Origin of the sequence: Asticcacaulis excentricus, assembly GCF_003966695.1 — a bacterium.
Classification (GTDB): domain Bacteria; phylum Pseudomonadota; class Alphaproteobacteria; order Caulobacterales; family Caulobacteraceae; genus Asticcacaulis; species Asticcacaulis excentricus_A.
Genome location: NZ_AP018827.1, coordinates 281,260 through 338,208 on the forward strand (window position 1 = coordinate 281,260; position 56,949 = coordinate 338,208).

A 56,949-nucleotide genomic window follows, 5' to 3' on the forward strand; every position below is an offset into this window, starting at 1 on the left:
GAGCCGTTCAGCCTCGACGACCTGCCCAAGATCGAAAAGAAGATGAAGGAGCTGGTCGATCGCGACGACAAGATCGTGCGCGAAGTGTGGGAACGCGACGCGGCCATCCAGCATTTTGAAGAGATCGGCGAACACTATAAGGCCGAGATCATCCGCGACCTGCCCAGCACGGAAACGATCACCGTCTATCGCCACGGCGACACCTGGAAAGACCTGTGCCGCGGGCCGCATTTCCCGTCGTCGAAATTTATCGGCAAGGCCTTCAAGCTGACCAAGCTGGCCGGGGCCTACTGGCGCGGCGACCACAATAATGCGCAGCTTCAGCGCATCTACGGCACGGCCTGGGCCTCCGAAGAAGACCTTCAGGCCTATATTACGCGCCTCGAAGAGGCCGAAAAGCGCGACCACCGCAAGCTGGGCCGTCAGATGAACCTCTTCCACATGCAGGAAGAGGGGCGCGGCATGGTCTTCTGGCACCCGCACGGCTGGACGCTGTGGCGGACGCTGGAGGCCTATATGCGCCGCCGTCTCGATGCCGCCGGCTATGTCGAGGTCAAGACGCCGCAGGTGCTGGACCGCACCTTCTGGGAAAAGTCCGGCCACTGGGACAAGTATCGCCCCAACATGTTCGTCTGCGAGACGGTCGAAGGCGAAACCCTGTCGCTGAAGCCGATGAACTGTCCCGGCCACGTACAGATCTTCAAGGTCGGTCTGCGTTCATACAAAGAATTGCCGATCCGCATGGCTGAGTTCGGGGCCTGCCACCGCTATGAGCCGTCGGGCTCGCTGCACGGCCTGATGCGCGTGCGCGGCTTCACGCAGGATGACGCGCACATCTTCTGCCGCGAAGACCAGATCGTCGAAGAGACGACGAAGTTCATCACCCTTTGCCGTCAGGTCCACGCCGATCTGGGGATGCAGGCCGAGCATATCGCGCTGGCCACCCGTCCGGAGGTGCGCGCGGGCTCGGATGAGTTCTGGGACAAGGCCGAGGCGCAGATGGCCGAGGCCGCGCGCGCCGCGGGTGTGGAACCGGTTATTGCCGAAGGCGACGGGGCCTTCTATGCGCCGAAACTCGACTTCATCGTGCGCGACGCCATCGGCCGTACCTGGACCTGCGGCACGATCCAGCTCGACTACGTGCTGCCGGAGCGTCTGGGGGCGGAATACGTCGCCGAAGACGGGTCGCGTCAGCGTCCGGTGATGCTACACCGCGCCATTCTGGGCTCTTTCGAGCGCTTTATCGGCATAATGATCGAAAATTACGGGGGTAAGTTCCCGTTATGGCTGGCTCCCATACAGGTGGTAGTGGCACCGATCACGTCTGATGCTAATGATTACGCGCAACAGGTTGCGTCAAAATTGCGTTCGGCAGGACTCAGGGTTGACACAGACCTGCGGAATGAGAAGATTAACTACAAGATCCGCGAGCATTCGCTGGCCAAGGTGCCGGTGATCGCGGTGGTCGGCCGCAAAGAAGCCGAAACCGGTGAGGTGGCCCTGCGTTATTTGGGTCAGGAAGGGCAGACCGTTTTGTCGGTCGATAGTGCCGCTGAACAGTTGCGTACCGAAAGCCTGCCGCCTGATTTGAAATAAGTTTTTAAAGCCGCCGTATGAAACGTACTCTTCCGCCTACCATCAAAGACCTGATCAAGGCCCAAAGACTGGCGGCGGATGAGGCGGCGAATCTTGTGCCTGGCACAGATATTGTCCTGCCCTCGCGCGACACACGCGGCGTAACGGTGGTGATTATTGCTTACCGCACCGGACGCATCCTGTTCGATTGTATCGAACGCGTGCTGTCGGAAGTCGCGGTCAAGCAAGTGATCGTCGTGGATAATGGGTCGTCGGAGCGCACGATTGAGCTGTTGCGCGAAATCGACGAGGCCTATGAGCGGGTTCTGCTGGTGCAGGGGCATGGCAATATCGGCTTTGCACGTGCCGCCAATATGGGGGCCCAACTGGCCAGTCAGCCATGGGTCGTCTTCCTCAATCCCGACGCCATACTGTGTGATGGTGCGGTCGAGGCGCTGGTCGATACAGCGCTAAGTATGCCAAGGCCCTGTCTGGTGGGGGCGCGCGTCCTCAATCCGGACGGCACCGAACAACGCGGGTCACGGCGCGGGGAAGTCACACCGATCACCACACTGGTGTCGTTGATGCGTTTGTCGAAATATCTGCCTTTCCTGCGCGCCTACGAAATTCACCGTGAAGATGAGTCCCTGCCGGAGAGCCCTGTGCCGGTGGCCGCAGTGTCGGGGGCCTGCTTCTGCATTGCCCGCGCCGACTTTCTGGCGGTCGGCGGCTTTGATACGCGCTTCTTCCTGCATGTTGAAGATATCGACCTGTGCTGGCGTATCCGCAGAAAAGGCGGCGCGGTGCTGTTCCACCCCAGGGCCGAGGTCGTCCACGAAGGCCATACGTCGCGTGTTGACCCCCTATTCGTCGAAACGAACAAGGGGCTCGGTCTGGTCTATTATTTCCTGAAGCGCGCTGATACCATATGGCGCAAGCTCTACATCATGGCCTTGTCGCCGTTGATCGTGGGCGTATCCATTTTGCGGGCGGTCATGCGTCGGCGTCTGCGCGACACAGATGATTTTAGCTGATCCGCAGAGGCTGGATTGCGGGGGGGTATTATTGGGGGTTGTTTATTGGCCACCGATATTGATGTCGCCGGACCCCAGCACTTTCTTCTGAACCGTGCCGGTGGCGCGCGCGACAAACACGTCGCCTGAGCCGACCACGGCGGCTTCGACCATCTTCGCTTCGCCACCAAAATGCACGTCGCCCGACCCGGCCACGGCGATTTTCAGCGTCGGGCTGCGGCCCTTGGCCACCACCACGTCGCCGGACCCGTTCATGCTGATTTCGACCGGACCGCTGACCGCACCGATGCTGATATCGCCCGATCCGGCGCTTGCCGCCGACAGGGTGCCGCTGACTGAGCCGACACTGACATCGCCGGAGCCGGACTGCGACAGTTTGAGCGAGCGCACGCCGCCGATATGCACATCGCCGGATCCGGTGCTGACGATTTCGCTGTCGCCGCCACTGGCGGCATGGGTGTCGCCGGAGCCGCTATTGATCAGGGTCAGGGCGCCGCGCACGGGGCCGACGTTCCAGTCACCGCAACCCTGCACACTGAGCTTCAGGCTGCTGGCCTCCGATACATTGCCATAGACCGCGCCCTTGCTGACGATCTCCATATCCTGCGGGGCATAGACATAGACGGTCGGCAGGTCAGACAGGTTGAGGTGCCCCATGCCGGCCACCTTGACCGTGGTGACGCTGCGGTCGCCGATATTGAAGGCAAACAGGCTGCTGCCGCCACCGCCGCACGACTGATCGCGACCACTGACATTGCCGTTGACGATGACGCGGTCGCCCTGACGGCGCAGCGTGATCTGAGGCATGTTGCGGGGGCCGGTTTTGACGCGCACATCGATGTCCTGACGCGCCTGCGTCACCACCACCACGCGGGCGGCCAGATTTTGCAGTTCGATCCGGTTTTCACCGGCCAACGCCCTCTCCGGACAGACCAGAGGCAGCAGCAGGGTCAGGGATGTGCAGGCCAGTACGCGCATCAACAGGGTTTCCAACATCTGCAGACGTCCGAAAAGCCAGACCCTGCCTCATCACACATCTCGCAACCGGCGATCCGGGTCAAATTAAACCTGAGTCATGAAAAGTATTTAACAAGGTTACAGTTGACCCTGCGATAAGTTTCGAATGGTTTACGAGGCATTTGTCTGGCTATACAGGCCCTGTTGTCGCGCGAAATGCAGGAACAGATCGCTCCACGGCATGGCGGGCGACAGGATGCCAAAGCCATGCCCGCCCTTCGGGTAAAGGTGGGTTTCGACACTGACCCCGGCCGCTTTCAGCGCCGCGCGGAAGGCCAGGGTGTTTTCGACCGGCACGGCTCCGTCGTCTTCGGCGTGCAGCAGAAAGGCCGGGGGTGTCTGCGGTGTGACGTGATTTTCCGTCGAATAGCGGGCGGTGATCTCCTCGCTGGCATTGGCCCCGATGAGGTTGCTGCGCGACCCGGCGTGGGTCAGGCCGGGCTTCATCGAAATAACCGCATAGATCGGCGCGCACAGGTAGGGGCGGGCGTCCTGCGCGTCTATGGCATCGACAGCCGCATAGACGGGGGCACCATAACCGGTGGCCAGTGAAGCACACAGGTGGCCCCCCGCGCTGAACCCCATTACGCCGACGCGCGCTGGATCGATCTGGAAGTCTTTGGCGCGCGCCTTGATCAGGCGCATGGCGCGCTGGGCGTCCATCAAGGGCACATCCGACGCCTGCGCCCAGCCTTCGGCGGGCAGGCGATAGTAGAGGACGAAGACAGTCAGGCCCTGCGCCGAAAACACACGGCCGACATTGTGGCCTTCGTTATCGACCGAGATATAGGTGTAGCCGCCGCCCGGAATGACCAGCAGTGCGCCGCCATTGGGCTTTTGCGGCCGATAGACGGCCAGACGCGGACGGATCACCCCGTTGACCAGTCGGCGCCGGGGCGGGGTGGGGGCGGTTTTGACAACTTCGCTCAGTTCGGTCTTGAGCAGACCCGCCGGCCCCTTTGGCCACAGATCGACATATTCCGTCGTTTCTGGCGGCAGAGGTGTGCCGCGCAGGTCCTTAAGCTCTGTGCCGCCGCCCGGCGCCTGGGCCAGGGCACCGGAGGTGGCGGCCACGCCGAGGCCCAGCCCGCTGGTCATCAGGGTGCGTCGATCCAAATCCATCTGACTCTCCGGAACAGGTTTTCCGGATATCTACAGGAGGGGATCAGGGCTTTTCAATGACGATCTTGCCGACGGGGGCCAGAGCCAGCCACGCCAGTTGCACATTTTTGAGGGCAAACGGAATGCCGATGATGGTTACCGCCTGAGCCAGCGCCAGAACCAGATGACCCAGGGCGATGTACCAACCGCCCAGAAGAATCCACACAATGTTCATCAGCGCGCCCATGCCGCCCGTACCCAGATCGCCCTGACCGGTCATGAGATCGCGGTCGGCAATGGCCTTGCCAAACGGGAAGAAGCTGAAGCCGGCGATGCGAAAGGCGGCCCCGGCCCACGGCAGGCCCACAATGGTGATGGCCAGCAGGCAGCCGCCCAGACACCAGGCCAGACCGGCCGCAAAGCCGCCGAAGATGAACCACAGAATGTTGAGAATGAGGGTCATGCGTAAGTTCCGGAAAAGAAGAATAAAGCGAGGGGTTGCGTTTTTGGTGTAACGGTGTTTTGATGAAAATTATAAAGGCTTTAGTTTCGAACGCAGCTTAATTTTCTTTTATTTGCAACGGCAGCGCTGTATAATGAACGATCATTGACTCTGCGTTTAAAAAATGCACCGGTCCGGAGTTTGCGGCCCGATCAAGACCCTGAGTAAATTCATGAGTGACGTGATCAATCTGAACAAGGCGCGCAAGACGCGACAGCGCGAGCGCGACAAGGCGCAGGCCGCTCAGAACCGCGTCACTTTCGGGTTGCCGGGTCATCTGCGCCGTGCGGCGCGAGAGGACGAGGCGCGCCGCGAGCGGTTGCTCGACGGGCAAAAACGTAAGGATGTGGATAATTCCGAAAACAGTTGACGTTTTTATGTAAAATGACAAGAGTTTACATGGTTTTTTCACGGCCATGGATGTAGCGGTTTAATATTACCACAATAATAAATCAGAATTGTTGGGTTTATACCGATATCGTCCATTGAATTCACAAAGAGTGCAGCGTCGCCGGGGGCGTGTTGATGCTGCAAAGCGTTGCCTGGACAGGAGGGACACTATGCCGGGTTTAAGAAAGAGATCGGTTAATCTTGCCGGACACGCGACCTCTGTGGCACTGGAGCCGGAGTTTTGGGCGGTGCTGGAGACGATGGCCAAGGAGCGCCGAATCAGTCTGGCGGCGCTGATTGCCGAACTGGATACCAAACGCGGCGAAAGCCTGCTGGCCTCCTTCTGTCGCCTGTCGGCACTGGCCTACGTGCAGCAAAAAGCCAGCAATAGCAAGAAACGCAAGCCAGAGGCCGTCTGAGGGGCGGGGCGGGCCTGTGCATAAGCGGCAAAGCTTGATGTTTCCGTTTGGTTCCGCCCGGCGAACGGTCTAGACTGAGGGGCATGAACGAAGACGTTTCCATCCCCATCAGTCAGCGGGCCTCGGTGAACGGGGCCTCTTTCAGCAGCGATTTTTTCAAGGGTCTGAACCCCGAACAGGCCGACGCCGTGCGTTCGACCGAAGGGCCGGTGCTGGTTCTGGCTGGCGCGGGTACGGGCAAGACGCGCGTTTTGACCACGCGCATCGCGCACATACTGGCGCAGGGTCTGGCCAAACCGTGGGAAATCCTCTGCGTCACCTTCACCAACAAGGCGGCGCGCGAAATGCGTGAGCGCACGATGCGGCTGGTGGGTCCATCGGCGGAAGGCCTGTCTAATCTCGGCACCTTCCACTCGATCGCCGCGCAGATGCTGCGCCGTCATGCCGAACTGGTGGGGCTGAAGTCGAGCTTCAACATTATCGATGACGATGATCAGACGCGCCTGCTCAAGCAGATCATGGAGGCGCGGCGCATCGACACCAAGCGTTTCCCGCCCAAGCTGATGGCGCACTTCCTCGATCAGTGGAAGAATAAGGGGCTGACGCCGGACAAGGTGGCGAAGATGACCGCCGACGAAGGCGCGCAGTTTGCTTTCAATAAAGGGCCGGAACTCTATGCCGAGTATCAGGAGCGCCTGCGGGTGTTGAACGCCTGCGATTTCGGTGACCTTTTGCTGCACACGCTGAAAATCCTCAGCGAACATCCGGACATCCTCGAACACTATCACCGCCGTTTCAAGTACGTGCTGGTGGACGAGTATCAGGACACCAATATCGCGCAGTATCTGTGGCTGCGGATTCTCACCAATGCCAACCGCAACCTCTGCTGCGTCGGTGATGACGATCAGTCGATCTATGGCTGGCGCGGGGCCGAGGTCGATAACATCCTCAAGTTCGAGCGCGACTATCCGGGCGCCAAGGTGATCCGGCTGGAGCGCAACTACCGCTCGACCCAGCATATCCTGTCGGCTGCGTCAGGCCTGATCCGCGCCAACAGCGCGCGTCTGGGCAAGACCCTGTTCACCGATCAGCAGGGTGGCGAAAAGGTGCGCGTGCAGGGCCTGTGGGACGGCGCGGCCGAGGCGCAGGGCGTCGCTGAGGATATCGAGCGCCTGAAAAAGCAGGGCCGTGCCTATTCGGATATGGCCGTGCTGGTGCGCGCCTCGTTTCAGATGCGGGCCTTTGAAGAACGCTTCCTGATGCTGCAAATCCCCTATGTGGTGGTGGGCGGCCCGCGCTTTTTCGAGCGGGCGGAAATCCGCGACGCCATCGCCTATCTGCGCCTGATCCAGTCCGAAGACGATGATCTGGCCTTTGAGCGTATCGTCAATGTGCCCAAGCGCGGCATTGGCGACGCCACGGTGCAGAAGCTCTTGATGCAGGCGCGATTGGCCGGGCAGAGCGTCATGGCCGCCGTGCGTGATCTGGTGCAGACCGATGAACTGCCGGCGCGGGCCAAAACGCCGCTGGTCGGTTTCCTGCGCGATTATGACCGTTGGGTGGCGGCGCTGAAAAGCACAGCGCACGACGCCCTGCTCGATATGGTGCTGACCGAGAGCGGCTATTACGACATGCAGCGCGCCGATAAGACATCGGGCGGGACGCGCATCGACAACCTCAAGGAAATGATGAACGCCATGCAGGACTTCGAAAACCTCGAAGCCTATCTGGAGCATGTGTCGCTGGTCATGGACCTTGAGCGCGACAATGGCGAGAACAGCGTGCGAATCTCGACCCTGCACGCCGCCAAGGGGCTGGAGTTTCCGGTGGTCTTCCTGCCAGGCTGGGAAGAGGGCGTCTTCCCGTCGCAGCGCTCGATGGACGAAAACGGCCTGAAAGGGCTGGAGGAGGAGCGGCGGCTGGCCTATGTCGGCCTGACGCGGGCGCGGGAGATCGCGCGGGTTTCTTTCGTTGCCAATCGGCAGGTCTTCGGCCGCTGGACCAGCCAGATACCCTCACGCTTTATCGACGAAATGCCCATCGACCACGTCGAGGCGACCTCGCAAACCGGCTATAATCAGGCGGGCTGGCAGTCTGAGCAGTCGCGTTGGGACCGCGCCGGATATCAGCCTAACCATACCAAAAGCGAAACGAAAACCGAGGGCCGGTTCAGCGACCGCCTGTCCGGCGTCGATATGAGCCGGCTGGAGAAAAAGCCGCAGCCGCACCGCCCGCCGGCCGCCAAGCCGCAACCCTCCAAGGGCCTCAGCGTGGGCACCCGCGTCTTTCACAGCAAGTTCGGCTATGGTCATGTGGTCGAAACCGAAGGCAACAAGCTGGTGGTCAATTTCGATATTTCGGGCGAGAAGAAGGTCATCGATAGTTTCGTGGAGAAGGCGTGATGAAGGCGTGGGGGGCGGGCGTCATTGCGGCGCTGGCGGCGCTGGCGACGGCAGCGACCGCGCAGGACTGGACGCCGCTGGATGCCGACAACACGCTGGTCATGGAGACGACTCAGGGGCGGGTGATCATCGCCCTCAGCCCGCAAATGGCGCCGCAGGGTGTGGCGCGCATCAAAGACCTGACGCGGCAGGGCTTTTATAACGGCCTGCTGTTCCATCGCGTGATTGATCATTTCGTGGCCCAGACCGGCAATCCGAACAATAAGGATGGCGGTCGCAGCCCTCTGCCGGATCTGCCTTTGGAGGCGGTGTTCAAACTGGCTGAGACCGCGCCTCACATGGTTGTGGCGCAACCCGACGGGGCGACGACCGGCTTTATCGGCGCGGTGCCCTATGTGGCGATGACCGACCGGCATATGCCGCCCGCCAGTGACGGCAGTCACGCCGTGCGGGCCTGGGGGACGCACTGCCGCGGTGTGTTGGGTATGGGGCGCGGGGAGGCCAGAGACTCGGCCAATAGCGAGCTTTATCTGATGCGCGATACGGTCACGCGACTGGACCGCGACTATACGGTGGTGGGCCGCGTCGTGTCGGGGTTCGACGCGCTGGCGGCGCTAAGGGTGGGTGAACCCCCGGTGCAACCCGATGCGATGGCTCAGGTACAGTTGCTGGCCGATATGCCCTTGGCCGAGCGCCCGAAACTGGAGATCATGAACCCCACAGGCGCGGCTTTTGCGACGCTGGTCAAGGCGAAGCGGGCCGAAAAAGGCGCGGATTTTTCGATCTGCGATATTACGGTGCCGGTGAGGACCGTGCCGTGACTTGGACCGTCTTTGGCAAGGTGCGGGCGCGGGAAACCGATGAGGGGATTGAACTCTTCATTGATGGTCTGACGACGCAGGCCAAATATTACAAGCCGCTGGTCTATGAGTTTTTTCGCAAAGAGTGGCGGGGGGCGCGTCCGGCCTGGGGTGACTATGCGGTCGAAATCCGCATGGAGCACGTCGGTGATCCGCCGTGGATGGACCTCGATAACCTCGCCAAGGCGCTGCTCGATGCCATCAAGGGGTTTGTCTTCCACGACGACAGTCAGGTGGCACGGCTGCTGGTCGAACGCTTTGAAGGCGAACGCGAGCAAATCCATATCCGCGTCTATGCGCTGAAGCGGTAGGGGGCCGGGTTTACCCCCAAGGCGTGAGCGCGCCCCAGCTCATCAGCAGGATAGCATAGCACAGCCAGCCGATGTTTAGCGCCGTATGCGCCGCTTTTTGCCACAGGGCCCAGCCGTCGGAATGATAGTTGGCTTCCTCATAGACGCGGTAGAGGCTGCCGAGTTGAAACAGGGTGGCCAGAGACGCCAGCACCGCCAGCCACGACGCCATTTGCAACTGACCGCTGGGCCAGTGGGTGAACAGGGCGCTGGGGTCGCCGCTTAACCCTTGACGCCAGTTGTTGAACAGGGCGATGGCCAGTATCCACACAGCAGCGGTGGCGTAGGACATCCACGTCGCCGCGACCTGCGCTTCGGTCGGGTGGTCGCGCTGACCCACGCGGCTCAGCCCCATCAGCACCAGCACGCACGAACCCAGCATGAGCGCCGTCAGATTATACAGGGTCGAAGGCCGGTGCACCCAGCCCACGCGCTCATAGCGCGCCATATTGGCGCTGGTTTCAAAGGCGGTGGCGCGGCCGCCCTGCGGTCTGAACAGGAAATGCAGGCCGTCATTGCCGATCTGCGGCCCCAGCGGATTGGCCGCCTGCGGGATGAAGAAGCCGCGCGCCGCCGCCGCGACATAAGCCGAGGACCCGTCGGGCGCGGAGACGATCAGGCGGCCCTGCGCATCGGCATCGACCTCCACCGTGTTGATCAGCCGCGTTACCGCCCCTTCCAACCCGCCATAGGCCCGCCGCGTCGAGACATAGGCCCCGCGCAAGGAGTCGAAATAGGCGCGATCGGCGGCATAGGTCTGCGGCGGCTGACGCGGGGCGGGGGTCACGCCGCCTTCGACGTGCTGGATCAGCAGTTCGGGATAGGCGCGCGTCAGCGTGTCGCCGGTTTCGGTATTGGCGGCGATGAAGATGCCCAGATTGCGTTCGGGCACCAAAATCATATTGGCGTTGAACCACAGGGTCGCGCCCGTATGACCATAGGTCTTCAGCCCCTGTGCCGTCTCCCCGATACGCAGGCCGGACGCCCAGCCATTATAACCCTTCGGCATGGTCAGAAGTGGCGAGCGGAAGGCCTGAGCCGAGGCCGGTCCGAACAGGGTCACACCGTCGAGGCTGCCATTGTCCAGCAGCAGGGACATATAGCGCGCCATGTCGACAGCGGTGGTCGAAGCCCCCAGCGCCCCGGCCATGGGCAGGGCGTGGTCGAAGGGCTGCGCCCGGAAGGTGGCCCCATCCCAGATAAAGCCCTGCGACAGGCGGTCGGACAGGCCCCCCGGCATGGGCGCAGGCAAGCCTTCGGCGGCGGCATTGGGGTGGATCAGCGCCGGATCGTAGGGCTCGCGCAGGGTGGTCGAGCCGAGGCCCAGCGGCCGGAATATGCGGGCTTCCATCAGGGTGGGCACATCCTTCGCCTCAGCCGTGCGGGCGGCCGCGCGGGCGGCCAGCGCGGCCCCATAGTTGGAATAGGTGGCGAAGCTGCCCGGTTCGCGGATGCGCTGCGGCGCATGGCGGCGGAAATAGGTGTCAGTCGATTCGATGCGCCCGTCTTCGAGACGGAAGAGGTGGCCCAGAGAGGTGTCCTCAAACCCCGCCGTGTGGGCCATCAGGTCGCGCATACGGATCGGTTTGAAGCGCCGGTCCTTGGCAAAGATATCTTCGGGCAGATAGGCGGCGACGGGACCATCAAGCTGGATGCGCCCGGCCTCTATCTCCTGACGCACGGCGATCCAGGTAAAGGTCTTGGTGATCGAGCCGATGCGGAACAGGCTGGTGCGCGCATCGACCGGCCGACGCGGCGTCAGGCGGTCATAGCCATAGCCCTTGATCAGAAGCGGCGTGCCGCCCTGCACCACGGCGACCGTCACGCCCAGCACATGGTCGCGCTGCATCAGGGCAGAGACGGTGGCGTCGGTAAAGGATTCGATGTCTTCCGGGCTGACCGGACGATTGACCGAGGCGGGTTCAGTCACGGCGGGCGCAGGTGCGGCCCGCCGTGGGGTCTTCCGCGCGGGCCGCGGTGTCTGGGCCGGGCTTGCCGGTGGCGGCGCGGCTTCGACGGGCGGGGCTTCAACCGGCGGCACCGGGGTGGCCGCCACGGCCGGCAGGCTCAGCCCCAGAACGAGGCACCCGGCGGTGAGCAGGGCTATCAGGCGGGCAGACGGTCGGCGCATGTGGCGAAACCCTGCGAAGGCGAAGGCTACTTCTTGCGAAACTGATCAAGCGAGACGACCTTGGGGCCCGTATCGGGGGGCGGGGTGTCGGGATCGAGCTCTGCCGGTTTGGCCCCATCAGTCGCTGTGGCCGGCTCCGCGATCAGGCCCTCATCGTCATTGGCTTCCAGAGGTTCTTCGACGTCGAATTCGAGGATAAACTGCACGCTGGGGTCATAGAAGCGGGTGATGGCCGACAGGGGGAAGCGCAGCACCTTGGGCACGCCGCCAAAGCTGAGCGTCACGCTGATGCGGTCACCATCGACCTTCAGTTCGCGATACTGGTGCTGCAACACGATGGTGATGTCGCGCGGATAACGTTTCAGCAGGTCGTCCGGGATGGTCACGCCTTCGGCGCGCGTCAGAAAGGTGACGTAGAAATGGTGATCTCCGGGCAGGCCGTGCGGATGCGACGCCTTGATCAGGGCTTCACGGATCACACCGCGCAGCGCGTTTTGGGTCAGGGTCGCATAATCCATGTGGTCAATGACGGACGGCGTATCGGTCATGTCGGGCGGGGCACCTGCATTGGGTGAATGAGTCTGCCTCAGACTTAACACGGTGCGGCTGAAACAAAACAGCAAAATGCCCGCAGGTGCGAGATTTCCCCGACTTGTGATGGCTTTGGAGGGAGGAAGTGCTGGACTTCTGTTGCCAGGCGTCCCCCATCTTCACTTACAATTGGCGAGGGCCTGATCGGAATGTGGAGGAAGTGGCGAGGTTCTGTTGCCAGGCCCTCGCCGGGCCCCGCCTAGGGAGCTTAAGCCCTAGGAGTTTAGGTGGATTAGATCCGCCGCATTACGCAGCAAGAGCTTGATCCGAAGCGAAGTTATCGTTCGCAACTATAATTTTGAGCCGATCACAGAGGCTCAAACTGAGGGAAGGCTACACCTTTACACGTCTGTCGATGCTGATCGGCCCCATATAAGCTCCGCAAACGGAGGAAAATGGTGGAGCCGCCGGGAATCGCACCCGGGTCCAGTCCGCTTATTACGTGGGCGTTTATCCCCATAGTTCCCGGAGGAACACACCTAATATAGGCGGTTCGTCCGCCCGGCGAAAGAGGGCGCGCGGGATTTTTAGGTAGGCATCTGGATTTGTTTAGTCCTTCGTCGGGTCCGGTCTCCGCCGCTTTTCAGGCCAGGCGGGCGAAGGTCAGGCAGGTTTTCAGGCCGCGATCACTGGTGAAGGCCACGTCGCCTTTCAGCGTGCGGGCAAAGCTGTGCAATATCCGCATCCCCAGACTTTTGGAGGCCGCGAGGTCAAAGCCGCTGGGCAGGCCGGGGCCATCGTCGCGGATCGACAGCACAAGCACGTCGGGCTTCGTGTCATCGAGGCGTATGGTGACCGCGCCCTGACCGGCGCTGAAGGCGTGTTTCAGCGAATTGGTCAGCACCTCCACCACGAACAGCGACAGGGTCATCACCTGTTCGGCGGGCAGGGTGATGTCGGGCACCTCGACCTCCAGCCGTATACGTCCGTCGCGGGTGTGCAGCACGTCTTCGGCAATGTCGCGCAGCAGGGTGCGCAGCGGCACATTGACATTGTCCGGGTCGTACAGCTTGCGATGGATACGCGACAGGGTTTCCAGCCGCAGGCGCGCGTCGGTCAGGGCATCGGTGGCCTCGCGATTGCCCTCCAGCTTTTTCGATTGCAGGGTGAGCATACTGGCCACGAAAGCCAGATTGTTGGCGATGCGGTGCTGAAGCTCGGCATAGAGCGTCTTTTGATGCACCACCAGGGCGGCATTGGTGTTGCGTTCGACTGACAATTTTGCCTGCGCCAGCCGCATACCGTGGATGACGGCGATATCGACGGCGGAGACGATCAGGAAAAAGCCCAGAGCCACCAGCACCGGCGGGCTGACGTCCAAGCTGAAAACCGGCGGGATGAAAAAAAACCACGCGGCCAGCGCGCTAAGTGCCGCGCAGAGGATACCCGGCCAGAGGCCGACCAGCCACGCCGTTAGCATGACGGCCGGGAAGAAGGTCAGGAAGGGAAAGCCGGGTGGCAGGGCCTTGTCACTGACGAAGCGCAGGCCAAGCGCCACGCCGAAGAAGGCCACGGCCACGCCATAACGAAACGCCGTCTGGTCCTCGCGTTTGCGGAACCAGCAAGTTATCTTCCGGAAAAAGCCCTCAACCCTGTACATGAGACCGTTATTCCGGGGGTTTCGACGGGCGTCAAGCCACTAGTGCACGGTAGGGCAAGGCGCTCATGCGTTATTTATTTTCGCGTCTGGCGGTGCGTTCGGCGGCGATCATCAGGCCCAGCGCCGCCAGCGAACCGACTACGACTGCCGGGCCCAGCGCCGTCCAGCCCCAGTGCCCGGCAATGGCTGCGAGTAATGGCGGGCCGATCAGCGAGCCGCCCGCCCCGAACTGCGTCAGGACGCCATTGGCGGCAGCGACATTGAGGCCGGGGCTCATATGCGGCAGGCGGGCGAAGACGAGGCTGGAGCCTATGCCGGATATGGCGTTAAGCGCGATAATCAGCCCCGCCAGCCACAGCGGAGGACCGCCGATAAAGATCAGGCAGGCCAGAGCGGCGGGCACCAGCAGGCCTGCGCATAAGGCGATCCAGCGCGCCCGCTGCCCGCGGTGCAGGGCCTGCGCGGCGGCCCACGCGCCGCTTAGAGTCGCGGCCGAGGCGAGGCCGGTAACGGTGGCGGCGACCGATGGCGACTGCCCCTGTTCGGTGAGGAACAGCGGGAACATGGCAATCAGGCCGACGAACAGGCTGGTGTAGCAGCCAAACCCGACGCACATCAGCCAGACGGGCAGGGGCGGCCATACGAGCCGGGTTTCGCTTTTCGTCTCGACCACCGGGGTGCGGACGGCGGCGAACAGGGCGGCCCCGGCCAGCAGCGCCCACACCACCAGCACGGTACGCCAGCCGGTAAACAGCAGCCAAACGCCGCTGAGGCCCATGCCGATGGCAAAGCCTGCCGGAACAAAGGTGCTCCACAGGGTGAGCGCCGCCCCCCGATCCTGCGGCCGCGCGACCGTGGCGATCAAGGATGGCGCGGCAATGACCACCATCAGATAGCCGGCGCTTTCGATCAGGCGGGCGGTAAACAGCGTCCACAGGCCGGGGATCAGCGCGCCGATCAGACCGCCGACGGTCAGTAATCCCATGCCGTACAACAGCGCCTTGCGACTGCCTAACCGTGCAATCAGCAAACCGGCAATGATGCCGAGGCTGGCTCCGCCGGTCTCTATAAGTGACACCAGCCAGCCAGCTTCGACGCGCGACAGCTTAAGATCGGCGGAGATGACCGGGCTTAGGGAGGCAAACTTGCCCAGCGCGGCGGCGGCCAGCACGCCGGTAAACCACAGGAGCAGGATGGGACGCCAATGCGAGTCGATGCGGATCATGTCTGCGTCGATACGGGCGTGCGCGCGCACGATCAACGCATATTTTATGCGGTCTTTTTCGGCTCAGACGCCGGCAGAAAGTGAAGATGGGGCTCCTCGCAAGCTCGGGCGGCCGGTCGGCCTTGCCAAGTCTCTTTGAGACTTGGAGCTATAGCGTCGTCACCAGCCGCGCGGCGCGTCCGTCCGACAGCAACAGCCGTTCCCAGATCAGGCGGCTCTGGACGATGGGGACGATGGGATGGTGGTTGGGGCCGGTAGCGACCTCGATGCGGCTGAGGCGTCCGTCGCGCCAGCCCAAACCCTCCAGCGAGGCTTCGGCGACCAGTATGTCCTCAGAGGCATAGCGGATCAGGGACTTGCCCAGAAACGCCCCCGGCTCGGCCCGCCACAGGCCTTCGCGCGATGGGGAAACCGCCAGCAGATCGTGCGTGCGGTCGTCGATCAGGTGCACGCTGAGCTGCGACGTTTCCACCAGCCGTTTGAGGATGGCGTCTTGCGCCGAGTCGGCCAGAAGCCGTTGCGCCCGCTGCCACTGATCATCCGGCAGGGCCAGAGCCCCGCTTTCCCAGCGCGACACCGTCGTCTGCGTCACGCCCATCAGCTCGGCCAGATGGCTCTGCTTGAGGCCTTTCAGCAGCCGCAGTCGGCGAAGCGGGGAATGGGGGCGGGGCATGGCCCGACTGTGGCAGGGGCGCGGCTCGAGATCAATACCGGGCGCTACGGCATTGACGTGAATGCTTGCAGCGAGCCCCCCCACCGTCCCGGCACCTGTCGGTCCCGGTCCACCTCCCCCAGTAAACTGGGGGAGTAGGTTTAAGGCAAGCCCTTCCTCATACCTACTCCCCCCGGCGTGTCTGATGCAGGTAACCCTCCCACAGCGACGGCTCCTTCGGTACACCTACTCCCCCGGCGTGCCGGGGGAGGTGGCATCTGAGCGTAGGCGAAGATGACGGAGGGGGGCTCGGGCCGCACGAGAAAAGGGCGCAGATGGTGTCACCTGCGCCCGGTTATGAGATTTGGTCTAGCGTGCCGATCACTCCGCAGGTTCGGCCGGGATATAGACCTCTGAGCCCATATCCTTGAACTTTTGAGACATTTCCGCCATTCCCGTCGCGGCTTCGAGGTCCGCCTTTTCGTTGTCGGTCATGTTGGCCGCGTAGTCGCGGACCTCCTGCGTGATCTTCATCGAGCAGAATTTCGGCCCGCACATCGAGCAGAAGTGCGCCGTCTTGTGTGCCTCTTTCGGCAGGGTCTCGTCGTGGAAGGCGCGCGCCGTGTCCGGGTCGAGGCCCAGATTGAACTGATCCTCCCAGCGGAAGTCGAAACGCGCGCGGCTGAGCGCATCGTCCCACGCACGGGCGGCGGGGTGGCCCTTGGCGAGGTCGGCGGCGTGGGCGGCGATCTTATAGGTGATCACGCCCGTCTTCACGTCGTTGCGGTCGGGCAGGCCCAGATGCTCCTTCGGTGTGACGTAGCACAGCATGGCCGTGCCGAACCAGCCGATCATGGCCGCCCCGATACCGGAGGTGATGTGGTCGTAACCCGGCGCGATGTCGGTGGTTAGTGGCCCAAGCGTATAGAAGGGGGCTTCGCCGCAGGTGGCGAGCTGCTTGTCCATATTGGCCTTGATCTTGTGCATCGGCACGTGGCCGGGGCCTTCGATCATCACCTGACAGCCCTTGGCCCACGCCACCTTGGTCAGTTCCCCCAGCGTCTCCAACTCGGCGAACTGCGCGCGGTCATTGGCGTCGGCGATCGAGCCGGGACGCAGGCCGTCGCCCAGTGAGAAGGTGACATCATACTCACGCATGATGTCGCAGATTTCCTCGAAATGGGTGTAGAGGAAGTTTTCCTTATGGTGGGCCAGACACCACTTGGCCATGATCGAGCCGCCGCGCGACACGATGCCGGTGACGCGGTTGGCCGTCAGGTGGACATAGGCGAGGCGCACGCCCGCATGGATGGTGAAATAGTCCACGCCCTGCTGCGCCTGCTCGATCAGGGTGTCGCGATAGACTTCCCAAGTCAGGTCTTCGGCGACGCCATTGACCTTTTCCAGCGCCTGATAGATGGGCACGGTGCCGATGGGGTTGGGCGAATTGCGCAGAATCCACTCGCGGATATTGTGGATATTGCGGCCGGTCGAAAGGTCCATGACATTGTCGGCGCCCCAGCGGATCGCCCACACCATCTTGTCCACCTCTTCCTCCATCGAGGAGGTGACGGCGGAATTGCCGATATTGGCGTTGATCTTCACCAGGAAGTTGCGGCCAATGATCATCGGCTCGACTTCGGCGTGATTGATATTGGCCGGGATGACGGCGCGACCGCGAGCCACTTCGTCACGGACAAATTCCGGCGTAATAAAGTCGGGGATCGAAGCCCCGAAGTCTTCTCCATCGCGGATGACTTCGGCGTCCTGCTTGCGGCGGATGTTTTCGCGGATAGCGATATATTCCATCTCGGCGGTGATGATGCCGGCGCGGGCGTATTCGAGCTGCGTCACCTTGTGTCCGGGCTTGCCGCGCATCACCTTGGGCAGGTTGGGGAATTCGGGCGCCAGACGCTCGGCCGAGACATTGCCATTGTCTTCCGGCTTGACCTTGCGGCCTTCGATAAATTCGACGTCGCCGCGATCGAGCACCAGCTTTTCGCGCACGCGCGGCAGGCCCTTGTCGATCTGAGGCACAAAGCCTTCCTCGGTGTAGGGGCCGGTCGAGTCGTACAGGCTGACCGGCGGCTCATTGGCCTCTTTTTGCAGGGCGACTTCGCGGAACGGCACGCGCAGGTCGGGGAAGAGGACGCCGGGTTCATAGACCTTTTTCGAGCCAGGGAAGGGCGAGGCTTCGACCTTGATCGGCTTTAAGTCCTTGATGGGCTTGTTCATTGGATAATCCCTTTCTGAGCCTGTGGTGTGCAGGCGTGTCAATAAAGGGATCATGCGCGTCAGGTGTCTGGCCAGATGGCGGGTTGTCAGCAGAACGCGGACGCCAGAGGCTTACTCACTCCCTTCGCCGGCATGACCCGGATCAGGTTCGGCGGGTTTACGGACGCTGGTCCGATTCTCAGCCCGCTTGCGCGCGGACACCCCGGTGAACGATGCGCGGAATTTAGAGGAACGGGCGCAGGGGAGCAAGGGGGAATGTCACATTGCTGAGGGCCTTCCATCTCTTTACCCATTGGTAAACTTCCGGGCGCAAACTTATCCACAGGGGCGGTTTAATGCCCGGAGGAGAGACGATGCCCGCAGGTGAACCTCTGCGTACCGTATCGGAGCAGGAACTGCATATGAAGGTCGGCGCCTATGACGAACTGCGCCACCCCCACGGCTATGTTTATGCCAAGGAACGCCATCACTGGTACTGGTTCGCAGGGATAGCGGCGTCGCTGGTGCTGGTGGGGGCCGTCTTCTGGGGCTATGCGCTGTATGCGCGCGGGGCGGCGCCTGTGTGTACGTCCAGCTTTGTCGATCGCTCCGTCTCCCCCAGCGGAGGCCGCATTGCCGAGGTGCGGCAAGTGTCCTGTCTGGGGGGGGCACCGGATTTGCGGCTGATCGTGCATAATGCCGGAGACAGCGCCGAAGCGCCCGCCGTGTCGGCGTTTGAGGCCGGGACCGAGGTCAAGCTACGCTGGGTGTCGGATGGCGAACTGGCCGTCGCCAAGCAGGGCGGGCGGGTATGGTTCTTCAAGACCCACTGGAAAGACGTGCGCGTGCATCTGGCGCAGTAGGTGTGGAATCGGTTGCGTTGGGGATGCGGCGCTACCTGTCCGATTTTTAACGAAAACCGGTCTTCCTTTTGCGCCCGCGCACGCTACATCTTCTGGGTCAGTCACAGGAGATACCCATGTTCGGCAATGCGTCCGTTCCCACCACCCACCATCGTCAGGCCGGTGTGGCCGACGACATCGACTTTGAGATCAAGGGCGAAGAACTGCAATTCGTTGAGATCGAACTCGATCCGGGCGAAAGCGCTATCGCCGAAGCTGGCGGCATGGTGTGGAAGGATGCCAGCGTCGGCATGACCACGGTGTTCGGCGACGGATCGGGTCAGCAAAAGGGCTTTATGGGTGCGCTGCTGGGTGCGGGCAAGCGCCTGATTTCCGGTGAAAGCCTGTTCACCACCGTCTTCACCCACAATGGTCAGGGCAAGGCGCGGGTGGCGTTTTCGGCCCCGGTGCCGGGCTCGATCATCCCGCTCAAGCTGTCGGACGTCGGCGGTCGCCTGATCTGCCAGAAGGACTCTTTCCTCGCCGCCGCCAAGGGCGTGTCGCTGGGCATCGCGTTTCAGCGCAAGGTGATGACCGGCCTGTTCGGTGGCGAAGGCTTCATCATGCAGAAGCTGGAAGGCGATGGCTGGGTCTTTGTGCAGTTTGGTGGCGCGGTCATTGAACGCACACTGGCCCCCGGTGAGCAGCTTCACATCGACACGGGCTGCGTGGCGGCCTTCACCGATACGGTCGATTTCGATCTGGTGCAGGCGGGCGGCGTCAAGTCGATGCTGTTCGGTGGCGAAGGCGTCTTCTTTGCGCAACTGACCGGGCCGGGCAAGGTGTGGATCCAGTCGCTGCCCTTCTCGCGTCTGGCCGGTCGCGTGCTGGCGGCCGCTGGCGGCGGAGGGCCGAACAGCGGCGAAGGCTCGGTATTAGGCGGCCTTGGCGACCTGATCGGTGGTAATCGATAAACCTTCCTATAGAGCGGAATGACTTCTACTGGACTCATTCCGCTCAAGCCGCCATTGAGGCGGCGGCCAAGGTGGCGGAGCCACCGCCCGGCGAGGGGCTAAACAAAAATCTAGATCATTATGTTTCTACCGGAAATCATAATGATCTAGCAACGGCCGAAGATGCTGAGCGCATGCGGCCGTTGTATTAATCCTGTTGAGCCTCCGGCGTCGTGCCGGGGGCTTTTTCAGGCGCCTTTTGCGGGCGCGTGGACGGAACATACAGGCCGGTCACGCGGTCGATAATAAAGCCCGTTTCGTTGATCCGCCCGCCATAGGCCGCGCAAGGGTCGGTCGCCGACGTATAGCTGCGGCTGGGAGGCAGGGGCTCCGGCGACATGACGCGCGCCGCATCGTCACCGAAGGGCTCGGCGAATTGCAGCGCGTCACCCAGCCTCGACAGGGACGGCGAGTCGGTGCCCAGGGCCTGCGCCTGACGCGCCCAGACGATGGCGGCGACCTGCCGGTCCTTGACCTTCATTTCGGCCTCGGCCCCGAGACCGCCCAGAGACCCCGGCAAGCGGATACCCAGAGGCCCCGGAATGAAGAAGTTGGCGACGGCCGCAGCGCCAGAGCCGGCGGTGCCGGTCGGTTCAAACCACGTTACCGCCGAATGCACCTCGGCATCGGACTGCGTGCGGTCGCTGACCATCTCATAGCGCTCGGCCAGTTCGAAACAGAGTTGCGCCTCGACCTCGGTGAGGACCAGCGCTTTCTCATTGTCTTTCAGCGTGTAGCGCGTGGTTTTGCCGGTCGCCAGTTGGGTGGGGTGCAGATAGACGCGCTTCACCTGATTGAGCGCCGCTGTATCGCGGTATTCGCGCGTCGTGGTGCGCCCGCTCTTGCCGGGTTTCAGTTGTTCGGTCGAAGACAGGCTGGAGTCGTGGCCATCCGGGGCGCTGGCGCAGGCGGTCAGGCTGAGGGCGAGGGCCGTGAAGGTGAGCGCAAACCGCATGTCTTTTTCCTGTGTTTCTAATTTAGTTTATACGCGCACGGATCGCATTCGGATTGCAAGGCTGAATAATACCAACGGCCGAAGATGCTCACCGCATCCGGGCGTATAAAAGGGCGATTGCGCGGTGGAGCGGCGTCTGTCATTAGGGCGATATGGAAACCGAGACCCGCCCGGCGACGCCGTTGAATTTTATCGTCCTGCTGGCCCTGTTCGGGGCAGCGGGGCTTGTGCTGTGGATGCGTCCGGAGGTGTCGGGGCTGGCCACCTTTGGCTTTGTGCTGCTGGGCTGGGTGATCGGCCTGTGCCTGCATGAGTTCGGCCACGCGGCCTCGGCGGCGGCCTTTGGCGACTATTCAGTGAAGGCGCGGGGCTATCTGACGCTCGATCCGGTCGTCTATATCAACGGTCCGAACAGCATCGTTTTGCCCGTGCTGATTTTGGTGCTGGGGGGCATTGCCCTGCCCGGAGCGGCGGTGCTGATCCGGCCCGACCTGATCCGTTTCCGCTGGCAGTCGTCGCTGATCGCGCTGGCCGGCCCGGTAATGAGCCTGATCTTCGCCCTGATCAGCTATGGTGCGGCGCAGGTTGCCTTTGCACACGCGGCGCCTGACGTGTTTTGGCAGGCGCTGATCCTGCTCAGCTTTTTCAACCTGATGGCCTTTGTGCTCAATCTGCTGCCCATTCCGGGCTTTGACGGGTTTGGGGTGATCACACCGCTGCTGCCGCAGCCCCTGCGCGGTATGGCCGAGCGTCTGGAGCGCCTGCCGTGGATCAGCCTGCTGGCCGTGGTGCTGATCTTCTTCTTCGGGTTTCCGCTAATCTATGCGCTGCTGGGGATAGTGGCGGGCACGCTGGGGCTCGATCTGGACGCGATGCGCCCGGCGTTCGATCGCTTTACCTTCTGGAATTAGAGGGCATTCCAAAAAAGGTGCGCAACGGTTATCACGTTGAAAGGGTTTAACCACAGATTTCACAGATAGGCGCTACGCGCATGATACGGACACAGCTAATCTGTGTAATCTGTGGTTTCGATTCCGGAGTCCCCCCGCTCTGGCGGTTAGCCCTCCTGAACGATCACCCCGTACCAGCCCAGTCCGTGATAGGTCTCGTAGCCCGGTGTGCGGTGAAAGGCCACCAGCCGCTCGTGGCGGTCCATATAGTGACCGGAGGTGCGGCCCTGCGTATCGAGCGGGATGCGCTCATTCAGGCTGCCGCGGCCATCGGAGGCGGCGATGACAAGGCCCTGCGCGTCGGTTAGCAGGACGCGCGTGCAGCGCTTTTCGGCCTCGGTCAGACGCACGCCCTTGACGATGGTTTCCGCCTGCGGCTGCCAGTCGAAATGCACGCCCAATATGCCGATCAGTTCGCCATCGGCCTGACCGCCGACGCGCACGCCGGTGGCGTAGGACGCGACCTGCGCCCCCTTCAGCAAGGGTTCGGTGGTGATGTCGGCGACGGCGAAATCATTGCCGCTGCTAAGGCTCAGCGCCTTCTGGTACCAGTCGCGCGAGGCGACGTTCTGACCTGTCACAGAGAAGCGATCGGGGCGGCCATTGGCCAGAATATGACCGTTAAGGTCGCATAGCCACAGGTCGATATAGACCGTGTAGGCGTCGAGAATGACCCCCAGACGCGAAGAGGCGTAGTGGCAATTGTCCTTCGTCGGATGCGACGCCGCCTCCCACACGGCGGAGTCGGTCGCCCACCAGCGCACATCGCAAGTGCGTTCGTACAAATTCCGGTCAATCAGCTCGATCGCATTGAGCGCCAGATCGGTCAGGCGCGCGCCCTGCGCCTGCCGCGCCATGTCGCGCGTCAGCTTTTCCAGCGCCTCGATCTCACCGCCCAGTTCTGAGGCCAGTGACGAAGACAGGCCCTCGACCTGGGTGGAGATGTTGCGCACCTCATCGGCGACGACGCCGAAACCGGCCCCCAGTTCACCGGCGCGGCGCGCTTCGATCAGGGCATTGAGCGCCAGAATACGCAAAGTGTTGGTCACCTGACGGATGTCGCGGACCTTATGCTGGGTGAGGCCGCGTGCCCGCGCGGTGCAGGCGATGATGTCGTTGACCGAAACCGCTTCATTAGAAACGGCGGTCTGCGTCCCGGATGCGCTGATCGTCGAAAGTGCGTCCACGAATCACCCCTTGTTGTCACTGCGGACGAGAGACAACAAGGGTTCGACGATGGTTTCAAGTCCAACCAACGCCCAAAAATATACAATTTATATGTATACGATGTAACGCGAGCCCGTGAAGGACTTACTGAGGTTGCACAATAACCCCATACCACCCCAACCCCTGATAGGTTTCGTAGCCCGGCGTGCGGTGGAAGGCGACCAGCGCCCCGCTGTGCGGATCGCTATAATGACCCATGACCCGCCCTTCGGTCAGAAGGCGCACCCGCTCGTTCAGCAGGCCCTGACCGTCGGAGGCAGCGATTACCAGCCCCTGCGCATCGGTGAGCAGGACGCGCGTGCGGTCCCGTTCCTCTTCGGACAGGCGCGCGCCCTGCGTGATGATCAGGGCCTGCGGCTGCCAGTCGAACTGGATGCCCAGCACGCCCAGAAGCGCGGCATGCGGGTCGCCGTCCTGCCGCACACCCGTCGCATAGGTGGCGACCTGCGCGTTACCCAGCAGCGGCTCGGTCGTAATGTCGGCGACGGCAAACTCCTGACCGTTGCGCAGGCTGAGCGCGCGGCTGAACCAGGTGCGGTCGCGCACATTCTGCCCCTGCACGTGGTGGCGCTCCGGCCGGCCATTGGCGAGGATATGGCCATCGAGGTCGCACAGCCACAGATCGATATAGACGGTGTAGGAGTCTAGGCTCAGGCCCTATTAATTAACGCGAGGGATTCCCAAGGGGGGGTTGATGTGATTCACTTTTGGAAGGAGGTGGATCATGGCTGATGTGTTTTTGCTGTCTGATGTGCAATTCAACCGGATACGCCGGTATTTTCCGTTGTCGCATGGCGTTCCTCGCGTGGATGATCTGCGCGTGGTCAGCGGGATTATTTACGTTATAAAACATGGTCTTCAGTGGAAGGATGCCCCCAAGGGCTATGGTCCGCACAAGACGCTTTATAACCGCTTCATGCGCTGGAGCCGGATGGGCGTTTTCAATCGGATTTTCAGCGCTCTGGCCTCGCAGGCCGGTGATCCGGAGCAACTGATTATCGACGCCACGCATCTCAAAGCCCACCGCACCGCAGCCAGCCTGCTAAAAAAAGGGGATTTCCCCGCCTTCTCGGACGCACCAAAGGTGGCCTGAACTCCAAACTTCATGCGGTTAGCGACCCGCACGGCAGGCCTATCTGCCTGTTGCTGACCGCTGGACACGTCAGCGACTTCAAGGGCGCAGCCTTGCTGCTGGATACACTGCCCAAAGCAAAAACTTTGCTGGGTGATCGGGGATATGACGCCAACTGGTTCCGTGATGCTCTGAAAGATAAAGGAATAAACCCCTGCATCCCTTCAAAGCGTAATCGAAAAGTCCAGATCGAGCATGACAAAATACTCTATAAGCAACGCCATAAGGTCGAAAACATGTTCGCCAAACTCAAAGACTGGCGGCGCGTACACACTCGATACGACCGCTGTGCCCACACCTTCTTCTCTGCCATACTTATCGCCGCTACCGTCATCTTCTGGCTCTGATCAATGAGTCTTGAGCCTAGTATGACCCCCAGCCGCCGCGAGGCATAGGCGGTGTGCGCCGGAGTGGGGTCGGTGGCCGCCTGCCACAGGGCCGAGTCGGTGGCCCACCAGCGCACATCGCAGGTGCGCTCATACAAATTGCGGTCAATCAGCTCGATGGCATTGAGCGCCATGTCGGTCAGGCGCGCCCCCTGACTGGCCAAAGCCATGTCCTGAGTGAGGCTGTCGAGATTGATGATCTCGTTGCCCAGATCGCGCGCCAGCCCTTCGACCTCCGTCGATATGGCGCGCACCTCATCGGCCACCACCGAAAAACCGGCCCCCTTGTCGCCCGCGTGTTTGGCCTCGATCAGGGCGTTGAGCGCCAGTATGCGCAGCTTGGCCGTCACGGCGCGGATATCCTGCACCTTGGTATGGGTGATGGTCTTGGCACGGCGGGTTTGCGAGAGGATGTCCGACAGGGTGATGGCGGAGGACATGAAGCGGCTTCCTTCGTTGCAAGCGTATCATGTGCACTGGCCCGATGGTCATCGGGGACGCGGCAGGCGATAGGCAAAAAATTGGGTGTGTTGGCGAATTCGTATCCGCGTTATGCGAACGACTCGCGTCACAACCTATGCGGTTTGCAGGTGCCGCATCGCAAGGGCTGGCAGGTATTTTTGAGACGTTTTGGGTCAATCTGTCAGGGAATGTCTCCCCAAGGACACGCTATGGTTTCCAGCGCAACTTTTCCGGGTGCGGATGTAACGAAATCGCCCATAGATGCAGATAAGTTATACTCTGTCGCGCAAGGCGTACCAGCTCAGACCGGCGATCATGGCGGGGGTGCGCAGCCATTTTCCGCCCGGAAAGGGCGGCGTGCGCAACTGCATCAGAAGCTCGGCGTCGCGGCGGTCGCCCGTCACGGCGCGCGCCAGCAGCGTCCCGAAGTAGGGGGCCAGAACCACCCCCTGACCGCTATAGCCGGCGCTGACCCAGACGTGGGGCGACAACTGGCGCACATAGGGCGAGCGGCTCAGCGTGATAGCCAGAGTGCCGCCCCAGCCGTGGGTGATTTCGATGTCGGCCAGTTGTGGGTAGACCTTCAGCATGTTGCGCCGGACAAAGGCGCGGATGTCCTTTGGAAACCACGGCGTATAGTTTTCGCCGCCGCCGAACAACAGGCGGTTGTCCGGCGTCTTGCGCCAGTAATTGACTACGAAACGCGAGTCCGCCGCCGCGTAGTTGCTGCGCAGGATCAGATCATCGGGCAGGGGGGCGGTGGTCAGGATGAAGTTGTTGATGGGCAGCACATGCGCGTCGATATCGGCATCGAGCCCCGGCATATAGCCATTGCCGCAGATCAGCAGGTGACGCGCCCGCAGCCGTCCGTTTGTGAGAAAGAGCGTCACGCCGTCTGCCGTCGTCTCATAGCGTTGGACGCGGCTGTGCTCATATAGGCGGGCCCCCGCCGATAGGGCGGCTTTCGCCAGCCCCTGCGCCAGTTTCAGCGGGTGCAGATGCCCGCCGCCCGCGTCAAACGTGCCGCCATGATAGACCTCGGTGCCCAACTCGGCGGCGACCTCGGCCTTATCCATGAACCGCACCTGATCGTAACCGTAGCGGCGCGACACGAAGTCAGCATAGGCGCGGTCGTCTTCGGCAAAGCGCGGACGGTGCCAGGCGTGGATCAGGCCGGGGCGCAGGTCGCAGTCGATAGCGTGCGTGCCGATCAGCCCTTTCAGGTGCGCCTTGGCGGTTTCGGCCATCTCCCACAGTGCGCGCGCCGCATCGGCCCCCAGTTGGCTCTCCAGGGTTTGCGGATCGACGCGCTGACCGGTGTGCAACTGCCCGCCATTGCGCCCGGACGCGCCTGAGCCGATCTCCGCCCCTTCCAGCAGGGTGACCGACACACCCTTATGGGCCAGTTCCAGCGCCGCGCCTAAGCCTGTATAGCCCCCGCCGATAATCGCCACATCCGTATCGGCCTCACCGATGAACGCAGGCCGGTTCAGCCGGCCCGCCGTATCGGCGTACCAGCAGCCTTCGGGATGGCCGGTATTGCGGGCGGTGGTCATTCCTTCGGGCATTTCCTTTGGGCCGAAACAAGTGCAGGTTCGGTGTTAAATGGACTTAAAAATAGATTTCATGTCCATATAAAATTTTTTGTATTTCATTGGTTTAACCAGGTGCTCGTCGAGGCCTTCATCTGGGTAAGACGCAAAATATTTGCATTCTTTTTCTGTGAGCCGCGATGCGGTTTCTAAGAAAGTCATTACATCCGATTTTTCGGACTCGTCTAAAGACAGTTTGAAGGATTGGAGAGACTTTATAAGTTTGTCTCGATCGGAAAAATCCTTCGGGCTTTGCAACATGAAAATCATCCATGCCCTTGGCATCTGTTTGTGTGACATTTTCATTAACAGCTCACTTTTGCCAATAAGTCAGGCCGGCAAAAGTAAAGTGACTTTCCTGCCTGATCTGTGAGGGCAGAAACTACACATTCAGCAGCAGGAACTCGCGCTCCCACGGGCTTATGGTGCGCATGAAGGTCTCATACTCGTGGTGCTTGACGCGGGCATAGGCGGTCACAAAGGCCGGGCCGAGAATGGCGTTCAGCGCCTCCGAGCGTTCCAGCTTGATCACCGACTGGATCAGCGAATAGGGCAGTTCCGCCGACGGGTCATTCGACACGTCTGTATCGACGGGCGCGGAGGGTTTCAGCCCTTCGACCATGCCCAGATAGCCGCAGGCCAGCACTGCCGCGATGGCCAGATAGGGGTTGGCATCCGACGAGGGCAGACGGTTTTCCAGACGGCGGTTGTCGGCGTCCGACGGCGGCACGCGCAGGCCCGCCGTGCGGTTATCGAAGCCCCAGTGCGTATTGACGGGCGCGCCGGAGCCCTTGGACAGGCGGCGGTAGGAGTTGACATAGGGCGCCAGCAGCGACACGGCGGCGGGCATATAGGTCTGCTGACCGGCGATGAAGCTGAAAAAGAGCTCGGTCGGCTCACCGGTCTTGGGGTCGGAAAACAGGTTGCGGCCGCTGCCGTCCACGATCGACTGGTGGATGTGCATGGCTGAGCCCGGCTCCATGGCCATCGGCTTGGCCATGAAGGTGGCATAGATGTCGTGCTCCAGCGCCGTTTCCTTGATGGTGCGCTTGAACATAAAGACCTGATCGGCCAGCTCCAGCGGATCACCGTGGCGCAGGTTGATCTCCATCTGCGCCACGCCCGATTCGTGGATCAGGGTGTCGATCTCTAACCCCTGCGCCTCTGAATATTCGTACATGTCCTCGAACAGGCCGTCGAATTCATTGACCGCCGAGATGGAATAGCCCTGACGCCCGGTTTCCGGACGGCCTGAGCGGCCTACCGGCGGTTTCAGCGCGTAGTCCGGGTCGATATTCTTTTCGACGAGGTAGAATTCCAGTTCCGGCGCGATGACCGGCTTCCAGCCCTTTTCGTGATAGAGGCTGATGACGCGGCGCAGCACCTGACGCGGGCTTTCCTCGACCGGGCGGCCATCGGGATGGAAGGCGTCGTGGATGATCTGCGCCGTCGGGTCGGTCGCCCACGGCACGGCGGCGAGCGTGCGGAAATCCGGGCGCAGGAAGATGTCGGTATCGGACTGCACCGTGCCGACAATGCCCTCCAGATCGGGGAAGTCGCCGGTAATGGTCTGATAGAAGATCGACAGAGGCAGGTTCATCGCCGCCGTGGTCAGGAACTTGCGCACCGGCATGATCTTGCCGCGCGCCACCCCGGCCAGGTCCGGCACCATGCACTCGATCTCTTCGATATTCTGCTCGGCCAGCCAGCCGGCGGCTTCGGAGACGTCGGCGGCCCCGCGCTTGGAAAAGCCGGACTGCGGACGTTTGGACTTCGATTTCATGGGTCACCTGTGGAATGAGGCCCTGACGGCAGAGACTGACGCATGGATTTTTGATCCGGGCCCCGGTTGGGTGCGATCATGATGGCGCGGGTCGCGCGGTTTTGGCAACCCTCCATCCGGTCGTGCCCAAATTGTGATCACAATTTGGGGCGTTTGTCGAGCCTCGGAGGATGACCGCGACCCTCAGTTAGGCACAAAACAGAAGCGGGTGGTGAAAGGCGCTGTAAACGGCTAAAGCCTGCCTCATGCTGTTTGAGATAACCGATCCCCACGACCCCCGCCTTGAGCTGTATCGTGATGTGAAGGACCGTGATCTGACGGGTCGGCAGGGCCTGTTCATGGCTGAGGGCAAGGTGGTGCTGGAGCGTCTGTTCACCTCGCCGGTGGCCGAAACGGTCAGTGTCCTGACGACGCCGGAGCGCCTGGGCGGTCTGGCGTCCTTGCCCGACGCGCCGGTCTATGTGGTGCCGCAAGGCGTGATGGATCAGGTGGCGGGCTTCCCCATCCATCGCGGCTATCTGGCGCTGGGGCGCTATGCCCCGAAACAGTCGTTGGCCGAGCGGGTCAGTGGCGCCACGGCGCGCGTTCTGGCCCTGCACGGCATCGCCAATACCGACAATATGGGCGGGCTGATGCGCAATGCGGCGGCCTTTGGCGTCGATGCGGTGCTGCTCGATACCACCTGCTGCGATCCCCTTTACCGCAAGGCGATCCGCGTCAGCGTCGGTGGTGCGCTTGAGGTGCCGCATTATCGCACGGACGACATGGTGGGCACGCTGACGGGGCTGGGCCTGACGCCCTATGCCTTGAGCCCGTCCGGGGCCGTGACTTTGGAAGAGGTGACCCCTGCGCCGCGCTCCGCCGTGCTGTTCGGTGCCGAGGGACCGGGCCTGCCGGCGGCGCTTATGGCGGCGTGTCAGACCGTGCGTATCGACATGCACGGCGGCTTCGACAGCCTCAATGTGGCGACGACCAGCGGCATTGTACTTTATCGCTTTCGCGTCTGATGTGATATTATCACACAAAAGCGCTTGATTAAATAAAATTGATATATTTAATGGGCGAAAACAATAGAGGGAGCTGAAAATGAAAACGACCGCTTGGTTGCTGGCCGCTGGCCTGAGTGTGAGTCTGTGTCTGGGGGGCGGTGTGGCCACCGCACAGGCGCACGAGACGCTGAAGTTGGAGGCCCCGAAGCCCAACCTGCTGCCCACCCCGCCGATGGGGTGGAATTCGTGGAACAAATACGCCTGCAACATCACTGAGGACATTGTGCGCAAGCAGGCCGATGCCATGGCGGCGTCGGGCCTCAAGGACGCGGGCTATCAGTATATCGTCATCGACGATTGCTGGCAGAAAAGCCGCGATGCCGACGGCAATATTCAGGTCGATCTGGAGCGCTTTCCGTCCGGCATGAAGGCCCTGATCGACTATGTGCACAGCAAGGGATTGAAGTTTGGTCTCTATTCCGACGCGGGTTCGCTGACCTGCGGCGGCCGTCCGGGCAGTGCCGGGCATGAGTTTCAGGACGCCCGCCAATACGCCCGATGGGGCGTCGATTATCTGAAATACGACTGGTGCTACACCGGCACGCGCGATGCCGAAGCGGCCTATACCATCATGGCCAAGGCGCTGCGCGAGTCCGGACGCGATATCGTCCTGTCGATCTGTGAGTGGGGCGACAACTACCCGCAGCGCTGGGCCGCGCCCATCGGCCACCTGTGGCGCACCACCGGCGACATCTACGATGCCTGGGAAGGCAAGAAGGGCTATTCGATCGGCATGCTCAATATCCTCGACAAGCAGGTGGACCTGTGGCGCTATTCCGGCCCCAACCGCTGGAACGATCCCGACATGCTCGAAGTCGGCAATGGCGGCATGACAACGACCGAATACGAGTCGCACTTCTCGCTGTGGGCCATGCTGGCCGCGCCGCTGATCGCCGGCAACGACCTGTCCGCTATGGACGCCGATACGCTGCGCATCCTGACCAATAAAGACGTCATCGCCGTTGATCAGGACCCGCTGGGGCAGCAGGCCAAGCGCATCTGGAAAGAGGGCGACCTCGAAATCTGGGCGCGTCCGCTGAAAGGCGGCGATCAGGCGGTGGTGCTGTTCAACCGCGGAGCCGCGCCGGCGGAGATGAGCGTCACCTGGGAACAGCTCAACCTGCCGGCCGGTCTGAAGGTTCAGGTCAAGGATCTGTGGTCCAAAAAGGTGACGAAAAACGTCAAGGCGCGCTTTGGCGGCACCGTGGCGTCGCACGGCGTGATCATGGTGCGCTTGACGCCGATCATTTGATCACGCCTTTGTGAACGATCGGATCAGGCGCTTTCGCCCTCGGTTTCATCGGACATGCTGCCAAAACCTGTCACCATGTTGCGATTGGACTGTTCCGGCATCATAACCTCGCCCTCGCGCAGCGTGTCGCGCCACGCCTTCAAGAGCGCGGCGCGGCGGCGCGGGAAGGGGATGTCGAGCGGCTTCCAGCTCAGTATGCGTTCGGTGCGGAAGTGCCGAAAGGCCTGTTTCAGTTCGCACCACACCACCAGGATGCGCAGGTGGTCGAAGAAGCCGAGCGCGATGGGCCAGACGGTGCGTTCGCTGACCGTGCCCTTGAGGTCGATATAGCTCATATAGACGCAGCGTTCCGAACGGATGGCCGATCGGATCAGGGCCGGGTCGATATGGGCTTCGGGCACGGCCAGACCGCGCCCGACCAGCAGGCCGCGCTGCGTCAGGTCGTCACGGATGGCGGCGGGCAGGTGCGGGCTTAGGGCCTGAATCAGGCCTTGTGCCGCTTCGCCTAAGCGCGGTTCGGCGCGATCGGCGACCCACAAGGCTCCGGTGATCAGGGCTTCGATCTCTTCCGGCGACAGCATCAGCGGCGGCAGGCGATAGGCCGGTTTCAGCACATAGCCGATGCCCGGCGCGCCTTCGATAGGGGCCCCTTGCGCCTGCAAAGCGGCGATGTCGCGGTAAAGCGTGCGCAGCGACGTCCCCAGCTTGGCGGACAGGGCGCGTCCGCTGATGGGGGCGCTGTGTTCGCGCAAGGCTTCGAGCAGGGCGGCGTGGCGGTCGGCGGTCTTCATGCGGCGAGTGTAACATGCTGCCAAAAAATTGCAGCATGTATCGGCGACTGGGTGATGTTTCAGTCCCGAAAACGTGTCCGGCGCCTGCATTGACTCCCGTTGCGGCAAGGAGTTAGGCCTTGTCTCAAACGCAACCGACGCAGAAGCGGTTGCGACCTAAATAGGGAGCCCACACTATGCACGCAGCGGCCATTGTCGGCTGGGGTCATACGGCGTTCGGACGGCTGGACCTGTCGCTCGAAGCGCTCATTCAGACGGCGGCGCGTGAGGCGCTCAGCGACGCCGGGATCACCGGTACGGACGTCGATGCGGTGTTTCTGGGCCTATACAATGCCGGTCTGACTCCCGATGGGTTTTGCGCCTCTATGGTGCTGGGGGCCGATGAGGGCCTGCGCTACACACCCGCCACGCGGCTGGAAAACGCCTGCGCGTCGGGATCAGCGGCGCTCTATGCGGCGATGGATGCCATTGCCTCGGGGCGCATCGACACGGCGCTGGTCGTTGGTGCCGAAAAAATGACGGCGCTCGACGGGGCGGGCGTCACCCGCGCTCTGGGGGCCGCCAGCTATCAGGCCGAAGAGGCTGGCCTGTCCTTCCCCGACATCTTTGCCCGCTTTGCCCGCGCCTATGGCGAACGCTACGGCGATCCGACCCTGGCCATGGCGCACATCGCCGCCAAGAACCACGCCGCCGCGATGAATAATCCTCTGGCGCAGCTCAAAAAACCGCTGTCGGTCGAGTTCTGCGCCACGGTGTCCGAGAAGAACCCGCCGATTTCCGATCCGCTGAAGATGACCGATTGTTCGCTGGTGTCGGACGGGGCGGCGGCCATCGTTCTGACCCGCGCCGACCGGGCCAGTGATTTCCGCCGCGCCGTCGGGTTCCGCGCGTCGGTTCAGGTCAATGACCTGCTGCCTTTGTCGGCCAAGGACATGACCGACTTTACCGGCCCGCGTCTGGCCTTTGAGCGGGCCTATGCGCAGGCGGGCGTTTCGGTGTCTGACCTCAGCTTTGCCGAGGTCCACGACTGTTTCACTATCGCCGAGCTTCTGGTGGCCGAAGCCATGGGGCTGGCCCCCAAGGGCCAAGGGGCAGAGTTTATCATCGCCGGAGGCACGGGTCGTCAGGGACTTTGCCCCACCAACATGTCCGGCGGTCTGAAGGCCAAGGGCCATCCGGTCGGGGCCACGGGCGTTTCTATGCACGTCATCGCCGCGCGGCAACTGTGTGGTGAGGCGGGTGAGATGCAACTGCCTGACCCGAAGCTCGGTCTGGCCTTCAATATGGGCGGCGGTGCCGTCGCCAACTATGCGAGTATTCTGGAGAGACTGTCATGACCTCACCCGGTGCCATATTCCGTACGGCGCTCAAGGACGAAAGCCCGTTGCAGGTCATCGGTGCGATCAATGCCAATCACGCGCTTTTGGCCAAACGCGCCGGTTACCGCGCCATCTACCTCAGCGGCGGTGGCGTAGCGGCAGGGTCGCTGGGGATGCCCGATCTGGGGATCAGCGGCCTTGAGGACGTGCTGATCGACGTGCGGCGCATCACCGATGTGTGCGACCTGCCGCTGATGGTCGATATCGACACGGGCTTTGGCCCGTCGGCCTTCAATATCGAGCGCACGGTCAAGGCCCTGATCAAGGCGGGGGCCGCCGCCTGCCATATCGAGGATCAGGTAGGGGCCAAGCGCTGCGGTCACCGGCCGGGCAAGGAGATCGTGTCGGTCGCGGAAATGGTCGATCGCGTCAAGGCCGCCGCCAGTGCCAAGACCGATCCGGACTTCTTCCTGATTGCCCGCACCGACGCCATTGCGGTGGACGGCGTTGATGCGGCGATTGAGCGGGCGCTGGCCTGCGTCGAAGCCGGGGCGGACGGGATATTTGCCGAAGCCGCCTATGACCTCGACACCTATCGCCGCTTTACCGCCGCCGTAAAGGTGCCGGTGCTGGCTAATATCACCGAGTTCGGCAAGACGCCGCTGTTTACGCGCGAGGAACTGGCCTCTGCCGGCGTGGCCATTCAGCTTTATCCGCTGTCGGCCTTCCGCGCCATGAACAAGGCCGCCGAGACCGTCTATGAGGCCATCCGCCGCGACGGCCATCAGAAGACTGTGCTCGACCTGATGCAGACGCGCGACGAGCTGTATCAGCGCATCGACTATTACGACTACGAACAGCGCCTCGATGCGATGTTCAATAAAAACAAATAACAAGCGGAGAGAACACCCATGAATGCCGTCAGCGAGCTGCCCAAAGGGGAGGCGACCACCGCCTTCAAACCCAAAAAGTCGGTCGCCCTGTCGGGTATGGCGGCGGGTAATACCGCCCTGTGCACCGTGGGGCGGACGGGGAATGATCTGGCCTATCGCGGCTACGATATTCTCGACCTGGCCCAGACGTGCGAGTTCGAGGAGGTGGCGTACCTGCTGGTGCACGGCATCCTGCCGACCGTTGCGGAGCTGGCGGCCTATAAGAGCAAGCTGCGCGCCTTACGTGGCCTGCCGGTCAGCCTGAAGTCGGTGCTGGAGCAGATACCGCCCTCGGCGCACCCGATGGATGTGATGCGCACCGGCGTGTCGCTGCTGGGCTGCCTGGCGCCGGAAAAGGACGACCACAATGCGCCCTCGGCCCGCGACATTGCCGACAAGCTGATGGCGTCTCTGGGGTCGATGCTGCTCTACTGGTATCACTACAGCCACAATGGCAAGCGCATCGAGGTCGAGACGGACGACGACTCCATCGGCGGGCACTTCCTGCACCTGCTGCACGGTGAAAAACCGCGCGAAAGCTGGGTGAAGGCCATGCACATTTCGCTGATCCTCTATGCCGAGCATGAGTTCAACGCCTCGACCTTTGCCGGGCGCGTGATCGCCGGGACGGGCTCGGACATGTATTCGTGCATTGCCGGGGCCATTGGCGCGCTGCGCGGACCCAAGCACGGCGGGGCCAATGAGGTGGCCTTTGAAATACAGAAGCGCTACGCCACCCCGGACGAGGCCGAGGCTGACATCCGCGCCCGCGTCGAGCGTAAAGAGGTGGTGATCGGCTTTGGCCACCCGGTCTATACGGTCTCCGATCCGCGCAATGTGGTGATCAAACAGGTCGCCCACGACCTCAGCGTCGAGCAGAGTTCGCTGAAAATGTACGCCATTGCCGAGCGGCTGGAGCGCGTGATGTGGGAGGTCAAAAAGATGTTCCCCAATCTCGACTGGTTCTCCGCCGTCTCCTACCACCGCATGGGGGTGCCGACGGCCATGTTCACGCCGCTGTTTGCCATAGCGCGCACCGCCGGCTGGTCGGCGCACGTGATTGAGCAGCGCATCGACGGCAAGATCATCCGCCCCAGCGCCAACTATACCGGCCCCGAAGACCGCGCCTTCGTCAGGATCGAAGACCGTATCTGATCCCTTCTCCCTTGAGGGAGAAGGTGCCGCAAAGCGGCGGATGAGGGGGCTTTTCCCCTTCGATCTTCCCCCTCACCCCAGCCCTCTCCCTCAAGGGAGAGGGGGCAAGAGGTAAACCATGTCCACACATATCCCCAATATCCGCCCTGAACCCGACAGCGTGTTTGTCGATATCGCCGACTATGTGCTGAATTATAAAATCCACTCCGACCTCGCCTATGAGACGGCGCGCAACTGCCTGATCGACACGCTGGGCTGCGGGCTGGAGGCGCTGGACTATCCCGCCTGCACCAAGCTTTTGGGCCCTATCGTGCCGGGCACCACCGTGCCCAATGGTGCCAAAGTCCCCGGCACCCAGTTTCAGCTTGATCCCATACAGGCGGCCTTCACTATCGGCGCTATGATCCGCTGGCTTGATTTCAACGACACCTGGCTGGCGGCGGAATGGGGGCACCCGTCGGATAATCTGGGCGGCATCCTCGCCGTTGCCGACTGGATATCGCGCAATCGTGTGGCGGCGGGCAAGGCACCGCTAACCATGCGCGACGTCCTGACCGCCATGATCAAGGCGCACGAGATTCAGGGCGTACTGGCGCTGGACAACAGCTTCAATCGCGTGGGCCTCGATCACGTCATCCTCGTCAAGGTCGCCTCGACGGCGGTGGTGGCGGGGATGTTGGGCCTCAGTCGCGATGAGATCATCGACGCCGTGTCGCTGGCCTTTGTCGATGGACAGTCTTTGCGTACCTATCGCCACGCCCCCAATACCGGTTCGCGCAAGTCGTGGGCGGCGGGCGACGCCACCAGCCGTGCCGTGCGACTGGCTTTGATGGTGCAGAAGGGTGAGATGGGCTACCCCTCGGCCCTGACCGCGCCAGTGTGGGGCTTTTACGACGTCTCCTTCAAGGGCAAGCCGTTCAGCTTCCAGCGCCCCTACGGCAGCTATGTGATGGAGCACGTGCTGTTCAAGATCAGCTACCCGGCGGAGTTCCATTCGCAGACCGCGGTCGAAGCCGCCATGCGCGTGCATCAGGAACTGCGGGCCAAAGGCGTGTCTGCGGACGATATCGCGCGTATCGACGTGCGCACCCATGAGGCCTGCGTGCGCATCATCGACAAGAAGGGGCCGTTGCATAACCCGGCCGACCGTGACCACTGCATCCAGTACATGATGGCCGTGCCCATCCTGTTCGGTCGTCTGACGGCGGCTGACTATGAGGATGAGGTGGCGCAGGACGCGCGTATCGACGCCCTGCGCGACAAGATCATCTGCACCGAAGACCCGCAGTTCACCAAAGACTATCACGACCCGGACAAACGCTCGATCGCCAATGCGGTGACCGTCACGCTTAACGACGGCACGGTGTGGGAGGAGATCGTGGTCGAATACCCCATCGGTCACAAACGCCGTCGCAAGGAAGGCATCCCGCTGCTAGAGGCCAAGTTCCGCACCAATCTCAACCGCCGCTTCCCCAAAAAGCAGCAGCAGGCCATTTTCGATCTCAGCCTTGATCAGCAGGCGCTGGAGGCCACGCCGGTGCATGAGTACGTCGATATGTATGTGATCTGACCCGGCTCAGTTGGATTTAAAAAACAACGCCGCCCGGTGAGGGGCGGCGTTCTTCATTACCGGCGAAGGTCCGATCAATACTTTTCGTCGAGCTTTTCGATATCGGCCTTGTGCGTCTTGAGCGTCGGCAGTGTCTTGGCGGCAAAATCCTTGACCGGACCGGCCTGACCATCCTTGGCTTCCTTTTCAAACAGGTCGATCGTCTTGTCGTGCGCCTTTTGCTGAGCGTCGATATATTTGGCGTCGAAATCCTCAGCCGAGGCGTTCTTCAGGTCGTTCAGCATGTCCTGATGCTCCGAATCGAGCCCTTCGGTCGGCGGCGTTAGCCCGGCAGCGGTGATGGCGGCCTTCAGTTCGGTGGCGGCCTTGGTGTGGTCGGTCACCATCTTCTGCGCAAAGGCCTTCAGATCGGCCTTCTTGGTGCGCTCGATGGCCAGCTTGCTCGACTCGATTTCAAAGACACCGGCGACCGTGGCGCGACCCGCAAAGTCGATATTCTCCGAGGCGCTGGAAGAGGCGCTGTCAAAGACGCTCGACGAGCTTTCAGATGCGCTCTCGGCGGCCTCTTCGGCGGCGTTTTCCTGCGGCGATCCGCAGGCGGCCAGCGGCAGGATGAGCACGCCAGCCAGCGTAGCGGCAGTAAAGGCTTTCTTAGAAAACATCAGTCTCTCCAATGTGATAACGGAACTGTGATGGCTCAGGACCGTATCAGCGCGGATGTAAGAAGGTTGCGCCGCTTTTGCCGCAACACATGAAAAAGCCATAAAGTACCGCCCGCCCCAGGATCGTATTGTTCGGTTACAGGCTTTGGGGTTAGCATCGCCGCGATTTGCAGATTCCCGTACGGCAGGTGCTTCATGGACACTGGCCGACCCACTTCCGGAGCCTCGGTTTTGACGGACGACACCCTCTCTGAGGCGCAGCACCACAGCGCGCTGCTGGCGGCGATTGTCGCCTCGTCGGATGATGCCATCGTCTCCAAGACGCTCGACGGCATCATCACCACCTGGAATGCCGGGGCCGAGCGCATTTTCGGCTACACAGCGGCCGAAGCGGTCGGGCAACACATCACCCTGATCATTCCTAAGGATATGCACGATGAGGAATACGTCATCATCGGCAAGGTGCGCAGCGGTCAGCGGGTCGAACACTTTCAAACCGTGCGCCGCACCAAATCCGGGGCCCTGATCGACATTTCGCTGACCGTGTCGCCGGTGCGCGATGAGGCCGGGCGCATCATCGGCGCCTCCAAGATCGCCCGCGACATCACACGCCAAAAGGCCATCGCGGCGCAACTGGCCGAAGCCAACCGCCGCCGCGACGAATTCATGGCCAATATGAGCCACGAACTGCGCACCCCCATGAACGCTGTCATCGGTCTGGCCCATATCCTCAGCCTGTCGCCCAACCTTTCCGAGCGCGAACAGAGCTATGTCAGTGTGCTGAAACAAAGCGGCGAAAACCTGCTGCACCTGATCAACAACCTGCTGGACGTGTCGAAGATCGAGGCCGGGGCCATCGAGCTGGAGACGCGCGATTTCAACCTGCCCGAACTGATCGAACAGACGGTGGCCGCGCCGCGCGTCCATGCCGCGGAAAAGGGTGTCGGCTTTGGCGTCACCTATGGCGCGCAACTGCGCGAATACTACCGCGGCGATCCGCTGAGGGTGCAGCAGATACTGAGCAACCTGCTGGCCAACGCCGTGAAATTTACCGATACCGGCCGTATCGACCTGCGCCTGTCGGTGGTGCACGCCGAAGCCGACAGCGCGCGTGTGCGCTTTGAGGTGATGGATACCGGCGTCGGTATCCCGCCGGACAAGCTGGACGCCATCTTCGAAAAGTTCACGCAGGCCGATGCCTCGATGACGCGGCGCTATGGCGGCACGGGTCTGGGCCTGTCGATTGCCCGCGCCCTGGCCGAACAGATGGGGGGCACGCTGAGCGCCGCCAGCACGCCAGGGCAGGGGGCGATCTTCACCGCCGAACTGCCCTTAACGCACGATCCGGCCCGTCCGCAGACGCTTGAGGCCGCACAACCGCTCTCGGAAGGCCGGCGTCAGGTGCTGATCGTCGAAGACTATGAGCCGAACATCGTGGTGGTCTCCACGCTGCTCGATCAGATGGGGCTCAATTACGACGTAGCGCGCACCGGCACCGAGGCCCTGCGCCGCGCCGAAATGCGCGCTTACGACCTGATCCTGATGGACGTGCAGATGCCCGGCATGGACGGTTTTGAAAGCACGCGCCGCATCCGCCAGATGGAAACGCAGCGCGCCCTGCCGGCCACGCCGGTGGTTGCCATGACCGCGCACGTGCGCGATTCCGACCGCCGCCGCTGCTTCGAAGCGGGCATGACGGGCTTCATCCCCAAACCCTTCGAACCCCAAACCTTCATGCAGGTGGTGGGCGAAGCCATCGCTGCCGCCTGAGCGACGAGGTGAGGGGGCGGTTTGTGACCGTCCACAGGCTTTGTGCGCAAAAAGCAAAATTAGCGCTTGCAAGGGCGGAAAAAATTCGTATGTTCCGCGCCTCACCGCCGGGGCTCGCCAACAGCCCCACCTTGAAAGCGGTGAAAAGTGGGTGTGTAGCTCAGTTGGTAGAGCAGCTGACTCTTAATCAGCGGGTCCACGGTTCGAGTCCGTGCTCACCCACCATTCCTCCTTCCGCCAGCGTCCGGCGAAGTTGAAAAAATCCTTATTTTGTGGTGCTTTAGCGCTCGTGACATCCATGAGGGTACGCCCTGTCCGCGCGCATCCGGGTAATTTGGTTGTCACGCTGGGGGTCACGCTCAAACACTGCAAAATGGTGACCCCAATGGCCATGACTGATACGGCGATCCGGGCGGCCAAGCCCTTGGATAAACAGTATAAGCTTTACGACTCAGGCGGCCTGTTCATGATAGTGAGGCCTTCCGGGCAAAAGCTCTGGCGGTTCAAGTATCCTCCTGAAACGCCAAGACCGCCACCTCGTAGGCATGCGTCATCCAGGGTATGACGGGCAGGGCGACCGCAGGACGGTTTGCCCGTCGTGGGGACGCTTCTTCGTTGTCAGAGGCCCGGCTTTCCCCGCCGGTTCTGGCGCTTGTACTGCGTCCATCACCCTCCATCGGCATCCTCTGGTGTGCACGCCTGATGCGGTGGAGTATCTGAACCCTTGAGAGGAACATAACGGCCATTCCTGTACGAGCGTATGGCTGATGGCTCGCTCAAGTCCGTCAAGATCGGCGGACGCAGGCTGATACTGAGGGACGATCTGGTGGCGTTTCTGACATCTGACACGCCAGTTTCGCTGACGTTCCCCGTCTGCTCCGGCGGCGCAAAGCGTGAAGGTGGTTGAAAGCAAAAGGCGCAAGTTCGCTCGGTAACAAGGCCCGTCCGTCAGATGATTTTGCCACCCGAATAACGTTCAAATCAGGTTTTTTGATTCGCGTTTTTTGCAGGGCAAGTGCGCTGCGTTTTTTGCCGATAAATTTCCCGAGATTCAAAATCTGGGTTCTATGTGACCGGTGTGTTCAACCTCACTCCGCCCAAGTCTCCGATAATCTACACATAGGCGGGCGTAATGCTCACCCACAGTCTGACCGTTCATTGCACGCAATCCACGAAACGCATGACAATTCTATCTGCCTGCGCTTGATGGAAGGTGCGGACATCTATCAGATTGCCAAAATTGCCGCACCAGCGTTGATATGATTGAGCAGTTCTATGCGGCTCACATCAAGGACCGCATCGACGCGCAAGCTGTCAATGTTCGAAAGGAGAAGAAGCTGGTCCGTGGTCGATCTGTTCCGGAAACGGATATTCAGAATTAGGGGATAGCCAGATAATCATACTCGACGCGGCGGTTTTGCCTCTTTATAATTCAACGCGGTTTAAGCGGGCATGGCGGAATCGGTAGACGCAACGGACTTAAGCCAGGGATTGAGTGCCTTCGGGGAAACCCGAAGCGTAGAACTGCTCAAATTCGGGGAAGCCTTCGCTGGTAATCCCGAGCCAAGCCGGTCATCGATCGGAAGGTGTAGAGACTAGACGGGCAGCACCTAACCCCGCTCCGGGTATGGTGAAGGGATAGTCCAGACCACGAACGCGAAAAGCGCGGCGGCGAAAGCCGAAGTGGTAAGAAAATCCGTCGGCCGCATGGCCATGCCGGTTCGAGTCCGGCTGCCCGCACCACGCATCTGGTTTTAGAGCGAAATGATTTTAGGTGGAAACGGCTTATCGCTATAGCGCCTCCCCTGAAACGAAGTTCGGCGAAGCCAAATCAGGGGAGGCGCTTTAATTATGCTTCCGTTTAAAATCATCTCGCTCTAGGGGGGCTTCGTCGCTCACGCGGCCGAATTTAAGCAAATTCCCATGCGGGTCATGGATGTAAAATTCGGTCATGCCCCACGGCCTCGGCAGGATCGGCGACAGGTGCAAAAGTTCCTTTTGCCGGAACTCTTCGTGCAGCCTGTCTATGCTGCCGCCGCGAATATAGACCGCACTCTGTTCGCACAGGTCGCGGCGATTTGTCAGCCAGAAGTGCAGTTCAATCGGTGAACCGAAGGCATCGCGTCTGAGGATCAGATAGTTGTGATCCTCAAACACGGTGGCGTCGAAACCCAGAAACTCGCTGTAGAAGCTCCGGGTTTCGCTTAGCGACAGGCTGGGCAGGATAGGCAGAACCTCAAGGCGATCGTCCTCTGCCGCCGCCATGTTACTTCCCTCTCACATCGTACTTTTGCGCGCTCAGCGTGACCGTGGTCTTGCTGACGGCATCGGTGGCCGAGCGGGCGAGGATCACGTCGTAAGCCCCGGCGGCGACGTTCCACGTCTTTGACGCGCTGTCGAAAGTGGCCAGCAGGCGTGGATCGACCGTTACCGTCACGGTCTTCGACTCGCCGGGCTTCAGCGCCACCTTGTCCCAGCCGCCGAGGCGCTTGGGCGCCTCCCAGCCGGCCGAGGCGGGGGCCGAAACATAGACCTGCGGCACGTCCGAAGCGGCGACCTTGCCCGTATTGGTCACGGTGAAGCTGACGCTCAGCTTGTCGCCGGTCGTTGAGGTCTTCAGGTCGCTGTAGCCGAAGGTGGAATAGGTCAGGCCGTGGCCGAAGGCGAAGAGCGGCTTCAGGCCCTTCTTGTCGAACCACTTGTAACCGATGGCTGCGCCTTCGATGTCGTAATTGACCTGGGTGCGGATCGTCTCACTCTTGGGGTCACCGTCCAGCTTCGGGCGCGGCAGCTGATCGAGCGAAGCGGCAAAGGTCACCGGCAGGCGGCCGGACGGCGAGACTTCACCGGTCAGGACGCGCGCAATGGCCGTGCCGCCCTTGGTGCCGGGATACCAAGCTTCGACCACGGCCCCGACCTTCGAAAGCCACGGCATGAAGACCGGCCCGCCCGTTTGCAGCACGACGACGGTCCTTTTATTGGCCTTGGCCACCGCGTCGATCAGGGCGTCGGCGTTTTCATCGAGTTTCAGTTCGGCATCCAGCGATTCGCCTGTCCACTGGGTGCCGAACACGATCACCACGTCCGCGCCTTTTGCCGCCTTCACCGCCGCCTTGATGTCCTTGCCGTCATGATAGACGACCTCGGCCTTGGTGCGGGCTTTCAGCGCTTCGACCGGCGAGTCCGGATAGTAGGTGAGGGGGCCGGGGAAGGCCTTGGGGCCAAGGCCCAGATCCTTGACCGGGTTGCCGCCCTGACCATAGACCTGAGACGAGCCGCCACCGGAAATGACGCCCTTATCCGCATAGCCGCCGATGACGACGATCTTTTTGGCGGTGGTCACCAGCGGCAGCAGGCCGGTGTTTTTCAGCAGCACAATGCCACCTTCGGCATCGGCCTGAGTGACGGCGGCGTGCGCCTTGAAGTCGATCTGGTCTTCGGCCACCGGCACGGGCTTGTCGAAGGCACTGGTCGAGAACAGGCCCCACAGGATGCGGCGCGCCATATCGTCGAGGCGCTCTTGCTTCACAAAGCCGTTTTCCACCGCTTCTTTCAGCGGCCCGGCGAAGTAGTTGCTCTTGTCGAACGGATAGCCTGACTGCTGATCCAGTCCGGCATTGGCGGCCGGGATGGTCGAATGGGTGGCGCCCCAGTCCGACATCACATAGCCCTTATAGCCCCAGTCTTTCTTCAGGACTTCGTTCAGCAGATAGTCGCTTTCGCAAGCATAGACATTGTTGACGCGGTTATAGGCGCACATCACCGAGGCCGGATTGCCGGTTTCGATGGCGAACTGAAACGCCAGCAGGTCGGACTCGCGCCCGGCCTTGTCCGAAATGTTGGAAGAGACAGTGAAGCGATTGGTTTCCTGCGCATTATAGGCATAGTGCTTGACGGTCGAGATAATGTGGTTCGACTGAATGCCGCGGATCTGCTCACCGACGATGATCCCGGCCAGCAGCGGGTCTTCGCCGCCATATTCGAAGTTGCGGCCATTGCGCGGCTCGCGCATCAGGTTGACGCCCCCGGCCAGTTGCACGTTAAAGCCCGACAGGCGCGCTTCGCGGCCGATCATCGCGCCGCCCTTGAAGGCCAGATCGCGGTCCCAGGTCGCCGCCGTGGCCATGCCCGATGGCAGGGCGGTGCGCAGGCGCGGCTTGTCACCGACCTGCGAGGCGACGCCGACGCCCGCGTCGGTTTGCCACTGATTGGGAATGCCAAGACGCGGCACGCCGAAGACAAAGCCCGCCGATTGGTGGTGGCTTTCGACCGGCGGCTTCCAGTTCAGCCCGGCAATGTCGCCACGCGCATTGAGCCAGTCGGCGGCCGTGGCGAAATGACCGAAGACGAGTTTCAGCTTCTCGTCCTGCGTCATTTCCTTCAGTAGCAGTTCCGTCCGCGTGTCGGCATCCAGCCGGGTGTCGGTCCAGGGCGTCGCCTTGGGGGCCTCAGCGGCGGCGGCCTGGGCCTGAGCATAGGCGGGTGCGGTGGAGACGAAGGCGAGCCCAAGGGCGGCGGTCGCCAGCAGGCTGAGCTTGAAAGTGCGCATGATCAGTGTCCCTGGAATGATTTTGTCGTTGGGAGATTTCATAAGCCGGGATCGAATGTCTGTGAAGTCATTTCTTATGACATCGATGTCTTTTTTGGAATGGCTCAGGACAAATCGCCGCTTTATGAGGTATTTACAAAAGCCTGTGGTCGTCCCCCCTTGTAAGGGGGCAGCGTTGCGCCTAGATTGTGAGATGGCGGGTCGTGCTGCGGCTCACGTCAGCGAACACCTAATCCTTCTGACCTTAATCTCTTAGAACGGGGGCTGTCCCTGACTGGGACCGTGGTCCCTATCATATGGCTCCCACCTGATACGTCAGGTCTGAGTGGATTTAAACGCTTCGCAACGGTTCCCGTGGCGCCGCCACCCCTTTGGGGTGGCGAAGCCACATTTTTAAGTTTCTAGGGGCGCCGCCACCCCTTTTTTTACTGCACGATGTGCCTGTGGGGATTTAAACCGCGCAATCGTTACAATCCCAACTTGACAGTCACCGCCTTCGTCTGAAATAAGGCGGTTAACCTCAGGGAGTAGCCAGATCGCCGCGTGCGATCGTTTGATGTCGTCAACACGAGCCTAGCTCCGGCATCAGACACCGTTTCGGCGGAGTGGCGAGACTGAGGGCGGGTCTGACCGACCTGTCCTAGCCAACCCTTAGAGATTGAGTCTCACCTATGGATACGATTGCAACGCCCCTGATGTGGGGGACGTTCGCGGCCTTTGTTGTTGTCGCGCTGTTTATTGATTTTTTTGCTCTGAATAAACAAGGGGCCCACAAGGTCTCGATGAAGGAAGCGGCCATCTGGTCGCTGATTTGGGTCGCCACCTCCTTCGTCTTCCTCGGCATTATGTGGTGGGAAATGGGTGGGCTTTCGGGCGATGCGGCCGCCAAGGCTCTGGCCAATACTAAGGCGCTGGAATTCACCACCGGCTATCTGGTCGAAAAGGCGCTGGCGGTCGATAATATCTTCGTCTTCCTGATGCTGTTCACCTATTTCGCCGTGCCGGCGGAGTATCAGAAGCGCGTGCTGATGATCGGCATTCTGATGGCGCTGGTCCTGCGCGCCGGCATGATCGTGGTCGGTGCGTGGCTGGTGGCGCAGTTCCACTGGGTGCTCTACGTGTTCGGCGCGTTTCTGGTGTTCACGGGCTTCAAGATGTGGCTGGCCGCCGGTCAGGAGCCTGATCTGGAGAGCAATCCGGCCCTGAAATGGGTGCGCAAGACCTTCACCATCTCGCCCAACTACGACGGAGAGAAGTTCTTTACCCGCATTGATGGCAAGCGCATCGCCACGCCGCTGCTGATCGTGGTCATCTTGATCGGTATTATCGACGTGGTGTTTGCGGTGGACTCGATCCCGGCCATCTTCGCCATCACCACCGATCCGTTTATCGTCCTGACCTCCAACGTCTTCGCTATTCTGGGCCTGCGCGCCATGTACTTCCTGCTGGCCGGGATGCACGAAAAGTTCCATCTGCTGCCCTATGGTCTGGCGCTGGTGCTGGTCTTTGTTGGTACCAAGATGCTGCTGATCGACATCTATAAGATCCCGATTGTGTGGTCGCTTACTGCCACGGCCTCGGTACTGGTCCTGACCATGATCCTGTCTATCCTGATCAAACCGAAGGGCGACGCCCATCCGACCGGGGCCTTCCCGTTCGATTCGAAGAAGAAAAACGACGAAGGCTAACCTTTTGCCCCCTTCGGTCCCTCCGGAGGGGGCTCTTGCTTTTTGTGGTGTGACATGGCCTTAGAGCGTGTTTCTTTCAGATTGAATCGAAGCCACGCTCTAAATTTTTGGTTTAACGCGCTTTTTTATCCGAAAAGTGCGTCCCACTTTTCGGAAAGCGCTCTAAACGCTCATGTCAGACGCCAAATCCGCCTTGCGCCGAGAGATGAAGGGCCGACGGGCCGCGCTGGTCGCCGCATCGCCGGATGCGGGCGAACGGCTGGCCGAGGCCTTTGTGGCGCGCGGGGTTTGGCCTAGGGCGGCGGTCGTGGCCGGGTTTTACCCCATTAAAGATGAGATCGACCCCCGGCCCCTGATGCGGCACTTGCAGGCGCGCGGCTATGCTCTGGCCTTGCCCCGTATCGAAGCGGAGGGGCACATGAGCTTCTGCGTCTGTACCCTCGACGCGCCGCTTACGGCAGGGCCGTTTGGCACACAGCAGCCCGGCCCCGACGCGCCGGAAGTGTTCCCCGATCTCATTCTCGCCCCGCTTCTGGCCTTTGATTGCCAAGGGGGGCGGCTGGGCTATGGCGGCGGCTTTTACGACCGCGCTTTGGACTATCTTCGTTCCGTAAATCAGAGTAATGAAAATCCATTGCAAGTGTGGGGCGTGGCCTTTTCCGCTCAGGCGGTCGCCCGCGTGCCCACCGAACCCCACGATCAGCGTCTCGATGCCGTCCTCACCGAACAGGGCGTAATCGAGATTAGAAAGAACACCTGATGCGTTTTGCTTTTTTCGGTGATGTGGTCGGCCGGGCCGGCCGCGACGCCGTGTCCGAACATCTGCCCTTTGTGCGCCGGGCGCTTGACCTCGAATTCGTCATCATCAATGCCGAAAACGCCGCTTCTGGTTTTGGCGTGTCAGAAAACACCGCCAATCAGTTATTTGAGGCGGGGGCGGACTGCCTGACGCTCGGCAATCACTCCTGGGATCAGAAAGAGGCCCTGACCTATATTGTGCGTGAGCCGCGCCTGATCCGCCCGCTCAACTATCCGCCTCTGGCCGATGTGCCGGGGCGGGGGGTCAATCTGTTTGAAACCGCATCAGGCAAGCGGATTCTGGTGATGAACGCGCTGGGCCTGGTGCACATGGCGTCGATGGACGACCCCTTCGCGGCGGTGGACAAGGCACTGGAAAGCGCGCCGCTGGGGCTGGTGGCCGACGCGGTAGTGGTTGATATCCATGCCGAAGCCACCTCCGAAAAGATGGCGATGGGTCATTTCTGCGACGGGCGCGCTTCACTGGTGGTGGGCACCCACACCCATGTGCCGACTGCCGATGCGCAGATCCTGCCCGGCGGCACCGCCTATCAGACCGATGCCGGGGCCTGTGCCGATTACGACAGCGTCATCGGCATGGACAAGGAGGAGCCGCTGCGTCGCTTCACCACGCGCATCGGCAAGGAGCGCTATAAGCCCGCCTCCGGCCCCGCGACCCTGTGCGGCGTCTTTGTTGAAACGGATGACAAGACGGGGCTGGCCACCCGCATCGAGCCCATCCGCCTGGGCGGACGGCTCAAGACGGTGTTGCCAGAACTTCAGGTTTCGGTTTAGAAGCTGGCGCATTCCGGTGATGTAAGGCTCTGACGAAGGGCCAAACTCCCGCCAAACAATCATGTGAAAAATCTCGACGGGCCGCCCCGAGAGATTTTTCGCCTTATGGAGCCACGTAAAAGATTCGGCTCCGCCGAACTTTTACGTGAGTGAATCCATGGCTGGCCATAGTAAATTCAAGAACATCATGCACAAGAAGGGCCGCGCCGATGCGGCCCGTTCCAAGCTGTTTTCCAAGCTGGCGCGCGACATCACCGTGGCCGCCAAGTCGGGTATGCCTGACCCGGCCATGAACCCGCGCCTGCGTCTGGCGGTCAACAACGCCAAGGCCGAGTCCATGCCGAAGGACAATATCGACCGCGCCATCAAGAAGGGGGCGGCCGGTGAATCCGACAATATGGAAGAAATCCGCTACGAAGGTTTCGGGCCGCAAGGCATCGGCATCATCGTCGAAACCCTGACCGATAACCGCAACCGTACCGGCGGCAATGTGCGCTCTTACTTTACCAAGTTCGGCGGCAATCTGGGCGAAACCGGTTCGGTCAGCTTCATGTGGGACCGCATGGGCCAGATCGAGTACCCGCTGAAGGCCGGGTCGGCTGATGCCATCATGGAAGCGGCGATCGAAGCCGGGGCGGCCGATGTCGAAACCGATGAGGACGAGGAAGATGGCGGCCACCTTATCTTCACAGCTTACGAAGACCTCAACGCCGTGACCGAAGCCGTGGCCAAGTTTTTGGGCGATCCCAAGTCCACCAAGTTCATCTGGAAGCCGCAGACCCTGTCGCCCATTACTGGCGAGCCGGCCAAGACGCTGATGAAGCTGATCGATGCGCTTAATGATGATGACGACGTGCAGGCGGTCTATGCCAATTTCGACATCTCGGACGAAGAGATGGAAGCGCTCAGCGCCTGATCATCAGCCCCTCCGGAAACGGAGGGGTTTTTGTTTGAATAAGGCCACGCCAGAAATTTTGAGCGTAGAGTTTGCCCTAACTTTGCCTCTTCATATTGATTTCGATTGCGCGCCGTCGCACATAGGCACCTCATGACTGAAACGCCTGATCCTTCCAAACCGGGGCGCGATGCCGCCAACAGCCCGCTGCCTCTGTGGCGGCGCTGCTGCCAGTTCCTGTTTGAGATGGATGCCAAGACGGTGCGCGCCATTTGGGTGACGTTGGCTCTGTTTGCCATGATTGGCGTGGTTTTCCTGATCGGCAAGACCGACTTCGGCCATGAGGTGACGCACGAATTCGAGCTATGGATGGCCGAATACAGGGATTCCCCCTGGGGTATCTTTATCGTCATCGCCGTATTTACGCTGTCGGCCTATATCGGCGCGCCGCAGTTTGTGCTGATCGCGGCCTGTGTGGTGGCCTTCGGGCCGTGGCTGGGTTTCTTCTATTCGTGGGTGGCGACTGTCGTGTCCGGGGCCATCACCTTCTATACGGGCCGGATTATCGGGGCGGATACGTTCAACCGCATCGGCGGCGGGCATCTGGGGCGGCTGTCGGACTATATCGGCCGAAACGCCTTTTCGGCCTCTTTTATCGTGCGCAACGTCCCTTCGGCGCCGTTCATCATTGTCAACATGGCCTTTGGCGTGTCCAAAGCCCCGTTCACCGGGTTCATACTCGGGCTGGCGCTGGGCTCGATACCCAAGACGGCGCTGGTGGCGCTGTTTGGCAATGTCTTTACGCGCATCGTCGAGGGCGACGAATGGAAGGGCACCGCCTTGATCGCGCTGATCGGGCTGGCCTGGCTTGGCGTTGTCATTCTGGCCAGACACCTGATCACCAAATGGCGCGAAGGCCGCAGCGCCGCGGGAGAGACTGACCAAAATCAATAGTTTACCGTTATGCGTTTCAAGGTGATTCGAAGTTTTTTTTTGAAAGCCTTGAAATTGACGCGAGATAAGGGCAAGGGAGTTTTCCCCTTGCGGACGGCGCGTGTTTTCGCGGCGCGACGCCCTTAACGGGGCGTACGCGCCGCCGGTATCCCGGCCACCTCCCAGACAAATTTCTCGTGGTAGTGCTCAATGTTAAAGCCCTTCTTCGGCAGCTTCTCCAATGATATCGCCATCGACCTCGGCACGGCCAATACGCTCGTCTATCAGAAGGGGCGCGGCATCGTGCTCAATGAGCCGTCGGTGGTGGCGCTGCGCAATATGGGCGGGCGCAAGGTGGTGCACGCGGTGGGCATCGAGGCCAAGCAGATGCTGGGCCGCACGCCGGGCCACATGGAAGCCATCCGTCCGATGCGTGACGGCGTCATCGCCGATTTCGAAGTCGCCGAAGAGATGATCAAGTACTTCATCCGCAAGGTGCACAATCGCAAGGGTTTTGTAAACCCGAAGGTTATTGTCTGCGTGCCGTCGGGCGCCACCGCTGTGGAACGTCGCGCCATTAATGACTCGTGCCTGAACGCCGGGGCGCGTCGCGTCGGCCTGTTGCCTGAGCCCATGGCCGCGGCCATCGGGGCTGGCCTGCCTATCCACGAGCCGACCGGTTCGATGGTCGTCGATATCGGCGGCGGCACCACCGAAGTGGCCGTTTTGTCGCTGTCGGGCGTTGTCTATGCCAAGTCGGTGCGCGTCGGTGGTGACAAGATGGACGAAGCCATCACCAACTTCATGCGCCGCAATCACAACCTGCTGATCGGTGAAACCACGGCTGAGCGCATTAAGAAGGACATCGGCACCGCCCGCGTCCCGCACGATGGCGAAGGCCTGGCCATCGAAGTGAAGGGCCGCGACCTGATGCAGGGCGTCCCGCGTGAAGTGCGCATCAGTGAGCGTCAGGCCGCTGAGGCGCTGGCCGAACCGGTGGCTCAGATCATCGAGGCCGTGAAGGTGGCGCTGGAAGCCACGCCGCCCGAACTGGCCGCCGACATCGCGGACAAGGGCATCATGCTCACCGGTGGTGGCGCGCTGCTGCGCGGGCTTGACTCGGAAATCCGTGATCAGACGGGCCTGCCGGTGACGATCGCCGAAGACCCCCTGTCGTGTGTGGCCATCGGCTGCGGCAAGGTGCTTGAGCATCCGCGCTGGATGAAGGGCATCCTCGACTCGACGATGTTCTGAGCCTGAACAGGTGAGGGCGGGGCCGAAAAATTGTCGGCCCTGTCATCAGACCGTCTACTATTTCCTTGATAGTTTCGGACCGAAACTTGCAGTATCTGTCCTCTGAGTGAGGGTCCGGGTGGGCCCGGAGGGAAGTCAGCGTGCGATACGGGGATAACCAGCCTTTTGAACATCTGAAACTGCCCATTACGTGGGGAGTGATGATCCTTGTCGCCGCCATTTGCGTGGTCGCGGCATTGCTGTTTCTGGGTGACCGGCGCGGGGGGCTGGATGCGGCGGCCTATGGCAACAGGGCCGGCTTCGACCGGGCGGCTGCCAAAAGCAACAATCTTCTGTCCTCCCCGGCGCACTTCGTCAGCGACCGCACCAATGGCATCGAGGACTATTTCTTCGCCGTCAGCGAAAACCGCGTCCTGAAACAGAAGATTGTCGAGCTGGAGCGCTATCGCGACGAGTATCGCAAGGCCAGGGAACTGAACCGCCGCTATGAGGTTCTGCTCAATCTGCGTACCGAACCCGAAGTCGAAAGCGTCTCGGCGCGTTCGGTGTCGGTATCGCGCGGTCCGTTCAACAACAATCGCTTGATTGATGCGGGGTCATCCAGAGGCCTCGCCTTTGGTAATCCGGTGATTAATGAACACGGGCTGGTTGGCCGTGTGGTGGGCGTGAGCCCGGACGTCAGCCGCGTGCTGATGGTCACCGATGTCGTCAGCCGTGTGCCGGTCATGGTGGCGCGCACCGACGCACGCGCCATGATGGTGGGCGACGGGGGCGGGTTTCCGCGTCTGGAGTTTGTGCGTGGCGGGCCGGACGTGCTCAAAAAAGGCGATCAGATACTGACGTCAGGTGACGGCGGCATCTTCCCGCGTGGCCTGCCGGTAGGGGAGGCCCGTCGCGGCGTCGATGGCGTCTGGCGCGTTGACCTTTATACCAATCGCGGACCCGTTGATCTGGTCAAGGTCATGAAGTTCAAGGATTTCAGCCAGCTTCCGCGTGCCGAAGAGGTGCTGCGCACGCCGCTGGTCACCGACGTGCTGCCGCCACCGCCCCCGACGGCGGCCGCGACCACGCACAGCGCCAGCGCCTCAAGCGCTACCGTGTCCGCAAGCGGAGCCGCCGTCAGCTCTGCCGCTTCCAGCGCCAATCCGGTCAGTGTTGCGCGGCCACGCCCGACGCCGGTGTCGTCCCCCGCCGCACAGACGCCACGTCCGCAACCCGTTCCGGCCCCTGAGGCGCCGGCGTCGGCCTCGTCCGCCAGCGTCAGCGGAGGCTGAGGCCATGCTGGCTCCGCAACGCCGTCCCCGCTCATCGTCCACCCGCAGCATGACGCCGTCGGCCAGCCGCCGCGCGCGCCTGTACAAGGCGCTGTTTGAAAACCGCACACCGCGTCGCGGATCCGGGGGCATAGTCGGGCCGCAGGACTGGTTGCTCTATCCGGCCCTGTTGGCGGTTCTGGCGACGCTGGTGCTGGCCACCGACCTGCCTTTGCCGTTTGGGCTCGATCTGCCGGAACCGGTGTGGCCTGTGGCGCTGGCCTTTGCTTGGCCGCTGATCCGCCCCAGCTTTATCGCGCCGGTCCTGCTGGGCCTGATGGGCTTGTTTCTCGACTATTTCTGGGGCGCGCCACTCGGCTTCTACGTCATTGGCCTGATGGCGGTCCACGCGGCGACGCTGATCATCCGCAGCTATATTGTGGGGCAGGACACTTGGGTGGTCATTGGGGCCTATACCCTTGCTGTTCTGTTGTTTTTTACGCTCGGCGTGATCATGACCACGCTCGATTCCGGTGTTGTGCCGCGCCTGATCAGCGTGTTTGAACAGATGCTGGCCACCTGGTGTCTGGTGGTCGTGGTGCTGATCCTGCTTGAGCGCTTTCTCAACAGCGATGTGAGGTTCAATTGAGCGAACCTTCCATCTTTTTTGAGGACGTTAACGAGAAGCAGGGGACGTTCCATCGCCGCATCTTTCTGATGGGCGGCGTGACAGCGCTGGGTATCTTTGCGCTGGGCGGGCAACTGGCGCTGCTTCAGATCGTGCAGGGCGGCAAGTACAAGCGCCTGTCGGCAGCCAATCAGTTCAATTTTCGCGTCGTGCCGCCACCGCGTGGCAAGATTCTGGACCGCAATGGCAATGTTATTGCCGGGAACCGTCCGTCGTTTCGCGTGCTGATCATCCGCAATGAAATCGACGATCTCGACGACACGCTGGATCAGATTTCCTACGTCCTGCCGCAGGTGCAGGACAACCGCCGCCGCATCGTGCGCGATATCAACCAGTCGCAGCGTTTTGTGCCCACTGTGGTGGCGGCTGACCTCACCTGGGAGGAGTTTTCGCGGGTCAATCTGTTTGCCGCCGAAATCCCCGGCGTGCAGGCAGTGATGGACGAAATCCGCGTCTATCACTATGGCGGGGCCTTTTCGCACGTCGTGGGCTATGTCTCGAAAATTTCCGAAAAGGACCTTGAGGCCGAAGGAGAAAACCCCGATCCGCTTCTGCTGCATCCGGGCTTTCGCATCGGCAAGCAGGGGGTGGAAAAGGCCTTTGACAAGCAGCTTCGCGGCGTGGCGGGGGCCCAGAAGATCGAGGTTAATGCGCGCGGTAACATCGTTGCCGAAGACCCAGATGGCACGCGCCCGCCCACACCGGGCGAAGACATTACGCTGACGCTGGATGCCGAGGTGCAGGCGCGCGCGCTTGAGGTGTTCGAACAGGATTCTGGCAGTGCGGTGCTGCTCAACATCCACACGGGCGAAATCCTGTGCATGGTGTCGGCGCCGTCCTTCGATCCCAACCTGTTCGTGTCGGGTATCTCGTCCAAGGCCTATAAGCTGCTGAACGAGTATGAGCGGCGTCCTCTGCTGGACAAGGCGATTGGCTCGACCTTTGCGCCGGGTTCGACCTTCAAGATGGCGACGGCCCTGTCCTTCCTCGACTACGGTATCGACCCGACCGAGAAGGTGGTCTGCCGCGGCTCCTACCGTTACGGTAACCGCACCTTCCGTTGCCACGGCGTGCATGGGGCTGTCGATATGCGCCATGCGCTGAAATTTTCGTGCGACACCTATTTCTACCACATGTGCAACCGCCCCGGTGTGGATCGCATCGCGGCTATGGCTCACAAGCTGGGTCTGGGCGAGCTGTTCGATCTGGAGATCGAGGGGCAGAAGTCCGGTCTTGTGCCAACGACCGAATGGAAACGGAACTATTTCGATGGCACCCGTAACCGTCCCAAGGACCCCAAATGGCATCTCGGTGAAACCCTGTCGGTGGCCATCGGGCAGGGCTATACGACGGTGTCTGCCCTGCAACTGGCCGTCTATGTGTCGCGCATCGCCAATGGTGGCAAGGCCGTCACGCCGCACCTGATCAAGAAGATCGGGGCGGTAGATAAGGATTTTGATTTCAAGCCGCTGGGTATCCCGCCGGAGCATATTCAGATCGTGCGCGACGGCATGGAGATGGTGTCCAACGACGCGGACGGCACGGCGTTTCGTAACTCTCAGCTCAATCTGGGTGACATGAAGATGGCCGGCAAGACGGGTACGGCGCAGGTCATCAACTATGACCGCGCCGGCACGCGCAAGGCGACGCAGTGGAAGAACAAGGACCACGGCCTTTTCGTCTGCTACGCGCCGGTCGATAATCCACGCTACGCCATGGCGGTCATCGTGCAGCACGGTATCGCCGGGGGTCGCTTCGCCGCTCCGAAGGCGCGTGAGATCATGAAGGTGGCCCTGCTCAAAGACCCTGAGCTTCAGGCGCGTATCGTCGCGCCGCCGCCGCCGGAGCCGGTCGAAGCCGCCGAAACCGCGCCGCCTGAGGTCGAAAGCACCGAAGTCGCGCCGGAAAGCAACGAATACATCCCTCCCGTACCCTGAGGATTCCATGGCCGAAAGCGCAATGACCCGGCGGGGCGAACGCGAACGTTATGACATCAAGCTGCTTCAGGTGGACTGGGGCTTTGCGCTGGTGCTGTCGCTGATTGCCGGCATCGGCGTGCTGGTCCTCTATTCGGTAGGCGGCATGTCGTGGGAGCCGTGGGCCTACAATCACGTTCTGCGTTTTGGCCTGTGTTTCCTCTTCATGATCGTGCTGGCCCTGGTCGATCTGCGCTGGTGGATGTTGCTGGCCTATCCGGCCTATGGGGTATCGCTGCTGCTGCTGGTGGCCGTGGAACTGGTCGGGGATGTGCGTATGGGGGCGCAGCGCTGGCTGGAAATCGGGTCCTTCTCCATGCAGCCGTCTGAATTCATGAAGCTGTCTATCGTGATGGCTCTGGCGCGCTGGTATCATGAAGCGGGGACCAAGGACGCGGTGCTGTCGTGGAAGCTGCTGATCCCCTTTACCATGATCATGGCCCCTGTGCTGCTGGTGGCGCACCAGCCCGATCTGGGCACGGCCATGCTGATCCTTCTGACCGGGATTACGGTGATGATCGTGGCCGGGCTCGACTGGCGCATTATCGGCACCGCAGCCGTGGGCGGCGCGGTCGCCATTCCGTTCTTCGTGCTGTTCGTGATGCACGACTATCAGCGCAAACGCGTCCTGACCTTCCTCAATCCCGAAGCCGACCCGTCCGGCGACGGTTACCACATCCTGCAATCCAAGATCGCCATTGGCTCTGGTGGTTTGCTGGGTAAGGGGCTGGGGCTGGGGTCGCAGTCGCAACTGAGCTTCCTGCCGGAAAAACACACCGACTTTATTCTGGCGGCAGTGGGTGAGGAGCTAGGGTTCCTTGGGGCGTTTACGGTGTTTGCCCTCTATGCGCTGGCTATCTTTATGGCCTTGCGTATTGCCTCCTTATCGCATTCGCACTTCGGGCGGTTGGCGGCGGCGGGGGTGACGGCGACCTTCGCGCTCTATGTGCTGATCAACGGCGCCATGGTGATGGGGCTGGCCCCTGTGGTGGGTGTGCCGCAACCGCTTCTGTCCTATGGCGGCTCGGTCATGACCACGGTGATGATTGGCTTTGGCTTGGTTATGGGGGTAAAGGTGCATCGTTATCAGGAGTTGCCGCGCACCCAGTCCTTCCTGTCGCATTTTGAATAAAAGCGCTTCCGGCAGGCGCGAAAGAAACAGACTATGGATTTTGAAGAACTGATCGAACTGGCGCGCGACTCCTATGTGGGGCAATTTGCGCACTTTGCCGATGTGCAAGCCAAGGCCCATCCCGGCGGCGTGGCCGAGGTCAAGCTGGAGGTTTCGGTCGAGGCCGGACTTTACCGGTCGCTTTACTGCGCCGACTATATGACCGGCCCGGCGGAGGACGACGCGCCGCAGATCGTCGAACTGTCGCCCGATGAAGAGGTGGCTTTTGACCCCATAGTGGTGACGCTGAATGAGCTGGAAATGACGGTCGAAGCGCTCGACTGGCACGAGATGAACCTGACCCTGACCGGTGCGCCGGAAACGCTTCAGGGATTGGAGGCGTGGTTTGAAACCTGGTTCGATCCGGAAGACCGCAATGTCGATCTGGACTCGCGCTTTTCCGGCCATATCCATTCGCTGCTGGTCGATGCCGACCACCTGCACGTCGATTTTGGTACCGCCCCGGTGCAGGCCCTGATCGATCTGCTGCTGCTGATCGAGATGAACGGCTGCACGGCAGTGCGGGTGTTTTAAGGGGGCAGCATTGGGGGAGGGGGAAGTGACGGTGTCTTACCCGCGGATCTACCGCTATCGCGGTTCGACGCGTCTTGCGATTATTGGGCTTGGCCTGATCTTCCTCGGTATGGCGGCCGGAGGGTTTTATCTTGGCCTGATCGAATGGCGAGAGCCGGATGGCGATTGGTTCACCCGGTTTGCGTGGCCTGCGATTTCCACGTTCTTCCTGATCTCCGGTGTGATCTGGCTCGTGGAAACTCTGCGCGCCAGCCTCGCGCTTTATCCCGACCGGCTTGTCTGTCAGACCGCGTGGAGTCGTTACGAGGTGCGCAGGGACGACATAAGCGGCATAAAAATCGCGAGCGGGTCAGCGAAACACATCCATCTCCCGATAGTCCTGAAGGATGGCCGGACCTGCACCGTAGAGATATTTGGGGCTCGCGATGATGTTCTGGACGGCTGGTTTGCCGGCATAGAAAATCTCGACAGAAACGAGGCGAAAGAAGTCGCCGAGCGCCTGTTTGAAAATTCCGCCTATGGCCCTGCGCGCGACATCCGTGAACGGCGCGCGCGCCGGGACCAAACCTGTGTTCAATGGGCATATTGCCTTACATCAGGACTGACGTTGTGGGGGATGCTCTGGCCCCGGCCCTTGCCGTGGTGCATGGGCGCATTGGCAGGTGTGTGCCTGCTGATCGTCGTCCTTGCGATCCTGAACCGCCGCCGGTGGGCCTTGCACGACATTGCCCAGGATAATCGGGTGCATGTCGGCGGTCTGGCCATCGCACCTTCAGTGATTCTGGCGTTGCGAGCGTGTGCGGAGGGTGACTTTGTCGACTGGACGGCCTTTTTGGTGACCGCAGGACTGGCCGGAATGGTGGCGTTTCTAGTGATCAGACGCCTTGAGCATCCGTCTTTTAAAGCCGTTGATCTGTTCGCCTGGCCCCTCTATGCCGCGTGGTTTGCCGGTGTGTTGAGCTTCGGCAACTGGTATTTCGACGATGCCAGACCGAAGATCATCCCCGTGGAGGTCGTGGCGCGCGGCGAAGGTTCCGACTACACCCTGACCATCGGTGCGTGGGGACCCAAGACGGGCACCGAAGACGTCGATGTCCCAAAGGCGCTTTACGACAAAACGCCCGTCGGGGGTCGTCTGTGCGTTCATCTCCATCCGGGGCGGCTGGGCTGGGAATGGTACGAGGTCTGCCCCTGTCAGGCCGAGAGTAAACCTTCGACATAGGCCGGGACGACTTCGGTAGCGGGGCCGTAGATGTGTTCGCTGAACAGGTTGCCGCCCATCGACGGCTCAAGGTTCAGTTCCACCGTATGCGCCCCGGCGCGCGTGGCCTCTTGCACAAACCCCGCTGCCGGATAGACATTGCCCGACGTGCCGATGGAGATAAACAGGCCGCAGCCTGACAGGGCGTCGTAGATGCGCTCCATCTGAAACGGCATTTCTCCGAACCACACAATGTCCGGGCGCAGGCCCAGCGTACCAAACGGCGAGGGGGTATCGATATGGATGTCG

The 56,949-nt window shown here is 61.6% G+C and carries 50 protein-coding genes, 1 tRNA gene, 2 other RNA genes, 1 pseudogene and 1 riboswitch (2 of these 55 cut by a window edge); of the genes and pseudogenes, 33 read left to right on the forward strand and 21 right to left on the reverse strand.

The window, feature by feature from the left end; all coding sequences use genetic code 11:
- Together thrS and EM6_RS01420 are read left to right on the forward strand one after the other, a co-directional pair.
- Positions 1–1,596: the 3' portion of a threonine--tRNA ligase gene (thrS, locus tag EM6_RS01415; RefSeq protein ID WP_126419701.1), read on the forward strand. The gene continues 327 nt to the left of window position 1, outside the view; the window shows 1,596 of its 1,923 coding nt (coding positions 328–1,923); the start codon falls outside the window, past its left edge; its stop codon occupies positions 1,594–1,596.
- Between the two features lie 17 nt (positions 1,597–1,613).
- Positions 1,614–2,609 carry a glycosyltransferase family 2 protein gene (locus EM6_RS01420; protein ID WP_126419703.1) on the forward strand — a complete coding sequence of 332 codons (996 nt, stop codon included), beginning with the start codon at positions 1,614–1,616 and terminating at the stop codon, positions 2,607–2,609.
- A 42-nt stretch (positions 2,610–2,651) separates the two neighbouring features.
- Here the strand turns inward: EM6_RS01420 and EM6_RS01425 are convergent, their stop codons facing one another.
- The 3 genes from EM6_RS01425 to EM6_RS01435 all read right to left on the reverse strand — a co-directional run bounded on the left by EM6_RS01425 (position 2,652) and on the right by EM6_RS01435 (position 5,190).
- Positions 2,652–3,605, reverse strand: coding sequence for a GIN domain-containing protein (locus tag EM6_RS01425; protein WP_126419704.1), 954 nt, complete (start codon positions 3,603–3,605; stop codon positions 2,652–2,654).
- Between the two features lie 132 nt (positions 3,606–3,737).
- Positions 3,738–4,748, reverse strand: a complete 1,011-nt coding sequence (locus EM6_RS01430) for an alpha/beta hydrolase (RefSeq protein WP_126419706.1) — start codon at positions 4,746–4,748, stop codon at positions 3,738–3,740.
- A gap of 43 nt (positions 4,749–4,791) precedes the next feature.
- Positions 4,792–5,190 carry a YccF domain-containing protein gene (locus EM6_RS01435; RefSeq protein WP_126419708.1) on the reverse strand — a complete coding sequence of 133 codons (399 nt, stop codon included), beginning with the start codon at positions 5,188–5,190 and terminating at the stop codon, positions 4,792–4,794.
- 211 nt (positions 5,191–5,401) lie between these two features.
- Here EM6_RS01435 and EM6_RS01440 point away from each other — a divergent pair, with 211 nt between their 5' ends.
- The 5 genes from EM6_RS01440 to EM6_RS01460 all read left to right on the forward strand — a co-directional run bounded on the left by EM6_RS01440 (position 5,402) and on the right by EM6_RS01460 (position 9,611).
- Positions 5,402–5,599 carry a DUF4169 family protein gene (locus tag EM6_RS01440; RefSeq protein WP_126419710.1) on the forward strand — a complete coding sequence of 66 codons (198 nt, stop codon included), beginning with the start codon at positions 5,402–5,404 and terminating at the stop codon, positions 5,597–5,599.
- Positions 5,600–5,789: 190 nt separating this feature from the next.
- Complete coding sequence (locus EM6_RS01445; protein WP_126419712.1) at positions 5,790–6,038, forward strand: ribbon-helix-helix domain-containing protein; 249 nt, start codon at positions 5,790–5,792, stop codon at positions 6,036–6,038.
- An 83-nt stretch (positions 6,039–6,121) separates the two neighbouring features.
- Positions 6,122–8,440: an ATP-dependent helicase gene (locus EM6_RS01450; protein ID WP_126419714.1), complete on the forward strand. Its 2,319-nt coding sequence runs from the start codon at positions 6,122–6,124 to the stop codon at positions 8,438–8,440.
- A complete protein-coding gene (locus tag EM6_RS01455; protein WP_126422809.1) occupies positions 8,440–9,261 on the forward strand; it encodes a peptidylprolyl isomerase in 822 nt (273 codons plus the stop codon). The genes EM6_RS01450 and EM6_RS01455 overlap by 1 nt, the downstream gene beginning before the upstream one ends.
- A complete protein-coding gene (locus tag EM6_RS01460) occupies positions 9,258–9,611 on the forward strand; it encodes a RusA family crossover junction endodeoxyribonuclease (protein WP_126419716.1) in 354 nt (117 codons plus the stop codon). The genes EM6_RS01455 and EM6_RS01460 overlap by 4 nt, the downstream gene beginning before the upstream one ends.
- Positions 9,612–9,621: 10 nt before the next feature.
- On the opposite strand, the gene EM6_RS01465 is transcribed toward EM6_RS01460, so the two are convergent.
- The 7 genes from EM6_RS01465 to thiC all read right to left on the reverse strand — a co-directional run bounded on the left by EM6_RS01465 (position 9,622) and on the right by thiC (position 18,084).
- Positions 9,622–11,781, reverse strand: a complete 2,160-nt coding sequence (locus tag EM6_RS01465) for a serine hydrolase domain-containing protein (RefSeq protein WP_126419718.1) — start codon at positions 11,779–11,781, stop codon at positions 9,622–9,624.
- Positions 11,782–11,807: 26 nt separating this feature from the next.
- A complete protein-coding gene (locus tag EM6_RS01470) occupies positions 11,808–12,329 on the reverse strand; it encodes an SspB family protein (RefSeq protein WP_126419720.1) in 522 nt (173 codons plus the stop codon).
- A gap of 202 nt (positions 12,330–12,531) precedes the next feature.
- Positions 12,532–12,886: a transfer-messenger RNA gene (gene ssrA / locus EM6_RS01475) on the reverse strand.
- Between the two features lie 69 nt (positions 12,887–12,955).
- Positions 12,956–13,972: a sensor histidine kinase gene (locus EM6_RS01480; protein ID WP_126419722.1), complete on the reverse strand. Its 1,017-nt coding sequence runs from the start codon at positions 13,970–13,972 to the stop codon at positions 12,956–12,958.
- Between the two features lie 70 nt (positions 13,973–14,042).
- A complete protein-coding gene (locus EM6_RS01485; RefSeq protein ID WP_126419724.1) occupies positions 14,043–15,227 on the reverse strand; it encodes a CynX/NimT family MFS transporter in 1,185 nt (394 codons plus the stop codon).
- Between the two features lie 118 nt (positions 15,228–15,345).
- A complete protein-coding gene (locus EM6_RS01490; RefSeq protein ID WP_126419726.1) occupies positions 15,346–15,870 on the reverse strand; it encodes a helix-turn-helix domain-containing protein in 525 nt (174 codons plus the stop codon).
- Positions 15,871–16,230: 360 nt separating this feature from the next.
- On the reverse strand, positions 16,231–18,084 hold the full coding sequence (thiC, locus tag EM6_RS01495; RefSeq protein ID WP_126419728.1) for a phosphomethylpyrimidine synthase ThiC: 1,854 nt from the start codon (positions 18,082–18,084) through the stop codon (positions 16,231–16,233).
- 102 nt (positions 18,085–18,186) lie between these two features.
- Positions 18,187–18,299, reverse strand: a riboswitch (TPP riboswitch).
- 138 nt (positions 18,300–18,437) lie between these two features.
- Here thiC and EM6_RS01500 point away from each other — a divergent pair.
- Both EM6_RS01500 and EM6_RS01505 read left to right on the forward strand, forming a co-directional pair.
- Positions 18,438–18,926 carry a hypothetical protein gene (locus tag EM6_RS01500; protein WP_126419730.1) on the forward strand — a complete coding sequence of 163 codons (489 nt, stop codon included), beginning with the start codon at positions 18,438–18,440 and terminating at the stop codon, positions 18,924–18,926.
- 116 nt (positions 18,927–19,042) lie between these two features.
- Entirely contained in the window at positions 19,043–19,879 is an 837-nt protein-coding gene (locus EM6_RS01505) for a TIGR00266 family protein (RefSeq protein ID WP_126419732.1), read from the forward strand.
- Between the two features lie 187 nt (positions 19,880–20,066).
- On the opposite strand, the gene EM6_RS01510 is transcribed toward EM6_RS01505, so the two are convergent.
- Positions 20,067–20,873: a DUF3313 family protein gene (locus tag EM6_RS01510; RefSeq protein WP_126419734.1), complete on the reverse strand. Its 807-nt coding sequence runs from the start codon at positions 20,871–20,873 to the stop codon at positions 20,067–20,069.
- Between the two features lie 152 nt (positions 20,874–21,025).
- Between EM6_RS01510 and EM6_RS01515 the strand changes: the two genes are divergently transcribed.
- Positions 21,026–21,784 carry a site-2 protease family protein gene (locus EM6_RS01515; RefSeq protein WP_126419736.1) on the forward strand — a complete coding sequence of 253 codons (759 nt, stop codon included), beginning with the start codon at positions 21,026–21,028 and terminating at the stop codon, positions 21,782–21,784.
- Between the two features lie 146 nt (positions 21,785–21,930).
- Here the strand turns inward: EM6_RS01515 and EM6_RS01520 are convergent, their stop codons facing one another.
- Both EM6_RS01520 and EM6_RS01525 read right to left on the reverse strand, forming a co-directional pair.
- Positions 21,931–23,010: a methyl-accepting chemotaxis protein gene (locus tag EM6_RS01520; protein WP_126419738.1), complete on the reverse strand. Its 1,080-nt coding sequence runs from the start codon at positions 23,008–23,010 to the stop codon at positions 21,931–21,933.
- Positions 23,011–23,134: 124 nt separating this feature from the next.
- Positions 23,135–23,611: a cache domain-containing protein gene (locus EM6_RS01525; protein ID WP_197723581.1), complete on the reverse strand. Its 477-nt coding sequence runs from the start codon at positions 23,609–23,611 to the stop codon at positions 23,135–23,137.
- Between the two features lie 163 nt (positions 23,612–23,774).
- On the opposite strand from EM6_RS01525, the gene EM6_RS01530 reads away from it, so the two are divergent.
- Positions 23,775–24,529 (forward strand): IS5 family transposase gene (locus EM6_RS01530; protein ID WP_420000730.1). Its coding sequence is split into 2 segments (ribosomal slippage): positions 23,775–24,108 and positions 24,108–24,529, totalling 756 coding nucleotides; the frame shifts between segments, so codons are not numbered across the junction.
- Positions 24,530–24,792: 263 nt separating this feature from the next.
- Here EM6_RS01530 and EM6_RS17630 read toward each other — a convergent pair.
- The 3 genes and pseudogenes from EM6_RS17630 to EM6_RS01545 form a co-directional block, all read right to left on the reverse strand.
- A pseudogene (locus EM6_RS17630) lies at positions 24,793–25,008 on the reverse strand (methyl-accepting chemotaxis protein); the annotation flags it as partial.
- Positions 25,009–25,302: 294 nt separating this feature from the next.
- Positions 25,303–26,586 carry an NAD(P)/FAD-dependent oxidoreductase gene (locus EM6_RS01540; protein ID WP_126419741.1) on the reverse strand — a complete coding sequence of 428 codons (1,284 nt, stop codon included), beginning with the start codon at positions 26,584–26,586 and terminating at the stop codon, positions 25,303–25,305.
- Between the two features lie 418 nt (positions 26,587–27,004).
- Positions 27,005–28,405, reverse strand: a complete 1,401-nt coding sequence (locus EM6_RS01545; protein WP_126419743.1) for a glutamine synthetase family protein — start codon at positions 28,403–28,405, stop codon at positions 27,005–27,007.
- A 245-nt stretch (positions 28,406–28,650) separates the two neighbouring features.
- On the opposite strand from EM6_RS01545, the gene EM6_RS01550 reads away from it, so the two are divergent.
- Entirely contained in the window at positions 28,651–29,412 is a 762-nt protein-coding gene (locus EM6_RS01550) for a TrmH family RNA methyltransferase (protein ID WP_126419745.1), read from the forward strand.
- Positions 29,413–29,491: 79 nt separating this feature from the next.
- Positions 29,492–30,706 (forward strand): glycoside hydrolase family 27 protein, encoded by a 1,215-nt coding sequence (locus tag EM6_RS01555; RefSeq protein ID WP_126419747.1) that lies wholly within the window; start codon positions 29,492–29,494, stop codon positions 30,704–30,706.
- A gap of 23 nt (positions 30,707–30,729) precedes the next feature.
- Here EM6_RS01555 and EM6_RS01560 read toward each other — a convergent pair whose 3' ends face one another.
- Positions 30,730–31,497, reverse strand: a complete 768-nt coding sequence (locus EM6_RS01560) for a helix-turn-helix transcriptional regulator (protein ID WP_126419749.1) — start codon at positions 31,495–31,497, stop codon at positions 30,730–30,732.
- Between the two features lie 176 nt (positions 31,498–31,673).
- Here EM6_RS01560 and EM6_RS01565 point away from each other — a divergent pair, with 176 nt between their 5' ends.
- From EM6_RS01565 to EM6_RS01580, 4 genes are all read left to right on the forward strand, one after another.
- Positions 31,674–32,834 (forward strand): thiolase domain-containing protein, encoded by a 1,161-nt coding sequence (locus EM6_RS01565; protein WP_126419750.1) that lies wholly within the window; start codon positions 31,674–31,676, stop codon positions 32,832–32,834.
- Positions 32,831–33,709 carry a methylisocitrate lyase gene (gene prpB, locus EM6_RS01570; RefSeq protein WP_126419752.1) on the forward strand — a complete coding sequence of 293 codons (879 nt, stop codon included), beginning with the start codon at positions 32,831–32,833 and terminating at the stop codon, positions 33,707–33,709. Before EM6_RS01565 ends, prpB begins: the two co-directional genes overlap by 4 nt.
- An 18-nt stretch (positions 33,710–33,727) precedes the next feature.
- Positions 33,728–34,903, forward strand: coding sequence for a bifunctional 2-methylcitrate synthase/citrate synthase (gene prpC, locus EM6_RS01575; protein ID WP_126419754.1), 1,176 nt, complete (start codon positions 33,728–33,730; stop codon positions 34,901–34,903).
- Positions 34,904–35,021: 118 nt separating this feature from the next.
- The gene (locus EM6_RS01580; protein WP_126419756.1) at positions 35,022–36,473 is read left to right on the forward strand and encodes a bifunctional 2-methylcitrate dehydratase/aconitate hydratase; all 1,452 of its coding nucleotides are present in this window, start codon (positions 35,022–35,024) and stop codon (positions 36,471–36,473) included.
- A gap of 74 nt (positions 36,474–36,547) precedes the next feature.
- On the opposite strand, the gene EM6_RS01585 is transcribed toward EM6_RS01580, so the two are convergent.
- Entirely contained in the window at positions 36,548–37,135 is a 588-nt protein-coding gene (locus EM6_RS01585) for a DUF4142 domain-containing protein (RefSeq protein ID WP_172961101.1), read from the reverse strand.
- A 231-nt stretch (positions 37,136–37,366) separates the two neighbouring features.
- Between EM6_RS01585 and EM6_RS01590 the strand changes: the two genes are divergently transcribed.
- The 3 genes from EM6_RS01590 to EM6_RS17670 all read left to right on the forward strand — a co-directional run bounded on the left by EM6_RS01590 (position 37,367) and on the right by EM6_RS17670 (position 39,470).
- On the forward strand, positions 37,367–38,905 hold the full coding sequence (locus tag EM6_RS01590) for a PAS domain-containing hybrid sensor histidine kinase/response regulator (RefSeq protein ID WP_126419760.1): 1,539 nt from the start codon (positions 37,367–37,369) through the stop codon (positions 38,903–38,905).
- Between the two features lie 149 nt (positions 38,906–39,054).
- Positions 39,055–39,130: transfer RNA gene (locus EM6_RS01595), tRNA-Lys, on the forward strand.
- A gap of 166 nt (positions 39,131–39,296) precedes the next feature.
- A complete protein-coding gene (locus tag EM6_RS17670; RefSeq protein ID WP_331876501.1) occupies positions 39,297–39,470 on the forward strand; it encodes an integrase arm-type DNA-binding domain-containing protein in 174 nt (57 codons plus the stop codon).
- A 1,280-nt stretch (positions 39,471–40,750) separates the two neighbouring features.
- On the opposite strand, the gene EM6_RS01615 is transcribed toward EM6_RS17670, so the two are convergent.
- Together EM6_RS01615 and EM6_RS01620 are read right to left on the reverse strand one after the other, a co-directional pair.
- Entirely contained in the window at positions 40,751–41,170 is a 420-nt protein-coding gene (locus EM6_RS01615; protein ID WP_126419762.1) for a glyoxalase superfamily protein, read from the reverse strand.
- Between the two features lies 1 nt (position 41,171).
- A complete protein-coding gene (locus tag EM6_RS01620; RefSeq protein ID WP_126419764.1) occupies positions 41,172–43,454 on the reverse strand; it encodes a beta-glucosidase in 2,283 nt (760 codons plus the stop codon).
- 200 nt (positions 43,455–43,654) lie between these two features.
- On the opposite strand from EM6_RS01620, the gene ssrS reads away from it, so the two are divergent.
- The 13 genes from ssrS (at position 43,655) to EM6_RS01685 (ending at position 56,661) form a co-directional block, all read left to right on the forward strand.
- A non-coding RNA gene (gene ssrS, locus EM6_RS01625) (6S RNA) lies at positions 43,655–43,819 on the forward strand.
- A 306-nt stretch (positions 43,820–44,125) separates the two neighbouring features.
- Positions 44,126–45,142, forward strand: coding sequence for a TerC family protein (locus tag EM6_RS01630; protein ID WP_126419766.1), 1,017 nt, complete (start codon positions 44,126–44,128; stop codon positions 45,140–45,142).
- 172 nt (positions 45,143–45,314) lie between these two features.
- Entirely contained in the window at positions 45,315–45,902 is a 588-nt protein-coding gene (locus EM6_RS01635; protein ID WP_126419768.1) for a 5-formyltetrahydrofolate cyclo-ligase, read from the forward strand.
- A complete protein-coding gene (locus tag EM6_RS01640; protein ID WP_126419770.1) occupies positions 45,902–46,735 on the forward strand; it encodes a TIGR00282 family metallophosphoesterase in 834 nt (277 codons plus the stop codon). The genes EM6_RS01635 and EM6_RS01640 overlap by 1 nt, the downstream gene beginning before the upstream one ends.
- 157 nt (positions 46,736–46,892) lie before the next feature.
- Positions 46,893–47,651 (forward strand): YebC/PmpR family DNA-binding transcriptional regulator, encoded by a 759-nt coding sequence (locus EM6_RS01645; RefSeq protein WP_126419771.1) that lies wholly within the window; start codon positions 46,893–46,895, stop codon positions 47,649–47,651.
- A 132-nt stretch (positions 47,652–47,783) separates the two neighbouring features.
- A complete protein-coding gene (locus EM6_RS01650) occupies positions 47,784–48,584 on the forward strand; it encodes a TVP38/TMEM64 family protein (protein WP_126419773.1) in 801 nt (266 codons plus the stop codon).
- 189 nt (positions 48,585–48,773) lie between these two features.
- On the forward strand, positions 48,774–49,817 hold the full coding sequence (locus EM6_RS01655) for a rod shape-determining protein (RefSeq protein ID WP_013479130.1): 1,044 nt from the start codon (positions 48,774–48,776) through the stop codon (positions 49,815–49,817).
- A 200-nt stretch (positions 49,818–50,017) separates the two neighbouring features.
- Positions 50,018–51,091, forward strand: coding sequence for a rod shape-determining protein MreC (gene mreC, locus EM6_RS01660; protein WP_232037064.1), 1,074 nt, complete (start codon positions 50,018–50,020; stop codon positions 51,089–51,091).
- A gap of 4 nt (positions 51,092–51,095) precedes the next feature.
- On the forward strand, positions 51,096–51,719 hold the full coding sequence (locus tag EM6_RS01665; RefSeq protein WP_126419777.1) for a hypothetical protein: 624 nt from the start codon (positions 51,096–51,098) through the stop codon (positions 51,717–51,719).
- Positions 51,716–53,695 carry a penicillin-binding protein 2 gene (mrdA, locus tag EM6_RS01670; RefSeq protein WP_126419779.1) on the forward strand — a complete coding sequence of 660 codons (1,980 nt, stop codon included), beginning with the start codon at positions 51,716–51,718 and terminating at the stop codon, positions 53,693–53,695. Before EM6_RS01665 ends, mrdA begins: the two co-directional genes overlap by 4 nt.
- Before the next feature lie 7 nt (positions 53,696–53,702).
- The gene (rodA, locus tag EM6_RS01675) at positions 53,703–54,866 is read left to right on the forward strand and encodes a rod shape-determining protein RodA (protein ID WP_126419781.1); all 1,164 of its coding nucleotides are present in this window, start codon (positions 53,703–53,705) and stop codon (positions 54,864–54,866) included.
- 33 nt (positions 54,867–54,899) lie between these two features.
- Positions 54,900–55,439 carry a hypothetical protein gene (locus EM6_RS01680; RefSeq protein WP_126419783.1) on the forward strand — a complete coding sequence of 180 codons (540 nt, stop codon included), beginning with the start codon at positions 54,900–54,902 and terminating at the stop codon, positions 55,437–55,439.
- Positions 55,440–55,464: 25 nt separating this feature from the next.
- On the forward strand, positions 55,465–56,661 hold the full coding sequence (locus tag EM6_RS01685) for a hypothetical protein (RefSeq protein WP_126419785.1): 1,197 nt from the start codon (positions 55,465–55,467) through the stop codon (positions 56,659–56,661).
- Here the strand turns inward: EM6_RS01685 and EM6_RS01690 are convergent.
- Positions 56,634–56,949: the 3' end of an NAD-dependent deacylase gene (locus EM6_RS01690; protein WP_126419787.1), read on the reverse strand. The gene runs 398 nt beyond the window's last position; only the last 316 of its 714 coding nucleotides appear in the window; its start codon lies off the right edge, out of view — the gene reads right to left on this strand; the stop codon is at positions 56,634–56,636. The genes EM6_RS01685 and EM6_RS01690 overlap by 28 nt on opposite strands.

Excerpts from the sequence above, each read along its gene's own strand:
- EM6_RS01420 (WP_126419703.1), top strand. The coding sequence starts at position 1,614 with ATGAAACGTACTCTTCCGCCTACCATCAAAGACCTGATCAAGGCCCAA.
- EM6_RS01425 (WP_126419704.1), bottom strand. The coding sequence starts at position 3,605 with ATGTTGGAAACCCTGTTGATGCGCGTACTGGCCTGCACATCCCTGACC.
- EM6_RS01430 (WP_126419706.1), bottom strand. The coding sequence starts at position 4,748 with ATGGATTTGGATCGACGCACCCTGATGACCAGCGGGCTGGGCCTCGGC.
- EM6_RS01435 (WP_126419708.1), bottom strand. The coding sequence starts at position 5,190 with ATGACCCTCATTCTCAACATTCTGTGGTTCATCTTCGGCGGCTTTGCG.
- EM6_RS01440 (WP_126419710.1), top strand. The coding sequence starts at position 5,402 with ATGAGTGACGTGATCAATCTGAACAAGGCGCGCAAGACGCGACAGCGC.
- EM6_RS01445 (WP_126419712.1), top strand. The coding sequence starts at position 5,790 with ATGCCGGGTTTAAGAAAGAGATCGGTTAATCTTGCCGGACACGCGACC.
- EM6_RS01450 (WP_126419714.1), top strand. The coding sequence starts at position 6,122 with ATGAACGAAGACGTTTCCATCCCCATCAGTCAGCGGGCCTCGGTGAAC.
- EM6_RS01455 (WP_126422809.1), top strand. The coding sequence starts at position 8,440 with ATGAAGGCGTGGGGGGCGGGCGTCATTGCGGCGCTGGCGGCGCTGGCG.
- EM6_RS01465 (WP_126419718.1), bottom strand. The coding sequence starts at position 11,781 with ATGCGCCGACCGTCTGCCCGCCTGATAGCCCTGCTCACCGCCGGGTGC.
- EM6_RS01470 (WP_126419720.1), bottom strand. The coding sequence starts at position 12,329 with ATGACCGATACGCCGTCCGTCATTGACCACATGGATTATGCGACCCTG.
- EM6_RS01480 (WP_126419722.1), bottom strand. The coding sequence starts at position 13,972 with ATGTACAGGGTTGAGGGCTTTTTCCGGAAGATAACTTGCTGGTTCCGC.
- EM6_RS01490 (WP_126419726.1), bottom strand. The coding sequence starts at position 15,870 with ATGCCCCGCCCCCATTCCCCGCTTCGCCGACTGCGGCTGCTGAAAGGC.
- thiC (WP_126419728.1), bottom strand. The coding sequence starts at position 18,084 with ATGAACAAGCCCATCAAGGACTTAAAGCCGATCAAGGTCGAAGCCTCG.
- EM6_RS01500 (WP_126419730.1), top strand. The coding sequence starts at position 18,438 with ATGCCCGCAGGTGAACCTCTGCGTACCGTATCGGAGCAGGAACTGCAT.
- EM6_RS01505 (WP_126419732.1), top strand. The coding sequence starts at position 19,043 with ATGTTCGGCAATGCGTCCGTTCCCACCACCCACCATCGTCAGGCCGGT.
- EM6_RS01510 (WP_126419734.1), bottom strand. The coding sequence starts at position 20,873 with ATGCGGTTTGCGCTCACCTTCACGGCCCTCGCCCTCAGCCTGACCGCC.
- EM6_RS01515 (WP_126419736.1), top strand. The coding sequence starts at position 21,026 with ATGGAAACCGAGACCCGCCCGGCGACGCCGTTGAATTTTATCGTCCTG.
- EM6_RS01540 (WP_126419741.1), bottom strand. The coding sequence starts at position 26,586 with ATGACCACCGCCCGCAATACCGGCCATCCCGAAGGCTGCTGGTACGCC.
- EM6_RS01545 (WP_126419743.1), bottom strand. The coding sequence starts at position 28,405 with ATGAAATCGAAGTCCAAACGTCCGCAGTCCGGCTTTTCCAAGCGCGGG.
- EM6_RS01550 (WP_126419745.1), top strand. The coding sequence starts at position 28,651 with ATGCTGTTTGAGATAACCGATCCCCACGACCCCCGCCTTGAGCTGTAT.
- EM6_RS01555 (WP_126419747.1), top strand. The coding sequence starts at position 29,492 with ATGAAAACGACCGCTTGGTTGCTGGCCGCTGGCCTGAGTGTGAGTCTG.
- EM6_RS01560 (WP_126419749.1), bottom strand. The coding sequence starts at position 31,497 with ATGAAGACCGCCGACCGCCACGCCGCCCTGCTCGAAGCCTTGCGCGAA.
- EM6_RS01565 (WP_126419750.1), top strand. The coding sequence starts at position 31,674 with ATGCACGCAGCGGCCATTGTCGGCTGGGGTCATACGGCGTTCGGACGG.
- prpB (WP_126419752.1), top strand. The coding sequence starts at position 32,831 with ATGACCTCACCCGGTGCCATATTCCGTACGGCGCTCAAGGACGAAAGC.
- prpC (WP_126419754.1), top strand. The coding sequence starts at position 33,728 with ATGAATGCCGTCAGCGAGCTGCCCAAAGGGGAGGCGACCACCGCCTTC.
- EM6_RS01580 (WP_126419756.1), top strand. The coding sequence starts at position 35,022 with ATGTCCACACATATCCCCAATATCCGCCCTGAACCCGACAGCGTGTTT.
- EM6_RS01585 (WP_172961101.1), bottom strand. The coding sequence starts at position 37,135 with ATGTTTTCTAAGAAAGCCTTTACTGCCGCTACGCTGGCTGGCGTGCTC.
- EM6_RS17670 (WP_331876501.1), top strand. The coding sequence starts at position 39,297 with ATGACTGATACGGCGATCCGGGCGGCCAAGCCCTTGGATAAACAGTAT.
- EM6_RS01615 (WP_126419762.1), bottom strand. The coding sequence starts at position 41,170 with ATGGCGGCGGCAGAGGACGATCGCCTTGAGGTTCTGCCTATCCTGCCC.
- EM6_RS01620 (WP_126419764.1), bottom strand. The coding sequence starts at position 43,454 with ATGCGCACTTTCAAGCTCAGCCTGCTGGCGACCGCCGCCCTTGGGCTC.
- EM6_RS01630 (WP_126419766.1), top strand. The coding sequence starts at position 44,126 with ATGGATACGATTGCAACGCCCCTGATGTGGGGGACGTTCGCGGCCTTT.
- EM6_RS01635 (WP_126419768.1), top strand. The coding sequence starts at position 45,315 with ATGTCAGACGCCAAATCCGCCTTGCGCCGAGAGATGAAGGGCCGACGG.
- EM6_RS01640 (WP_126419770.1), top strand. The coding sequence starts at position 45,902 with ATGCGTTTTGCTTTTTTCGGTGATGTGGTCGGCCGGGCCGGCCGCGAC.
- EM6_RS01645 (WP_126419771.1), top strand. The coding sequence starts at position 46,893 with ATGGCTGGCCATAGTAAATTCAAGAACATCATGCACAAGAAGGGCCGC.
- EM6_RS01650 (WP_126419773.1), top strand. The coding sequence starts at position 47,784 with ATGACTGAAACGCCTGATCCTTCCAAACCGGGGCGCGATGCCGCCAAC.
- EM6_RS01655 (WP_013479130.1), top strand. The coding sequence starts at position 48,774 with ATGTTAAAGCCCTTCTTCGGCAGCTTCTCCAATGATATCGCCATCGAC.
- mreC (WP_232037064.1), top strand. The coding sequence starts at position 50,018 with ATGATCCTTGTCGCCGCCATTTGCGTGGTCGCGGCATTGCTGTTTCTG.
- EM6_RS01665 (WP_126419777.1), top strand. The coding sequence starts at position 51,096 with ATGCTGGCTCCGCAACGCCGTCCCCGCTCATCGTCCACCCGCAGCATG.
- rodA (WP_126419781.1), top strand. The coding sequence starts at position 53,703 with ATGGCCGAAAGCGCAATGACCCGGCGGGGCGAACGCGAACGTTATGAC.
- EM6_RS01680 (WP_126419783.1), top strand. The coding sequence starts at position 54,900 with ATGGATTTTGAAGAACTGATCGAACTGGCGCGCGACTCCTATGTGGGG.